The organism is Sphingopyxis sp. KK2, assembly GCF_001990265.1.
In the GTDB taxonomy this organism is placed as follows: Bacteria; Pseudomonadota; Alphaproteobacteria; order Sphingomonadales; family Sphingomonadaceae; genus Sphingopyxis.
This window is the reverse complement of record NZ_LYVN01000008.1, coordinates 1-56,020: the sequence shown is the minus strand read 5'-3', so window position 1 is coordinate 56,020 and position 56,020 is coordinate 1. Positions and strand designations below refer to the sequence as shown.

Below are 56,020 nucleotides of genomic sequence, written 5' to 3'. Positions count from 1 at the left end.
GAGGTCCGGCGGCACGAATCCGCGCCGCGCAGGCACCGAGAAGAGAAGGTCGCGGCTGTAGAAGCGCAAGGGCCAGTCGCGACCGCCCATCGGCGAGCACAGCAGCGCATTGACGCGCGCCGCCAGCTCCGTCTCCGCGGTCTCCGTCAGGAAAAGCCGCACGCCCGCGACATAGGCGCGGGTGATGCTGTCGTGATAGCCGCCATGGTCGTCGTTCACGCCGCCGACGCTCTCGTTGAAGCGGCTGATGATCGTGGCGATCTCGGCGTCGATATCGATATCGGGGCGCTCGCTGAGCAGCCACAGGCACGCGCCGAGATGCGCCTCGTGCGTCCACGCCTCGCGCGGCAGGGTGCGCGCGAGCAGGCCGGTGCCGATCGCGCGGATGTCTTCGTCGCGCTCGAACAGGCGCGGCTTATAGTCGGTAGTCATTTTTTCCGGTCCTTCCGGGTGAATGAGCACCCGGAAGTTTCCGGGTCAATTATGCCGCGACGGCTGCCTGCGGCGCGGCCTGGCGGACGCCTTCGTCGACATGCTCGGCAAATTGCGCGAAATTGTCGATGAACTGGCCAACGAGCGTTTGCGCGGTGCGGTCATAGGCCGCCTTGTCGGCCCAGGCTTCGCGCGGGTCGAGCAGGCCCGAATCGACGCCCGGCACCGCCACGGGGACCAGGAAGCCGAAGTTCGGGTCCTTGCGGAAGTCGGCGTCGTTGAGGCTGCCGTCGAGCGCGGCGTTGAGCAAGGCACGGGTCGCCTTGATCGGCATGCGCTTGATGCCGTCCATCGTCGCCATGCCGCCGGTCCAGCCGGTGTTGACGAGCCAGCACTGGACGCCGCCCTTGGCGATGCGTTCCTTGAGCAGATTGCCGTAAACCGACGGGTGGCGCGGCATGAAGGGGGCGCCGAAGCAGGTCGAGAAGGTCGCCTCGGGCTCGGTCACGCCGATTTCGGTGCCCGCGACGCGCGCGGTATAGCCCGACAGGAAATGATACATCGCCTGGTCGGGGGTCAGCTTCGCGATCGGGGGCAGCACGCCATAGGCATCGGCGGTGAGCATGATGATGTTGTGCGGGACCGGACCCATATTCTTTTCCGAGGTGTTCGGAATGAAATCGATCGGATAGCTGCCACGGCTATTCTCGGCGAGGCTGGCGTCGTCGAAGTCGAGTTCGCGCGTCTCGGCGTCCATCACGACATTTTCGAGCACCGTGCCGAAGCGCTTGGTGGTCGCGAAAATCTCGGGTTCGGCCTCGGGCGAGAGGCGGATCATCTTGGCATAGCAGCCACCCTCGAAGTTGAAGACCGCGGTGTCCGACCAGCCATGCTCGTCGTCGCCGATCAAGGTGCGCGAGGCATCGGCCGACAGGGTGGTCTTGCCGGTGCCGCTGAGGCCGAAGAAGACCGCGGTGTCGCCGTTCGCGCCGATGTTCGCCGAGCAATGCATCGGCATCACGCCCTTCACGGGAAGCAGATAGTTGAGGATGCCGAAGACCGACTTCTTCATCTCGCCGGCATATTGCGTGCCGCCGATCAGGATCAGCTTTTCGCTGAAATTGACCGCGATCACCGTTTCGGTGCGCGAGCCATGCTTCGCCGGGTCGGCGCGGAAGCTCGGCAGGTCGATGATCGTATATTCGGCCGCGAACGCCGCCAGCTCGGCGTCGGTCGGACGGCAGAGCAGCGTGCGGATGAACTGGCTGTGCCAGGCATATTCGGTGACGACCTGCACCGCGACGCGGTGCTCGGGCTGCGAACCGCCGAACAGCTGCTGGCGATAGAGGCGCGGACGCTCGGCGAGGTGCGCGAGGAAGTCGGCCTTGAGCGCCGCGAAATGGTCGGGGGTCATCGGGACGTTGGTCTTGCCCCACCAGATGGTGTCGCGCGTTTCGTCGTCCTGGACGATGAACTTGTCCTTGGCGCTGCGGCCGGTGTGCTTGCCGGTTTCGACGACGAGCGGACCGTCCTTGGCGAGTCGGCCTTCGCCCTGGCGCACCGCTTCCTCGATCAGCTGCGCCGTGCCCCAGTTTTCGGCCACTTCCGCCACCGCTTTCACGGTCGTCGAACCGATCACCACATCCGTCATTGCCTTGGCCTTTCTCAATCTTTCCGCCCGCCTTTGCATACCTATGCAGCGACTGCCAAGCGAAAGCGCTGGGCCCGCATCATCATGGGTGCCGACGGGACGTCGAATTCCGAAATTGCGGTCGCGTTAGCGAGGTTGGGGGGTGAGGTCAAAAGATTAAAGGGCAGCCCGCCGCGCGATGCGGCAGATGCCGTAAGGGAACCGGTGGCAAGCACGTGATGTTGTGACAAGGGCGCGGATCGGCTAGTTGCCGGGACGCCCGCCCAACTGGAAAGAGCATGACGGCAACCATCGCGCTGGTCGACGACGACCGCAACATCCTGCAATCCCTGTCGATCGCCCTCCAGGCCGAGGGATTCGTCACGCGCGTCTATTCGGACGGCGAGGCGGCGCTGAAGCCGCTGATCGACAATCCGCCCGACCTCGCCGTCTTCGACGTCAAGATGCCGCGGATGGACGGGCTCGAACTGCTGCGACGGCTGCGCGAAAAGAGCCAGCTGCCGGTCATCTTCCTGACCAGCAAGGACGACGAGATCGACGAAGCGCTGGGCCTCGCGATGGGTGCGGACGACTATATCGCCAAGCCTTTCTCGCAGCGACTGGTGATCGCCCGCATCCGCGCCATATTGCGCCGCGTCGAGCTCAACAAAAACGCCCCGGGCGATGCCGACGAACCCGTCGCCGACCCGATCACGCGCGGGCGGCTGACGATGGACCCGGCGCGCCACAAGGTCGAATGGGACGGCAAGGACGTCACGCTGACGGTCACCGAATTCCTGATCCTCGAAACGCTGGCGTCGCGTCCCGGCATCGTGCGCAGCCGCAACCAGCTGATGGACGCGGCCTATCAGGACGATGTCTATATCGACGATCGCACGATCGACAGCCATATCAAGCGGCTGCGGCGCAAGTTCCGCGAGGTCGATCCCGAATTCGACGCCATCGCCACGCTTTACGGGGCGGGATATCGTTTTGCCGACGAAAGCTGACATCGCCGCGCGCGACGCCGAGGACCAGCCGCTCGTCTGGTCGGCGCGCTGGTCGCTGACGACGCGTATCCTCGCGGTCAATATCGTCGCGATCGCGCTGCTCGCGGGCGGCTTCTTCTATCTCGACACCTATCGCAGCCGGCTGGTCGACACGCGCGTCGAGGTGATGAAGGACCAGCTCGCGATGCTCGACGAGGCGCTGGAGGCGGCACGGCCCGACCAGCGCGAGCGGCTGATCGGCGAATTCACCCGCGCGACCGAATCGCGGCTGCGCTTCTACGATGCGGCCGGGCGCAAGCTTTACGACAGTTTCGACCATGGGCCGCCGACCTATACGCTGCGCGATCCCGACCTGCAGCCGTGGAAGCGCGACGCGGCACGCGCGATGGACCGCGGCATCGACTGGATCGTCGGCGCACCCAATTATCCCGATTTCGAGGAGCCATCGGTCGACAGCGGCGCGGCCTGGCCCGAGGTTGCCGAGACGATGCAGAGCGGCGAGGGCGCGGCGCGCTTCCGCTATGCGCCCGAACGCACGCCCTTGCTCACCGCGACGCGCGTCGTCGACCTCGAGATCCGCGAAGTGATGCTGATGACGCTCAACGCGCGCGACATCACGCGCACCGTGCGCGCCGAACGCTTCCGCCTCGCGGTCGTCGTCGCGCTGGTGCTGATGACCTCGGTCCTGCTCTCGCTCTTCCTCGCGCGCACGATCGTCCGCCCCTTGCGCAAGCTCGCGCGCGCCGCGGTGCGCGTCCGCCTCGGCCGCGCGCGCGAGGTCGTCGTCCCGCGCCTGCCGAGCCGCCGCGACGAGATCGGCACGCTCGCACGCGCGCTCAGCGACATGACGCAGGCGCTGCGCGAACGCATCGACGCGGGCGAGCATTTCGCCGCCGACGTGACGCACGAGCTCAAGAATCCGATCGCCTCGGTGCGTTCGGCGATCGAGGGGCTGGGTCGCGTGAAGACCGACGAGCAGCGCGCGCAATTGCTCGCCATCGCCGACGAGGATGTGCGGCGGCTCGACCGGCTGGTCACCGACATCAGCGACGCGAGCCGCATCGACGCGCAATTGTCGCGCACCAATTTCGAGCCGATCGACGTCGGGCTGATGATCGAATCGATGCTCGCCGCACGTGCCGCGCGGGCGGAAGGCAGCAACACGCCGCAACCGCGCATCGCCTTCGCCCGCCCGCGCAAGGGAACGACGCTGGTGATGGGCGACGGCCACCGGCTCGAACGCGTCATCGACAATGTCGTCGACAACGCCATCAGCTTCTCCCCCCCCGGCGGCCTCGTTTGCGTGCGCGCGACGCGGCTGGGCAACGAAGTGCATATCGGCGTCGACGACGACGGCCCGGGAATCGAGCCGGCACAGCGCGAGGCGATTTTCCGCCGCTTCCACAGCGAGCGCCCCGACGGCGAAGCGTTCGGACGCCACAGCGGGCTCGGCCTCGCGATCGCGCGGACGATCGTCGAGGGGCATAGCGGCCATATCGCCGCACGCGACCGCGACGACGGCAGCCCGGGGGCGAGCCTGCTGATCACCCTGCCCGCCGCCGAGACCAACGACCCGGCCGCCTGAACGCCCGCTTCCAATCTCCTTGCAGCCGTGCTGACACGCCGGTAAGCCTGCGGTCCATGTTGCCGCGCCGGACCGCTTCCCCCATCGTCAATATCCACGCGACCTGCGTCGCGGCGGGCAGCCGCGGCATCCTGATCCTCGGCGCGTCGGGTCAGGGCAAGTCCGACCTTGCGCTGCGGCTGATCGATCGCGGCGCGCGGCTGGTCGCCGACGACCGCTGCGACATCTGGCTCGACCGCGGCCGCCTGTGGTGCCGCCCGCCCGCCAACCTGGCGGGCAAGCTCGAAGTGCGCGGCATCGGCATCGTCGAACAGCCGTTCGTGGCGCCGGTGCCGCTGGCGCTCGCGGTGCGCCTGTCCGACCGGCCCGAGCGGATGCCACCACCGAACCAGGTCGAGGTCGTCGCGGGGGCCGAACTGCCCGCAGTGCTGATTTCGGGCTTCGAGGCCTCGGCGCCGATCAAGATTTTCATGGCGCTCGACCGCTTGGGGGTCGGGGCATGACGGGCGCGCGCGACCCGCGGCTGCTGCTCGTCACCGGCCTGTCGGGGGCGGGCAAGTCGACCGTGCTGAAAGTGCTCGAGGACCTCGGCTGGGAGGTCGTCGACAACCTGCCCGTCGCGCTGTTCGACGCGCTGCTCGACGCGCCCGGCGGACAGGGGAACGAAGGCCGGCCGCTCGCGGTCGGGATCGACAGCCGCAGCCGGGGGTTCAAACCCGCGCCGCTGGTCAAGCGGATGAAGCAGCTGCGCGAGGCGGGCGGGCGCGACATCGACACGCTCTTCCTCGACTGCGCGGGCGCCGAACTCGAACGCCGCTTTTCCGAAACGCGCCGCCGCCATCCGATGGCCGAGGACCGCCCCGCCGCCGACGGCATCGCGCGCGAGCGCGAGATGATGGAGCCGCTGCGCCGCTGGGCCGAGCATGTCATCGACACCACCAATTACAGCAGCAACGACCTGCAGCAGGAGGTGCGCCAACGCTTCGGCGACGGCGGCGAGGACGAGCCGGTGCTGAGCGTGCTGAGTTTCGGTTTCGCACGCGGATTGCCGCGCAACGCCGACCTGGTGTTCGACATGCGCTATCTGCGCAATCCGCACTGGGACCCGAAGCTCAAGCCCGGCACCGGGCTCGACCCCGACGTCGCCGCCTATGTCATGGCCGACCCCGCCTATGAGGCGACCGTCGGCCAGATCGAGACGCTGCTGCTCGCGCTGCTCCCGCGCTATCGCGCCGAGGGCAAAAGCTATGTCACCATCGCCTTCGGCTGTACCGGCGGGCGCCACCGGTCGGTCCATGTCGCCGAACGTGTTGCCCGGACGCTACGGTCGGCCGGTCATGCACCGACGGTGACCCACCGCAACCTTGACTCCGCCCCGCAAGATGGGCTTGAGGGCAGGCCCCCGTCCGCACCTCCCGCATCCGGCGGCGGCAAACAAGCATAAGGGTCTCGCACTTCATGGCCACGGACAAAGCATTGCCGCTCCTCGGGATGGTCCTCGTCACCCACGGCCGTCTCGCCGAGGAGATGGTAACCGCGATGGAACATGTCGTCGGCCCGCAACGCGCGATCGCCACCGTGTGCATCGGCCCCAACGACAATATGGAAATGCGCCGCAAGGAAATCGCCGACGCGATCCAGAAGGTCGACGAAGGCCGCGGCGTCATCATGCTGACCGACCTGTTCGGCGGCACCCCGTCGAACCTCGCGATCAGCCTGCTCGAAGCCGGGCGCACCGAGGTGATCGCCGGCGTCAACCTGCCGATGCTGATCCGGCTGGAAAGCGCGCGCAAGACCATGGACATCCGCCCGGCGGTGATCGCCGCAAAAGAGGCGGGCCAGAAATATATCTCCGTCGCATCCGAAATGCTGGGGGTTGGTCCATGAGCGAAAATAGCGAGACGGTCGAGATCACCAACCAGCGCGGGCTGCACGCGCGCGCCAGCGCCAAGTTCGTGACTTTCGTCAGCCGCCTGCCCGAAACCGTGTCGGTCGAGGTCGAAAAGGGTGGCAGCCGCGTCAACGGCACCTCGATCATGGGATTGATGATGCTCGGCGCCGCGAAGGGCGATTCGATCACCATCCACACCAAGGGCGACGGCGCCGACGCCGCGCTGCTCAAGCTCGTGGGGCTGGTCAAGGACAGCTTCGGCGAGGACTGAGGGCATGGCGCCCAACTCGCTGAACAACGCCCGACGTTCACAGATAGAAAGCCTGTCGAATCCGCTGGTAAAGCGGATGCGGCTGCTGCGCGAGAAGCGCCATCGCCGCGCCGAGGGGCTGTTCCTCGCCGAAGGGCTGCGCATCGCGACCGAGGCGCGCGAGGCGGGCATCCTGCCGCTGTGGCTGTTCCTCGGCCCCGAGGGCGCCGCGCATCCGCTGGCGCAGGCGCTGATCGACGCGACGCTGGCGGGCGACGGCGAGGTCATCGACACCACGCCGGCGATCCTGTCGAAGCTGTCGGGCAAGGACAATCCGCAGGCGATCGTCGCGATCTACGCCGAGCCGAAGACCGCACTGGCCGACATCGATCGCGGCACGGCGCCGATCTGGCTTGTCGCCGAGCGGCTGCGCGATCCGGGCAACCTCGGCACGATGCTGCGCACCGGCGACGCGGTTGGCGCGGGTGGGCTGATCCTGCTCGACGAATCGACCGACCCCTATGCGGTCGAGGCGGTGCGCGCGAGCATGGGAGCGATCTTCACGCAGGCGCTGGTGCAGGCGCGGTGGGACGAGTTCCTGCCCTGGCTGCGCAGCGGACCGGGCAAACTGGTCGCGACATGGCTGGGCGACGACACGCAGGATTATCAGGCGGTGCGCTATGCGGCGCCGACCTTCATCCTCATCGGCAATGAATCGCAAGGCATGCCCGAAGCCTATGCCGCCGCCGCCGATGTGCGGGTGAAGATGCCGATGATGGGCAAGGCCGACAGCCTGAACGCCGCGGTCGCGGCGGCGGTGATGGCCTATGAGGTGCTGAACCAGCGGCGAAAATAGCATTCAGTCGCGCGACAGCACGGTGCAACTACACCGCCCCTCCCCCGTTCGTGTCGAGCCGCTCGATGCAAACGGGTTTTGGAGAGACGACCATGTTCAAGCCGCTTGCCATATTGACGCTCGGCGTCGCCCTTGCCGGCTGCGTGCCCGCCGCCGACGCGCCGCAGGCCCCCGGCGCGCCGCTCGCGCCAAGCTATTTCGCGCTCGGCACCGAGCCCGGCTGGACGCTGGAGATCACCCCCGGCATGCTCAATTACGACGGCGACTATGGCGACACCAAGATCGTCGTCGCCAACCCCGGCGCGCGGCCGAGCTTCAATGGCGAACGCTATGTGACGCCGCGGCTCACGGTCGACATCACCCACGGCGAATGCAGCGACGGGATGAGCGATCGCCGCTATCGCGACACGGTGACGCTGACCGCCGAGGGCAAGACGGTGAAGGGCTGCGGCGGCGGCGTGCTGCCGCCCGCCGAGCTGGCAGGGACCAACTGGAGCTTCGTATCGATCGGCGGCGTGCCGGTCGCCGCCGACCGGCCGACCTCGCTGGCGTTCGACGGCGCCAAGCTCAGCGGCAACGCGGGGTGCAACCGCTTTTCGGGCAGCTATGAAAGCAAGGGCGGCACGCTGACCGCCGGGCCGCTGATGGCGACCAAAATGGCATGCCCCGGCGCCGGCATGACGCAGGAAAATGGCTTTTTCGACCTGATGCGCGGACCGGTGAGCCTGAGCTTCCCGAGCGACGGCACGCTGATACTGACCGGCGCCGAGGGGCGGACGGCGATATTGAAGCGGGTGATTTGACCGGCCGCACCATATTGTAAAGTCGTCATTCCCGCGAAGGCGGGAATCCAGCTTTTTCCTTCTTTGCGCCTTTGTGTGATTCAAAATAATCTCACGCAAAGAACGCAAAGGGTCTTGGGATCAACCATCGGAACCGACCAGAGGGTCGGAAAGAGCTGGATTCCCGCCTTCGCGGGAATGACGGGGCGCGGATTATTCGCCGTCGTTGACCGCCGCCGGGGCGCTCGCCAGCTTGGCGAGCGGACGCGCGGTCTGTTCGGTCGCAGCCAGCACCGGAATCTCCTTGTCGCCGGTCTCGATATCGAGCGCCTCGAAGCGGCGCGCCTGCGTTAGCACCTGCGATTCGAAGCTGCCGACGAAGCTGTTGTAGGCGCCCGTCGCCTGGTCGAGATTCTTGCCGACGCGCGCGATATGCGCGCCCATCACCGACATACGCGCATAAAGCTCCTTGCCCAGCGCCGCGATCTCGCGCGCCTGGTTGGCGAGCTTTTCCTGCCGCCACACCGCCGCGACGGTGCGCGCGATCGCGATGAGGTTGGTCGGGGTCGCGAGCAGCACCTTGCGCTCGAACGCATAGTCCCACAGCACCGGGTCCTGATCGAGCGCGGCGGCGAGGAAATGTTCGCCGGGAACGAACATCACGACGAAATCGGGGGTGTCGTCGAACTGGTTCCAATAGGATTTGGCGCCGAGCGTGTTGACATGCGCCTTCATCGCGGCGGCGTGCGCGGCGAGATGAAGCGCCTTTTCGCCCTCGTCGACCGCGCCGAACGCGTCCTGATAGGCGTTGAGCGAGACCTTGGCGTCGATGACGAGATTCTGCCCGCCGGGGACGCGCACGACGACATCGGGGCGCAGCCGCCCGCCGTCGCCGTCGGTGACGCTGACCTCGGTCTGGAAATCGGCATGTTCGCTGAGGCCGCAGCTTTCGAGCACGTTGCGGAGCTGCTGTTCGCCCCAGCGGCCCCGCGCCTTGGGCGCGTTGCGCAGCGCGTTGACGAGCTTCGCGGCCTCGCTCGACACGCGTTCGGTGCCCGCGCGCATCGATTCGATCTGGCCGTGCAGCAGCCCGAAGGCGTCGCGGCGCTCGGCCTCGACCTTACCGACGGCGTCCTCATATTTCTGCAATCGTTCGTGCACCGGATTGAGCAGCGCCTTCAGATTCAGCCCCGCGCTCTCCTCGCTCTGGCGAAAGCGCGCGTCGGCGCGTTCGAGAAAAGCCTTTTGCGCGTCACCCAGCATCGCCTGCCCGACCTCGCGGAACTGCGCGGTGAGCGATGCCTGCGCGTCGCGGAGCTGCGCGATCTGCGCGTCGTGCGCGCGGTCGCGCTCGCCCTGCGCCGCGAGCATCGCGGCAAGCTGGCGATCGGCGGCGGCGCGCAATTCCGCCTCTTTCGCAAGGTCGGTGACCGCGGTCTTGAAGCGCTCCGACAGCCCGTCGCGCTCGGCCTTGAGCGCCCCCGCCTGCCGCCCGGCGAACAGCCAGCCGATCAGCCCCCCGAGGACGAGGGCAACGAGAAGAGCGAGCAGCGAGGCGATATCCATGAGCGGAACATAGATCGAACAACGCCCTTTTGGCTAGGGGCTTCCGCCCTGCCCCAGCGCTTTCTTGTCGAACGGGTTGGTCACCGAAGAGAGGATGCGGTCGACCATGTTTGCGAGCGCCGCCGTCCGCTCGGCCGTCGGCGTATCGGGAAGATCGTTGGGCGGGGTCACGCAATGCGTCGCGACCAGGGTTTCGTCGCGGCCGTCGCCGTCGGGCGTCATCTGGGTAAAGCAATTATATTTGGAATGCCCCTCGATATGGATGGTCCAGACGATCATCTCCGCGTCGAGCAATTCCGTTTCCACCTGCCAGCCGGGCATGCCTTCAAGGCTGCCCGGCGCATAGTTGCGATGGAGCAGATGGTCGCGCAGTTCGCCGATCGGCATCGGATAGCTTTTCTCGATGCGCGTGGCGCCCGATCCGCACGCCGCCAGCACGGCAACGAACAGCAGGGGCGCGAGGCGGAGGATCATCGGCGTACCGGTCAGAGCAGGTCGCTCGCGACATCGAGTTCGCGCACGCGGCGCTTCTGGCGCGCGGCGTCCACCAGCCGGCGCAGTTCCTCGCGGCGTTCGGCGGCGCGCTCGATATGCGGAATCACCAGCGGCCCGTCGCGCGTCGTCTCGTCGGACGAATCGACGCCGAGCGTGCCGATGCCCGCCCATTGGTTCACGAGGGTGAAATCCATGCGGACGTCCTTGACGCGATAGAGTTCGATCTCGTCGATGCTTTTCACGAAGATGCCCTTGCGCAGGATCAGCCGATCCTCGGTCAATTCATAGGTTACGTCGAGATTGCGGATCCAGACCGCGAGGATGATCAGGAAGCCCACCCCAACGAGGCAGAGCAGCAGGGTCAGCCAGCCGAGCAGCGTGCCGCGCAGCCAGCCCCAGGTCGAGGAGCGAAAGCGGTCGAGGACTTCGGGCATGGCACTCTCCTTTACACCAGATAGACGATGACATAGCGCGCGACGAGCAGCGACAGGATCGCGATGCTCGCCCGGACGCTCTTGACCCACATCGCGGCGACCATCAGCGCGATCAGGACAAGCGTCGTGCCCCATATCCGCGGATCGGCGAACATCGCCGCGAGCGCGGGATGCGCAAGATAGACGGCGAGCTGCGCCACCAGCAGGACGAGAAGCAGCCCCAGCACGACGCGCCGGACGCGGAAATAATGGGTGTCGAGATTGGCGAAGCCCTCGGGCTGCGACGGGAAGACGAGCCGCGCGGCCAGGAAATAGAGGCTGGCAAAGGCCGCGACCGCCATCAAGGTGCGGCCCGACACCGCAATGTCCTGCCGCAGCGTCCACGCCGCCTGCCAGAAGGAGAGCAGGTCGAGCATCACGAACACCGCGAGCAACGGTGTCAGCCAGCCGATCGCGAATTTGGCGCGGCTCTCCTCGGCTGCGAAGCGCGTTTCGAGCGCGCGCCCGAGCCCGCTCAAAAGCTCGACCATCGAAAGGCCGAGCAGCAGGCTGTAGAGCGCAAAGACGAATTCGAAATCGCTCATGCGGCTTTTTTCCATTCGGCGGGCAGGATGGTGCGATAGGCCTCGATCCCCGGCGCGCCGCCGATCGTCATGCCCTCGCTGAGCATCCAGTAATGGCGCACGATCTCGGCCTGCTGTTCGAGCCCGTAGCGGTGGAGCGGCCAGCCGGGTTTGAGGCTGTAGTCATAGGTCGCAAAGGGATGGCGCATGAAGACGAGGTACCAGCGGCCGCGTTGCTGCGCCTGCCAGACATGCGTCATTTCGTGGATGAACAGCCCCTTGGCGCGCATTGCGTCCTTCGCGGGGCACGAAAAATCGTCGCAATAGACGTCGCCGCGCGGGTGGAAATGGAGATGCCCCATCGGCGCCATCACGACCTGGCGCGGCTGGAAGAAGATCCATTTGCGGTGGCGGATGCGCACCGCGTCATAGTCGATCGCGTCGCCGAACACGCTCCGCGCGAGCGCGATCTCTCCCCCGGTCAGCCGGCGCCCCCCGCGCTCCACGGACGCTTATTTCTTCGCCGCGTCCGCCGCCGGGGCAGCCTTGCCGGCGGCCTCGGCGCCATGGTCCATCGCGCCATGATCCATCGCGGCGCCGTCGGCAGCCGCAGCGGTCGAGGCGTTCTTGATCGGCAGGTCGACGACGATCCGGTCGTTGTTGGTGAACATGAAGACGAGCGACAATTTGCCCTCGCGCACCGCGGCGGGATTGACCCCCCAGATCATCAGATGCTTGCCGCCCTGCTTGAATTCGAGCCTGCCGCGCGCCGGCACCGCGGCGCGTTCGATCGGCTTCATCGTCATCATGCCGCCTTCCTTCACGCTCTCGTGCATCTCGATGCGCTGCGCGAGGTCGGCCGACACCGCGACGAGATCGACCGGCGCGTCGCCGCCCTTGACGGTGAAATAGCCGACCGCCGGGCGGTCGGGGGTCGCACCCATACGGACCTCGCCGCCCGAAATATGGAGCACCGGCCCCTTGCCCAGATTTTCCTCGCAACCCGCCAGCGTGAGCGCGGTGGCGGCGAGCGTGGCGCCAAGGAAGAGGCGGCGGGCAAAGCGGTTCATGCGGATACTCCGTAACAGGGGGAATTTCCTGTCCCAGATAAGCCGAATGAGTCCTTGTGCCAAGGATTAGCGCACCTATATCGCGGCCAGAAACCTGTTCAGGCGTGCCTCTTCAGGGCGCCAATGAGACTATGAAGGACGTGTAAGACTATGGCCAAAGTGATCGGGATCGACCTCGGCACCACCAACAGCTGCGTGGCGGTGATGGAAGCCGGCAAGCCCAAGGTTATCGAAAATGTCGAAGGCACGCGCACGACGCCGTCGATCGTCGCCTTCGCCAAGGACGGCGAGCGGCTGATCGGCCAGCCCGCTAAGCGCCAGGCGGTGACCAATCCCGAAAACACCATCTATGCGGTGAAGCGCCTGATCGGCCGCCGCTTCGACGATCCGATGACCAAGAAGGACATGGAACTCGTTCCCTATGCCATTGCCAAGGGCCCGACCGGCGACGCGTGGGTCAAGGCCGGCGGCGAGGATTATTCGCCGTCGCAGATCAGCGCGTTCATCCTCCAGAAGATGAAGGAAACCGCCGAGGCCTATCTGGGCGAAAAGGTCGAGCAGGCGGTCATCACCGTCCCCGCCTACTTCAACGACGCCCAGCGCCAGGCGACCAAGGATGCCGGCAAGATCGCCGGCCTCGAAGTGCTGCGCATCATCAACGAGCCGACCGCGGCCGCGCTCGCTTACGGCCTCGACAAGTCGGAGAACAAGACGATCGCGGTCTATGACCTTGGCGGCGGCACCTTCGACATCTCGATCCTCGAGGTTGGCGACGGCGTGTTCGAGGTGAAATCGACCAACGGCGACACCTTCCTCGGCGGTGAAGATTTCGACAGCAAGGTCGTCGAATTCCTCGCCGATACCTTCAAGAAGGACGAAGGCATCGACCTGCGCGGCGACAAGCTCGCGCTCCAGCGCCTGAAGGAAGCCGCCGAAAAGGCGAAGATCGAACTGTCGTCGGCCGCGACGACCGAGGTCAACCTGCCCTTCATCACCGCCGATGCGAGCGGTCCGAAGCACCTCGTCAAGACGATCACCCGCGCCGACCTCGAAAAGCTGGTCGAAGACCTCGTCAAGCGCACACTCGAGCCGTGCCGCAAGGCGATCAAGGACGCCGGCGTCGATCCCAAGGAAATCGATGAAATCGTGCTCGTCGGCGGCATGACCCGCATGCCGCGCGTGCGCGAAGTCGTGAAGGATTTCTTCGGCAAGGAACCGCACACCGGCGTGAACCCCGACGAGGTCGTCGCGATCGGCGCCGCGATCCAGGCGGGCGTGCTGCAGGGCGACGTCAAGGACGTGCTGCTGCTCGACGTCACTCCGCTAAGCCTCGGCATCGAGACGCTGGGCGGCGTGTTCACGCGCATGATCGACCGCAACACCACCATCCCGACGAAAAAGTCGCAGGTCTATTCGACCGCCGACGACAACCAGTCGGCGGTGACGATCCGCGTGTTCCAGGGCGAGCGCGAAATGGCCGCCGACAATAAGGCGCTCGGTCAGTTCGACCTCGTCGGCATCCCGCCGGCGCCGCGCGGCGTGCCGCAGATCGAAGTGACCTTCGACATCGATGCCAACGGCATCGTGTCGGTCCACGCGAAGGACAAGGGCACCGGCAAGGAACAGCAGATCAAGATCCAGGCCAGTGGCGGGCTCAGCGACGCCGACATCGACCAGATGGTCAAGGACGCCGAGCAGTTCGCCGAAGAGGACAAGAAGCGCCGCGAGGCGGCCGAGGCGAAGAACAACGCCGAAAGCCTGATCCACTCGACCGAAAGCCAGCTGCGCGAGCATGGCGACAAGGTCGACGCGAGCCTGAAGGCCGAAATCGAAGCCGCAGTCGCCGAAGCCAAGACTGCGGTCGAAGGCGGCGACGCCACCGCGATGACCGAGAAGTCGGCGGCGCTGGCGCAGGTCGCGATGAAGCTCGGCCAGGCGATCTACGAGCAGGAGCAGCAGGCCGCGGCGTCCCCCAGCGCCGATGCCGAAGCTCCGAAGGCCGACGAAGATGTCGTCGACGCCGAATTCTCGGAAGTCGAAGACGACAAGAAGTAAGAAACTCTCCCCGCCGCGCCCCGAAAGCGCGGCGGGGCTGAGGGGGCATGATATTTATGTCGCTCGACATCGATTATTACGAACTGCTCGAAGTCGAGCGGACCGCCGACGACGCCACGCTGAAGGCAAGCTATCGCAAGCTCGCGATGAAATACCACCCCGACAAGAATCCGGGGTGCGACGACAGCGAGGCGCGTTTCAAGGCGATCAGCGAAGCCTATGACTGCCTGAAGGACCCGCAGAAGCGCGCCGCCTATGACCGTTTCGGCAAGGAAGGCGTGCGCGGCGCGGGCGGCTTTGGCGGCGCAGGCGGCAATGCCGATTTCGGCGACATCGGCGATATTTTCGAATCGATCTTCGGTTCGGCCTTCGGCGGTGGCGGGCGCCAGCAGCGCGGCCCGGCGCGCGGCGCCGACCTGCGGTACGACATGGAAATCCGGCTCGAGGACGCCTTCACCGGTATCAGCCGCGAAATCCAGGTCGATGTCGCGGCGCGCTGCGACAGCTGCGACGGATCGGGCGCCAAGCCCGGCACGCAGACGAGCCGCTGTACCACCTGCGCCGGCCACGGCAAGGTGCGCGCGCAGCAGGGCTTTTTCATGGTCGAGCGCACCTGCCCCAATTGCCAGGGCGCGGGCGAGGTCATCGCCGACCCCTGCAACAGCTGCCATGGCGAGGGCCGCGTCGACCGGCGCAAGACGCTGACCGTCAACATCCCCGCCGGGGTCGACGAAGGCACGCGCATCCGCCTGTCGGGCGAGGGCGAAAGCGGCGCGCGCGGCGCGGCGCCGGGCGACCTCTACATCTTCCTGCACATGGCGCGGCACAAGGTGTTCGAGCGCGAGGGGACGACGTTGTTCACCCGCGCGCCGATCAGCTTCACCACCGCGGCGCTCGGCGGCGAGATCAGCATCCCGGGGCTCGACGGCGCCAAGCACGACATCCGCATCCCGGCGGGCATCCAGTCGGGCAAGCAGCTGCGCCAGCGCGGCGCGGGCATGCCGGTGCTCAACGGACGCGGCCACGGCGACCTCGTCGTCCAGATCGACGTCGAGACGCCGACCAAGCTCACCGCGCGGCAGAAGGAATTGCTCGCCGAGTTCCGCGAGACCGAGACCGGCGAGGAATGCCCCGCGAGCCAGGGCTTCTTTTCGAAGATCAAGGATATGTGGGACGATCTGACCGATTGATCGCTTGCAACGCCTTTTCCTTTTTCCGTCACCCCCGCGAAGGCGGGGGTCCAGCTTATTCAGCGTCATAGCAAGCTGGATCCCCGCCTTCGCGGGGATGACGAAGACAATTAGCCGATCTCGTCCCTGAGTTCCGCGATCAGCGCCGCCACCTTCGGCAATCGCGCCTCCTCTTCGTCGAGGATCGCGTGGAAGGCGCGGCGCTTGATCGCCTTCAGCGCATCCGCCGGCAGTGCCGTATCGCCCGCCACGCTGCTCGCCACGATGTCGATCAGCCGGTCGGCGCCGTGGAGCCGCCCCCACAGATAGTCATTCTCGCGGTAGGCGCGGCTGAAGAAGGCGCCGAAGCTGTTGAACTCGATGCCCTTGAGCATCGCCGCCGCACCGCCGCTACGGATCGCGGTCGCGTCGGAGGGCGAGATGCGGTCGATCTTGATCGGATCGAATTCGTCGAACCCCTCGCCCTGCAGCAGCGGCAGCGTCGCGATGTCGTAAAAGGGATAGCCGAGATAGGCGAGCAGCAGCGCGCGCCGGTCATCCTTCGGCAGCGCGCCGAGCCCCTCTGCAATCAGCGCGTCGGCATCGGCGTCGGCGCCGATGAGGTCGCGGCGCGCGGCGATGGCGTCGATCCATTGCCCGGCATCGGCGTCGGCGGGCAGGTCGAGGTCGGCGAACCAGCTGTCGCCCTCGCGCTCGAGATAGACGCCGAGCGCCTGGTAGATGGTGTCGCGCATCGCGTCGCACGCAGGGTCGCGCGCGTCGCGCTGCGCCTCGACGACGCGGTCGAGTTCGCGCGCGAGGAAGCGCAGGCGGCGAACGCGGAAGCCGAGGTCGTGGGTGCGAAAGAAGGTCACCGCGTCGCCGCTCGCCCCCGCACCGCGCTTGCCCGAGATGCGGTCGAGCCCGCGCGCGCGCACCTCGTCCCAGAGTTGCTGGCGGCGGATCGAACGGTGGATATCGCCCTCGGGCGGGGCAAGGCGGTCGACGATCCCGACCAGTTCCTCGACCATCGCCGACAGCTTGAGATGGCCATAGGGCGAGAAAGCGAAACCCGCGCGCTCGGCCGCCTGATCCTGCGCCTTAGCGCGCCATTTCTGAAGCCGCGCGGTCGTCGGCGTGTCGAGGAAGAAGGTCGTGCCGAACAGCGCCGCGACCTGTTCTTCGACCTCGACCTTCATCGCATCGACGATGCGTTGCATCCGGCGGATGCGCCGCGACATGCCCTCGATCGCCTCGACATTGTCGCGGATCGGCTGCTCGCGCGGGATTTCGGACATCGCGCCGAGGATCGTCGGCAGGAAGCCGGGCAGGCGCGGCGTATCACCCTCCGCCAACTCGCCGGGCTTGCCGAAGCTGATCGAGCGATAATCGGGTTTGGGATCGATGTAGATGAAGCGGCGGTCGACCTCGCGCCGCGCAGGGCGCTGCTTGAGCGCGGCGATCGCGGGGCGGAAGGGCGCGTTGGCGAGCACCGAACCGTCGATCAGCACGCGGTCGGCGGGGTCGCTTTCGCCGCCGGCGGGAAGCTGGGTGCGGATGAAAGTCTCGCGGCCGGGCCAGGCGATGCCGCGCTTTTCGAGCACGCGGTCGAGTTCGCGCAGCGTGAAGGGCGGGAAGGCGCCGGGAAAGCTCGCGGTCGCGCGCGCTGCGGCGGCGAGGCCAGGCATGTCGTCGAGCGTCTTTCCGGCGCGGCTGTCCTCGCGAAACCGCAGGATCAGCCGATGCTCGTCCTCGGTCACCCGCGCCGGGCTGTTGAGCGACAGCGAGACGCGGTGGCCCGCAAAATCGGTGACCGACACGAACAGGTCGACCGGCTGTCCCGTCGGCACCAGCACCGGCCCGCGCGGCCCCCGGTCCATCGCGTCGAAGGCGTCGAGCAGCAGGTTGGAGAAAGTTTCGCCGCCGAAGGGCGGTTCGAACCAGCGCGCGCGCACGAAGCGCGACAGCTTCGCGCGCACCTCGTCCTGCGCGCCCTCGCCCACCGTGCGGTCGATGACGTTGCCGCGCTTCTTCATCATCCAGCCGGCGATCGGCACCGCCCAGAATTTGGTCGCCGCCGACAAGGGCCGCGCATCGGGGTCGATCAGATGGTCGACATCGGCATCGTCGAGCCACAGGTCGGTGAGCGGGTCGAGCGACTGGCCCGTCGCGAGCGCGCGCGCGAGGAAGATGCCGTTGATGCCGCCCGCACTCGCCCCCGCGACGATATCGGCCAGCACGCGCAGCCGGACGTTGCTGCGCTCCGAAATGGCGAGGAGCAGGTCGCGATAGACCGTCCCGACCCCACTGAGCGCGCCGCCGTCGTGAAAGGCGCGCGACGCGGCGGCGAGCCGCCACACCTCCTTGGTGATGCCGTGCATATAGACGGCAAGGCTGATGCCGCCGTAGCAAATCAGGGCGAACCGCAATTCCTTCTCGCGCATGCGCTGGTGATAGCGCGCTTTTCGGGGTGTGGCGAATATTCAACAGCCTCCAGAGAACGCGCCGCCTGTCGGTCTCGAAACCCATTTCCTCTTGTTTTCGCAAATTATTCGCATTAGCGGCGCCGCAAACAGGAGTTGAGAATGAATCGCAAATTTGTCGCCGCCGCCCTCACCTGCACGATGCTGTCGTCGCCCGCCCTGGCGCAAGACGGCGCTCCGGCCGCTGAAGAAAAGGGCGAGGACATGATCGTCGTCACCGCTGCGCGCACCGTGCTGCCGCCCAGCGCGCTGCCGTTGACGATCGATGTCATTACCGAAGAGGCTCTCGATCAACAGGTTGCGATCTCCGGCTCGGTCATCGACGCGGTGGCAAATCTGACCCCCAGCTTCTCGCCGACGCGGCAGAAGCTGTCGGGTGCGGGCGAGACGCTGCGCGGTCGCTCGCCGCTCTACGCGATCAACGGCATCCCGCAATCGACCCCGATCCGCGACGGATCGCGCGACGGCTATACGATCGACCCCTTTTTCCTCGACCGCGTCGAATTGATCTATGGCTCGAACGCCTTGCAGGGGATCGGCGCGACCGGCGGCGTGGTCAACCAGGTGGTGATCAAGGCACCGCGCGAGGACGGCCTCTCCGGCCGCGTGCTGGCGCAAGGGTCGACGGGCAATTTCGAAGACAACAGCTTCGGCGGCAAGCTCGGCGGGCTGCTCTCCTATCGCCGGGGCGCCTTCGATGTGACCGGCGGCGTCGCCTATGAAGCGCGCGGCCTTTATTATGACGGCGCGGGCCGCCGCATCGGCATCGACAATACGCAGGGCGATGTGCAGGACAGCCAGAGCCTCAGCTTCTTTGCGCGCCTCGGCTATGACCTCTCGTCGACCGCCCGACTCGAATTGTTCGCGACGCGCTTCAACCTCGAAGGCAATGGCGACTGGATTCAGGTCGCGGGCAACCGGGCGACGGGCCTTCCCACCAGCTCGAAACGTGGCGACATTCAGGGCGAAGCCGCTTCGAACCGGGTCGAAACCGTCAATCTGACGCTCACCGACACCGATCTCGGCGGCGGCAACCTGGTCTTTCAGGCCTTTTTCAACCGGTCGCGCGACATCTTCGGCGGCGATGTGAGCGCGACCTTCCAGGACGCGAGCATCGCGCCCGTTGGCACCCTGTTCGACCAGTCGGCGAACCGCTCGCGCAAGCTGGGCGCGCGCGTCAGCTATGAACGGCAATTTCTCGACGCGCTGAACGTCACCCTCGGCTTCGACTCGATGTGGGACAAGACGCAGCAGGGCCTGCTCGCGACCGGACGTTATTGGGTCCCGCCGACGACCTTCCGCACCCTCGCCCCCTTCGGCCAGGCCAATCTGAAACTGTTCGACGGCGTCGTCCGCCTCGCGGGCGGCGGGCGCTGGGAGAATGGCCAGCTCAAGGTCGATGATTATGTGACGCTGGCCTCGTACAACTCGGCGCGTGTCAGCGGCGGCACCCGCAATTTCGACGATCTGCTTCTCAATGGCGGCGTGATCGTCGAGCCGGCGCAAGGCATTCGCGCCTATGCCAGCTATGCCGAAGGCTATTCGATCGCCGACGTCGGCCGCATCCTGCGCGCGGTCAACGGCGCGACCCAGCCCAATTTCCGCATCGAGGACGTCAACGTCACCCCGGTCATTTCGAACAACCGCGAGATCGGGATCGAGATCAAGCGCGGGCCGCTCGATGCGAGCGCCTCCTATTTCTGGTCGACGTCGAAGGATGGCGGCCTGTTGGTCCTGAACAGCGCGGGCGTCTATGATGTCCAGCGCCAGCGCATCGAAATCCAGGGCTTCGAGATCAATCTTGCGGTCGAGCTTCCGGTGGACGGGCTGAAGATCGGCACCGGCTATGCCCATCTGTCGGGCCGCACCGACAGCAACAAGGACGACAAGGTCGATATCGACCTCGACGGCGCGAACATCTCGCCCGACCGCGTCAATGTCTGGACGAGCTATAACCACGGGCCGCTGTCCGCGCGCGTCCAGGCGGGCTTCTATCTCGACCGCCGCTTCGATGGCGCGCCGGCGAACACCGCCTTTTCAGGCTACACGCTGACCGATGCGGTGGTGCGCTATGACCTTCCCCGCCTCGGCGGGATCACGCTCGCGGCCTCGAACCTGTTCAATGTCGACTATGTCACCTACAACAGCCAGACGATCCGCTCGACCGTCGCGGCGACCGACAATGCCCGCTTCTTCACCGGGCGCGGCCGGACCGTCACGCTCGGCTGGGATTATCGTTTCTAGGATCTGGCGCGCCCGACATGCTGAAACTGCTCGACACCCTCCACCGCTGGACCGGCGGCCTGCTCGGCCTCGTGCTCGCGCTGCTCGGGCTGTCGGGCACGATCCTGCTCTACGATTATCTGTGGATCGGCTTCCCCGGCACCGGCGACGCGCTGCGCGGCGACCTGGCGACGGTCACCGCGACCACCGAGAAATTGATGGCGCTGCCGGGCGCGCAGGGCATCATCTATGCCGACGATCGTTTCGGGCTGCACCAGCTTCGTTTCGGCAAGGAAGCGGGCGCCTATGCCAGCCAGTCGGGCGACATCGTGACGCGCTGGGCGAGCCAGTGGGAGCGGCCCGAGCTGTGGATCTTCGATTTCCACCATCATCTGTTCGCGGGCGACAGCGGCGAATGGGTGATCGGCATCGCGGGGCTCGCGGGGCTGTTCTTCGTGGTCTCGGGCGTCATCCTGTGGTGGCGCACCCGCAAGACCTTCCAGTTCCGGCTGTGGCCCAAGCGGATGAGCCGGCCCGCGATCGTCATGCACCACCGCGACCTCGGCGTGATCGTAGCGCCGCTGCTGCTGATCTCGGTCGTCACCGGCACGATGATGATCTTTCGCCCGTTTGCCTTGGGGGTGGTCGCGCCCTTCGGCCCGGTCGCCGAAACCGCGAAGGCGCTCGATCCGCCGAAATACAAGGGCGGCCCGCTCGCGGCGAAGGTCGACTATAGCGCGATGCTCACCGAGGCGCGGCGGCGCTTTCCCGATGCCGAATTCCGAATCCTCAGCCTGCCGCGCAAGCCCGGCGACCCGATCAGCCTGCGCATGAAACAGCCCGCCGAATGGCTGCCCAACGGCCGCACCACGCTGGCGTTCGACGCCGCGACGGGCGAGTTGCTCGCCGCGCGCGACGCGCTCGCGCTGCCGCCGGGTGCGCAGGCGTTCAACATGGCCTTTCCGATCCACGCGTCGAAGGTCGGCGGCTGGACGTGGCGCATCCTGCTGACGATCTCGGGCCTCGCGATGACGATGCTCGGCAGCCTCGCGGTGTGGAGCTTCTGGTTCAAGCGGCCGAAGCCCGTAAAGCGGGCGGCGAAGAAGGCGGCGCTGGCTTCTACGTGATCGCGTCACCCTAAAAGCTGGATGCCGGGTCAGGCCCGGCATGACGAAATAAGCGAAGGCGCCTCCCCGCGCTTTCCTATTTTACCCGCAGCCCTATATCCTGCGCGACCCCATGACCCGCGCCCGCACCCTCCTCCTCACCGCCGCGCTCGGCCCGCTCGATTACCGGGTGCCTTATGGCATGGAGGCCGGGCTCGGCAGCGTCGTCGTCGCGCCGCTCGGGCCGCGGCGGCTCGGCGGGGTGATCTGGGAGGACGCGAGTTTCGGCGCCCCCGATCCGGTCGGCGACAATCGCCTGCGCAACCTGTTCGAGGTGGTGCCGGTGCCGCCGGTGCAGGCGCCGCTGCGCAAGCTCGTCGAATGGACGAGCGACTATTATCTCGCGCCGCCGGGATCGGTGCTGCGCATGGTGCTGCCCGGGGTCGCCTTTGCCGACGCGCGGCGCCCGATCATCGAATATCGCGCGACGGGCGAGCTGCCGAAGCGGATGACGCCGCAGCGGACCGTCGCGATCGAGATGATCGGGCGGTCGCAGGGCACGGTACGCGAACTCGCGGCGCTCGCCGAGGTGAGCGAGGCGGTGGTGCGCGGGCTGGTGGGCAGCGGTGCGCTCGAAGCGGTCGCGGTGGCGGCCGACGCACCCTATCCCGAGCCCGACCCGGGTTTCGCGCCGCCCGACCTGTCGGACGAACAGACGGCGGCAGCAGCGCAGCTCGTCGCGGCGGTCGAGGCGGCCAGGTTCGAGACGCTGCTGCTCGACGGTGTCACCGGGTCGGGCAAGACCGAAGTCTATATGGAGGCGATCGCCGCCGCGGTGGAAGCAGGCCGGCAGGCGCTCGTCCTGCTCCCCGAAATCGCGCTGACCGAGCCGATGCTCACGCGCTTCGCGGCGCGCTTCGGCTGCGAGCCCGTCGCCTGGCATTCGGGGCTGCGCTCGGCCGAGCGCCGCCGCGCCTGGCACAGCATCGCCGCGGGCGAGGCGAAGATCGTCGTCGGCGCGCGCTCGGCGCTGTTCCTGCCTTATGCCCGGCTCGGCGTGATCGTCGTCGACGAAGCGCATGAGACGAGCTTCAAGCAGGAGGACGGCGTCCATTACCACGCACGCGACGTCGCGGTGATGCGCGGACATTTCGAAGGGCTGCCGGTCGTGCTCGCGAGCGCGACCCCCGCGCTCGAAAGCCTCGCGATGGTCGAGGCGGGGCGGTACCGGCATATCAAGCTGCCCGCGCGCTTCGGCGGCGCCACGCTGCCCGACCTCGCCGCGATCGACATGCGGCACGATCCGCCCGATCGCGGCACCTGGCTCGCCCCGCCGCTCGTCGACGCACTCGCCGACCGGCTCGCCAAGGGCGAACAGAGCCTGCTCTTCCTCAATCGCCGGGGCTTCGCGCCGCTGACGCTCTGCCGCACCTGCGGCCACCGCATCCAGTGCCCGAACTGCACCGCGTGGATGGTCGAGCACCGGCTCGTCCACCGCCTCGCCTGCCACCATTGCGGCCATGTCATGCCGCCGCCGCGGCTCTGCCCCGAATGCGAGGACGAGGACAGCCTCGTCGCCTGCGGCCCCGGCGTCGAACGCGTCGCCGACGAGGTGCGCCTGCGCTTCCCCGAGGCGCGCGTCGCCATCGTCACGTCGGACACGCTCTGGTCGCCGGCGAAGGCGGCGGAGTTCGTCGACAATGTCGAGGGCGGTCTGGTCGACATCATCATCGGCACCCAACTCGTCACCAAGGGCTATCATTTCCCCAATCTGACGCTCGTCGGCGTGGTCGACGCCGATCTCGGGCTCGACGGCGGCGACCTCCGCGCCTCCGAGCGCACTTTCCAGCAGATCGCGCAGGTCGCCGGGCGCGCCGGACGCGGGGTCAAGCCCGGCGAGGTGCTGATCCAGACGCGCGTGCCCGATGCCCCCGTCATGGCGGCGCTGGTCGCCAACGACCGCGACGGTTTCTATTCGGCCGAAGCGGCGGCGCGCAAACAGGCGGGCGCCCCGCCCTATGGCCGCTTCGCCGCGCTGGTCATCTCGTCCGAAGATATCGAGGTCGCGCGCGGCGTCGCCAAGAGGCTGGGCGACAAGGCGCCGGTCGCCGAGGGCCTCGCCGTCTATGGCCCCGCCCCCGCCCCGCTCGCGATGCTGCGCGGCCGTCATCGCTTCCGCCTGCTGCTCCACGCGCCGCGCAGTTTCGACCTGCAGGGCACGATCCGCGACTGGGTGGCGCGCATCGACTGGCCGTCGAAGGCACGGCTCGCGATCGACATCGACCCCTATAGTTTCGTTTGAGCGCCAGCAGTTTACATCGCCCGCGCCCACTGGCAGCTAGGGCGGTGGGGACCGGCGTTTCGGGGGACGATTGGGATGCAGAGGGGATTATTCGCGGGCGCGGCGTTGATCGCGGCGCTGGCGGCGACGGGCGCCGAGGCCAAATGGCTGCGCGCCGAGACCGACAATTTCATCATCTATAGCGAAGGAAGCGAAAAGTCGCTGCGCGACTTCGCGGTGACACTGCAGCGTTTCGATGCGACGCTGCGCTTTCGTTTCAAGGTCCCGGGCGGCGCCGACAGCGCGCGCCTGCCGATCTACCTGCTCGCACGGTCCGAGGAAGTGGCGCGGTTGCACGGTAGCCCGGGCGGCTCGGTCGCCGGTTTCTATTCGGCCGACCGCGACGGCAGCTTCGCGGTGTCGAACCGCGAAAATTACGGCGACGAAATGGGGACGCCCGATTCGCAGCAGACGCTGTTTCACGAATATGGCCATCATTTCATGATGCGCTATGTCACCGCAGCCTTCCCCGCGTGGTTCGTCGAGGGCTTCGCCGAATATTATTCGACGGTCGATTTCGACAAGCAGGGACGCGCGCTGATCGGCAAGCCCGCGCGCCGACGTGCCTATGGCCTGATCGAACTGCCCAAATTGCCGGTCGAGAAATTGCTGTTCGAGCGCTCGGGCGCCTTGAAGACCGGCGAACAGGTAGAGGTCTTTTACGGCCGCGGCTGGCTGCTCACCCATATGCTTTACAACGACCCGGCGCGCGCGGGGCAGCTGAGCGCCTATATGACCGCGATCAACGCAGGCACCGACCCCAAAAAGGCCGCGGCCGACGCCTTCGGCGACCTGGCCCAGCTCGACAAGGACCTCAACCGCTATGTCGGGCGCCCGCTGAGCTATCGCCCGACGCTCGAGCCGATCCCGCTTCCGACCAATATCAGCATCACGCCGCTGTCGGCGGCCGAGGATGCGCTGCTGCCGCTGCGGCTCGAACGGATGAGCGCCGACAATGGCAGCGAGCGCATGACCAAGGTGCGCGACAATCTGAAGAAACTGTCGGTCGCCCATCCGGGCGACGCCGGCGTGTGGTTCGAACTCGCCGCCGCCGAATGGGCGCTGGACGATGAGGACCGCGACCTGGCCGCGGTCCGCGCCGCGATCGCCAAGGCATTGGCGATCAAGGCCGACCATGTCCGCGCCAATGTGCTGCTCGCGCGGCTCAACAGCTTCGAACTCGATGCCAAGGGCGATTACAGCGCCGGCGCGTGGCGCAGCGTCCGCCAGCCGCTGCAACTGGCGAACCGCACCGATCCCGACGACCCGATTCCGCTCTATGCCTTTTACCAGAGCTTCATCGACCAGCGCGTGCGCCCGATCGATATCGCGATCGAAGGGCTGGGCCGCGCTTTCACCTTGGCGCCCGAGAATGTGCAGGTTCGCATCTCCTATGCCTTTGCGCTCGCCAACAAGGGCGATTTCGACCCGGCCATCAAGCTCGCCCAATCGATCGCCTTCGACCCGCATGGCGGCGGCGGCGAGGGATTGCTCGACCAGCTCGAAGCGATGCGCGACCGGAGCAGGGGCAAGAGCGACGCGGCGGCCGCCGAATGAGGTTATTGCTCGCCGCCCTGTTGGGGCTGATCCTCGCGCCGCCCGCCCACGCCGAATGGCACCGCATCGAAACCGCCGAATTCGCATTGCAGGCGGACATGGAGCCCGAAGCGCTGCGCGCGCTCGGCGTCCAACTGCTCGATCACGACCGGTTGCTGCGCGAGGTGCTCGAAGTGACCGGACCCGGGCGCGGGCGCCGGATCGAGATGATCATCTATGGCGACCATGCGCAGCTCGTTGCCGAATCGGGCATGCCCGCGCTGGCGGCCGGTTTTTTCACTGCCAATCCGATCGAGAATTTCGCGCTGCTGCCGGCGCGCGATACCGCCGACTATTCGACCTATGACATGGTCCGGACGCTGCGGCACGAATATACCCATTATTTCATGGTCCGGCATCTGGGCCGCCAATATCCGGGGTGGTTCATCGAGGGTCTGGCCAGCTTCTTCGAGACCGCGCATCGCGGAGCTGACGGCATCATGCGCTATGGCGCACCGCATGAGGATGCGTCGATCTTTCTGCTTGAATTTGGCGGGCTCCCCTTTTCAAAATTGGGCGCGATGCCTGACTTTCGCGCGGGCGACGAACAGATCGGGCGTTTTTATGCGCAGGGCTGGCTGATCACGAGCCATTATTTCATGGGCGGTCTGCAGGCGCCCGGAATCAAGGCCTATCTGGACACCGCACGGCGAAACGGAAAGCCCGACGCGAACCTGTTCGCGGGCGGCCCCGGCCAGCTCGATCGCGACGTCGCGGCATGGTTCGCGGCGGGCCTGCCGCCGGAAAAGCAGGTGAATGTCGCACCGGCCGATCCGTCGGCGATCGCGCTACGCCCGCTCAGCGCCGGCGAGATCGGATTGATCGGCCTGCGTCTCGAAATATATCGGCGGGGATCGCAGATCACCCAGCATCGCGATGCAACCGAAGCGACGGCCGCGCTGAGCCGCCAGGCGCTGCAACTCGCCAGCGCCAATCCCGGCGATCGGGCGGTCGGTCGCTATGCCGCGAAACTCTTCCTGCTGATGGACAGCGACGAGGTCGGCAGCGACGACATCGCGGCGCTGCTCGATCCCGCCGGCACGACCAGCGAAGACCGGATCCTCCAGGCGCGATTGATGACGCGCCGCGCCGATGAAGGACCGCCGGCGAAGTTCCAGCAGACGATCGCAGCGTCACGCGCGACGCTGCAGGAGGTTCTGAAGGCCGACCCCGACAATGTCGATGCGCTCGTCGCCATGTTCGAAAATGTCCGCGAGGCCGAGGGCGCGTCATCGCAAGCCGCGCAATATCTGGCGAAGGCGCTCGCGATCGAGCCCGCCAATGGCCCGTGGCGCATGACCCTCCTCGAACTTTATCTCCGCGATAACCGCAAGGCCGACATCGTCGCGCTGCTGCAGCCGATCGCGAACATGCCGCACGGAGGCGGCGATGCCGCCATGGCGTCGGACATGATCAAGCGCTTTGCGGGTATCGGCCCGGCTCAATAATCGGGTTCGGCGCCGCCCAGCACCTCGCCCGCCTGCGCCGTGAGCCACGCCATCGCGGCCGCCCAGGGCTGATGCCCGTGGCTGATCCGCGCGACGCCGAGGGCGGCGAGTTCCGCGTGCGTCGGGCCGCCCTTGCCGCGTAATATATTCACCGGCAGCGGCGAGGCGGCGCAGATCGCGCCAATGCATTTGGGGTCGAGCAGGAAGGGCACGAAGAGCGAGCCCGCGCCGGCGTCGGCATAGGCGCGGCCGCGTTCGAGCGTCGCGGCGACGAGCGCGTCGCCGTCCCTTGCGATATCGGCGCCGCGAAATGTGTCACAGCGCGCATTGACGAAGATGCCGGTGTCGGCGGCGGCGCGGTAGCGCGCGGCCGCCTCGGCGATCGGCAGCAGCACACTCTCGCCGGGCAGCCGGTCCTCCATGTTGATTCCGGCCGCCCCGGCGGCGCGCGCGCGCCGACCGAGACGCCGACCGCCGCCGGATCGGCGCCGTATCCCGACTCCATGTCGATCGTCACCGGCAGGTCGGTGACCGACAGGATGCGCGCGAGATTTTCGAACACATCCTCGAGCGGGAAATCCTCGCCGTCGTTGCGGCCCTGCGCGCCCGCGACGCCATAGCTGCCCGTCGCGATCGCTTTTGCGCCCGCCGCGGCAACCGCCTTCGCGCTGCCCGCATCCCAGATATTGACGAGGATCAGCGGATCGCCGGGAATATGCAGCGCGCGAAATTCGGCGACTTTGTCGGACATCAGAAACTCTCCCTCTTGAGCAATTCTTCCTTGATCGGCAGGCCATAGGCATAGCCGCCGAGCGTTCCGTCGCTTCGCACGACGCGGTGGCACGGAATCAGCACCGCGACATTATTCGCGCCATTGGCGCTGCCCGCCGCGCGCACCGCTTTCGGCTTGCCGACCGCCGCCGCGATATCGGCATAGCTTCGCGTCTCGCCCGCCGGGATCTTGCGCAGTTCGCGCCAAACCGCCTCCTGAAAAGCGGTGCCCTTCACGTCGAGCGGGATATGGTCGAAGCCGTTCACCGGCGCCTCGACCGCAACGACGACCTGTTTGAGCAAGGCCGCAAATTCTTCGCCGCCTTCGATCAGTTCGGCGGCGGGGAAGCGCTCTTCGAGCGCCTCGCGGCCTTCGGCGAAGCTCAGCCGGCACACGCCTTTGTCCGTCGCGGCGACGAGCATGTCGCCAAGGCTGGTCGGCACCACCGCCCAATGGATCGTCGCGCCCTTGCCGCCGTTCACCCATGCCGAGGCGGTCATGCCCATGCGGCCCTCCATATTCTCGTAGAAACGCGACGGCCCCGAAAAGCCCGCATCATAGATGGCGTCGGTCACCCGGCCGCCGCCGCTGAGCGCGGTTCGCGCGCGTTCCTCGCGCAGCGCGCGGGCATAGGCGGCGGGCGACAGCCCGGTGTGGCGGCTGAAGACGCGCTGGAAATGCGTCGGCGAATAGCCGGTGCGCGCGGCGAGGTCGGCGAGCGCGAGCGGCTCCTCGCTGCCCTTGATCGCCGCGATCGCCTTGATCACCGCGCCTTCGTCGCGCGCGACATCGTCGGGCAGGCAGCGCTTGCACGGACGCAGCCCCGTCGCGCGTGCTGCGGCGCCGTCGGCAAAGAAGCGGACATTGTCGCGCAAGGGATGGCGCGCCGCGCAGCTCGGGCGGCAATAGATGCCGGTGGTGAGCACCCCGGTCATGAAGCGCCCGTCAAAGGCCTTGTCGCGGGCGCATACCGCGTCCCAGCGCTCGTCGTCGGTCATGGTGTCGAAGCCCATGGCTCAATCCCTCGTCACGCGCGCGGCAAAGCAGCCATGCGCGGCGTTGTGCGCGTCGATATAGGCAATCGCATCGTCGGCGAACAGGGATCGGATCGCGCCATCGGCCTCGCCCGGCCCCGCGAGCCGCGCGTCCCGCAGCATGCCCGCGGCGTCGAAGCCGCGCAGCGCGAGCGGGCGGCCCGCAAATGCCGGCGGTGTCGCGTCGGCATAGGTCGCGGCTTCGACGCCTTGCCGGACATAGATGGCATAGGCGCTGCGGTACGGCGTATCGACATCATGGCTGGTGTGATGAAGCAGGATCAGTTCTTCCCCCGCCTTCGCATCATCGAGGCTGATACGGCAGGGAAAGCCGCGATCGGCGCTGGCGACAACGCGCCGGGCGCCCTGCGCCGCAAGCTCACCGCCATCAAGGTCGAATAGCGGGGCGAAGGGGGCGGGGTCGAGTCCCGCAATCCGGTAGGTCATTTCGATATCCTTTCTCGTCTGATCGCCCGAATGCCACGCGGCGCACCGGATCGCGTCCCGATGCTTGCGTTCAAAGTGCGCCGCTTTAATCAGGGGCCATGACCCGCCTCCTCGCGCTGCTGCTCGCCCTCCTCTCCGTCACCGCTCCGGCCCGCGCCGCCGACGATATCAGCGCGGTGTCGCGCAGTGTCGTGCGCGTCGTCACCGTCGCGATGGTCGATGGCGAGGTCGTCGGCTTTGGCCATGGCAGCGGCATCGCCATCTCCCCCACCCGCATCGTCACCAACGCGCATGTCGTCGAATCGGCGGCGCGCTATCCCGACAATGTCGCGCTCGGCGTCGTCCCGTCGGAGGGGCAGAAAAGCTATGCCGCGAAGCTGATCGCGATCGACACCAAGCGCGACCTCGCGCTGATCGAGATCACCGAGGGGCGGGTGCCCGCCGCCGCCATCTATTCGGGGCCGTTCGAGGCGGGCGGCGATGTCGTCGCATTGGGCTATCCGGGCAATGTCGACCTCGCGACCGCGCGCAGCGCCGCCGATTATATCACCCCGCGCACCCCGGTACGCAGCGAGGGCAATCTGTCGAACCCACAGGCGCTCGACGGGGTCGCGATGCTCGTCCACACCGCCAAGATTTCGCGCGGCAATTCGGGCGGCCCGCTGGTCGACCAGTGCGGACGCATCGTCGGCATCAACAGCGCGATCACCCGCGCCGACGACGGCGATTCCTCCTTCGCCTTCGCGATCGCCAACCGCGAACTGACGCGATTCCTGACCGATGCGAACCAGCCGTTCAGCAGCATCGGCACCCCCTGCCTGTCGCTCGCCGACGCCGATGCGCGCGACCGCGCCGCGCTCGACGCCGACGCGCGCGCCAAGGCCGAGGCCAATGCAGCGAAGGACGAGGCGGCGGCGCTCGACCGCGAACTGCGCGAAACCCGCGCCAATGAGGAAGCGCTCGCATCGCGCGAGAATCGGATCGCGCTGGCGGGCGTGCTGTTCGTGATCGGCGCGCTCGCCGCCGGCGCCGCGCTGATGTTCCACGGCCAGAAGAATGTCCGCAATGCCAAGATCGCCGGCGCGGCTGGCGGCGTGCTGATATTGGGGGCGGCGATCCTGTTCGCGACGCGCCCCGATGCGCACGCCGACCTGCCGTCCGACCCGAAAGTGGCCGACAGCACCGCGGGGCCGCCCGCGCTCGCAACCGGCAATCTGCTCTGCACAATCCGCCCCGATCGCAGCCGCATCACCGTGTCCGAAACCCCCGACGTGCCGGTGACGATCGGCAAGGACGGCTGCATCAACGGCCGCACCCAATATGCGCAAGGGTCCGACGGACGCTGGCAGCGCATCCTCGTGCCCAATGAGGATGCGACGGTGACGATCGCGTCGATCGACGGCGCCGGGACCGATTACCGCGTCGACCGCTATCTGCTCGATGCCGAGACGATGGCGAAGGCACGCGAAGTCCGTGCCGGAGTCGAGGTCAAGGGTTGCACGGTCAGCGCCGACCAGCTCGCGGGCCTCGCAACCCAGCAGGATGCGATCCGCGCAGTGTTGCCGCCGACGCCGAACGAGCGGCTGGTCTATTCGTGCCAGAAGCTCGCGGCGGGCGCGGCGGTCAGCCCGGCGCCTTGAGCCGCCAGCCGGCGCCGGGATCGATCCACAGATATTGCCCCATCAGTTCGCCGGCGAACTGGCCATCGACCGTCCCGACCTCCTGATGCATCGCATCGTCGGCGCGTGCGAAGGCGTAGGCGCAGGTCTTGCGATGCCACAAAGCCTCGACCAGCCCCTGCCGATAGAGGAGCATGAGGCGCTTGTCGTTGACCGGCGCATGGGGCGCGCGGCTGCTGACGATGCGAAAGCCCGCCATATAGGCGTCGTCGACGGTGCCGCAGAGCGCGACGCCTTCGCGCACCAGCTTGAATCGCGCCTCTGCGGCGAAAGCGGGGGCATTGGGAAGCGCGGTCAATTGCCGCACCGACACCCGGCCGTCGGCGCCGCTGTCGAACCAGGTCATCACGCGGCACGAGCGCGCCGCCGGATCGGGATCGTGGCACTGGATCTGGCCCGCACGCGCGGGCGCGAGCGGGTCGGCAACGGGCTTCCACGCCGGATCGAGCCCGAAATCGGGCGCCGCGAAAAGCAAGAACGCCAAAGCGAAGGACATGGCCACCTCCCAAGGCGGCGATCTTCGCACGAAACGGTAACGATCGGGTTAGCCGCGCGTCAGGGCAGCGCGTCGACCCAGCGCGTCAGGATCGCCTGCGCCGCCGCGCCATAAGCGAGTTCATGCCCCGCGCCCGCGACACGCGCGACCGTCGCATCGGACCGCGCCGCGTGGAGCCGCGCGAGATTGTCGGGTTTGACGAGCGTGTCGGCGTCGCCGTGCATCAGATAGACCGGCGCGCGTACCGCCGCGAGCTTGGCCGCATTGTCGAAGCGATCGCGGACGAGCCAGCGCGGGATGAGCGGGACCTGGCTCTGCACCACCGCGGGCAGGTCCGAAAACCCCGACACCAGCACCAGCGCCGCGACGGGGTGGCGCCGCGCCATTTCGGTCGCGGGTCCCGACCCGATCGAATTGCCGACGACGACGATATCGCGCGTCGGCACGCCCGCATCGGCGAGCCAGCGCAGCGCCGCCTCGCCGTCGCGATAAAGGCCGTCTTCGTGCGGTGAACCCGGATTGCCGCCATAGCCGCGATATTCGACGAGCATCAGCCCGGCGCCCTCGGCGGCCGGGCCGCGCGTCGCCTGCATCGCGCCCGCCAGATTGTCGCCATTGCCGTGGAAGAAGAGGACCGTCTTCGCTCCCGGCGCAGCGGGCCGATAAAAGGCCGTCAGGGTGAGCCCGTCGTCGGTGCGCGTATGGACGAGGCGGAAACCGGCCGGCGCCTCGACCGGATAATCGTCCGGCGCGGGAAAGAGCAGGCGGCGCTGCTGCGTGTAGAGGATCGCGGTCGCGGCGAGCGCGAAGACGAGGACAAAAAGCAGCAGGTTGATCGCGACCTTCACCGGCGCGATCAGCCGAGAGCGAGCGTGGCGCGGATCTGCGCCGCGGCTTCGGCGGGGGAGACCGCGCCGGTGTCGATCGTCAGCGCGGGTGCGGGCAGCGGCGGATAGGCGAAGGCGCCCGCCGCCTCGAGTTCGCGCAGCAGCGCGAGCGACGATAATTTGCCGCACGCCTGCCGCGAGGGTGCCTCGACCCGCGCCGCGACGACTTCGGCCGCGCAGTCGAGCGCGACGAAATCGATGCGTCCGCCCGCATTCTCGACCAGCGCGGCGACGCGCTGCGGAAAATCGGGCGCGACGCTCGCTTCGGGGTGGAAGGTGAAGATCAGCGAGCGATCCTCGGCCGCCGCGGCGGCGAAGACGTCGAGCCACATATGCTCGCGCAGCGCCACGAAACCGGGGCTGCCGAAGGGGAACACCGCGAGCAGCGCATCGACGACGAGATGATTATGGAAGAGCGGCAGCCCGGTCGCTGCCGCAAGTTCCTTCGCGACCGTAAGCTTGCCCGATGCGGCGGGGCCGTGGAGGAAGACCAGCCTCACCCCCCGCAGGCCTTGAACAGCATCAGCGTGCGCTCGCGCGCCAGTTCGCTCGACGGTTCGTGATAATCCTTGCGGCGGTCGCTGTTGAAGCCGTGGTTGGCGTCATAGACGAAGATCTGCGCGGTCGGATGCTGCTTCGCGATCAGCGCCTCGACCCCTTCCATCGGGATGCCCGCGTCGAAGCGGCCGAAATGGGCGATGGTCGCGCAACCCGGTGCCTGATCGGCGAACTGGGTGGGCACGAGGCTGCCATAATAGGAGGATGCCGCGGCGAGGTCGGGGCTGATCTGCGCCATGCGCCAGGCGACCGAGCCGCCATAGCAATAGCCGGTGATGAAAACGGGGCCTTTGCCCTTCAGCGCATCGATGCAGGTCTGCGCATCCTTCAAACTCTGCTCGAAGGGATGGAGTTCGCGCGCCAGTTGCACCGCGCGCTCGAACTGCGGCCCCGAATAGTCGCTCTCGAACCCCGGATGCTCGCGGTCGAAGATCGCGGGGGCGAGCACCTCATAGCCATCTGCGGCATATTCGTCGCACAGGTCGCGGATATGGTCGGTGACCCCGAAGATTTCCTGGATCAGCACCAGCCCGCCGCGGCGTTCGCCTTCGGGCTGCACATGATAGACCGCAATCTCGGCGCCATCGTCCATCGTCATCCGGATCATCTCGCCCATCATCGTCTCCCATGTTAGTCGTGCGGCGGGTTTATGGGAGGGGGATCAGAATGCAAGCGAGAGGTCTGACGCTCGGGACGGTCGCTATAGTCCTGCTGGCGGGTTGCAGCGCTCCCGCCCCAGAGATTTCGGAAGAAAAACGGAAAGAGATGCAAATCGACCGCGTTGTGAAACTCGGCGATCAGTCCTGCCTGTGCGCGATGGCCGGACGTGACACATCAAAGCTAGACCGCGAACTGGAACGGCTCACCGCTTCGCTAGAGACGAAAACTTGGATGACATCGAGCGTCCCGCTTCGGGCCGACGGTGTCTGCTATCCGCAGCTCGGCGAACGCGCTTGCGTAGGACGAGTCGTGATTACCCACTCCCGGTCCGATACCGATTTTGTCTGCACGGGAAAACAGGCCGACGAACTGCTGGCCGTGTGGGAAGGTGCAGCGACCGACGGACGCACATATGAAAGCCTTGTCGCTGCCGACAAGAAGCGAGATGCGGCATTGCTCAAGCGCCTTAGAGCGATGCACGCCGAGGCCGCTGCAAAGATTCCACAATCGGCCTGCAACTAGTCCCACCCCCACCTTGCATTGCAGCACAATCGTTGCTAGGCGCGCCGCGACTTCGCGCGGGGGTTGTTCATCGAATCTCCCGGTAAAGCGCGACCCATCCCCCCTCGGGATAGCAACAAAGGACTTTCACGCGTGGAGAATTCCGGCGGCATTCAGGGCAACATCACGGCGGGCCTCGCGGGCCGTTATGCAGTCGCTTTGTTCGATCTGGCCCGCGAATCGAACGCGATCGACGCGGTCGCCAAGAGCCTCGCCACCCTGCGCGCAGGCCTGACCGAATCGGCCGACCTGTCGGCGCTGATCGCCAGCCCGGTCGTCGGCCGCGACGATGCCGCCAAGGCGATGGCCGGCGTCGCCAAGGCGATGAAGCTCGATTCGCTGACCGCGAAATTCCTCGGCGTGCTCGCTGACAATCGCCGCCTCGCCGATCTGCCCAAGATGATCGACGCCTATGACGCGATCGTCGCCGATCATCGCGGCGAAGTGACCGCGAAGGTCACCAGCGCACACCCGCTGACCGCCGCGCAGCTGAAAGAGCTGACCGCGAACCTCAAATCCCGTGTCGGGCGCGACGTCACCGTCGCCACGACCGTCGATCCCGCCATCCTTGGCGGCCTCGTCGTCCAGCTGGGCAGCCAGCTGATCGACGGCAGCATCCGCACCCGTCTCAACAGTTTCGCCCAGGCGATGAAGGGCTGAAAGCCCGTACGCCAAATTTGCCCGATGAAAGGCTAAACAATGGAAATCCGCGCCGCTGAAATCAGCAAGGTCATCAAGGACCAGATCGCCAATTTCGGCACCGACGCCACGGTCAGCGAGATCGGCTCGGTTCTCTCGGTCGGCGACGGCATCGCCCGCGTCCACGGCCTCGACAATGTCCAGGCCGGTGAAATGGTCGAATTCGCCAATGGCGTGAAGGGCATGGCGCTCAACCTCGAAGCCGACAACGTCGGCATCGTGATCTTTGGCTCGGACAGCGAGATCAAGGAAGGCGACACCGTCAAGCGCACCGGCACGATCGTCGACGTTCCCGTCGGCAAGGGTCTGCTCGGCCGCGTGGTCGACGGCCTCGGCAACCCGATCGACGGCAAGGGCCCGATCAAGGCCGACAAGCGCATGCGCGTCGAAGTCAAGGCGCCGGGCATCATCCCGCGCACCTCGGTTCACGAACCCGTCCAGACCGGCCTCAAGGCGCTCGACGCGCTTGTCCCCGTCGGCCGCGGCCAGCGCGAACTGATCATCGGCGACCGCCAGACCGGCAAGACCGCCGTCGCGATCGACACCTTCATCAACCAGAAGCAGGCCAACGCCGGCGACGATGAATCGAAGAAGCTGTACTGCATCTATGTCGCGGTCGGCCAGAAGCGTTCGACCGTCGCGCAGATCGTGCGCCAGCTCGAAGAAAATGGCGCGATGGAATATTCGATCGTCGTCGCCGCGACCGCGTCGGAACCCGCTCCGCTGCAGTATCTCGCGCCCTACACCGGCGTGACGATGGGCGAATTCTTCCGCGACAACGGCATGCACGCCGTCATCGTCTATGACGATCTGTCGAAGCAGGCCGTCGCCTATCGCCAGATGTCGCTGCTGCTGCGCCGCCCGCCGGGCCGCGAAGCCTATCCGGGCGACGTCTTCTATCTCCACAGCCGCCTGCTCGAGCGCGCTGCAAAGATGAACAGCGACAATGGTTCGGGCTCGCTGACCGCGCTGCCGATCATCGAAACGCAGGCGGGCGACGTTTCGGCATACATCCCGACCAACGTGATTTCGATCACCGACGGCCAGATCTTCCTCGAAACCAACCTGTTCAACGCCGGTATCCGTCCCGCGATCAACGTCGGCCTGTCGGTGAGCCGCGTCGGCTCGGCCGCACAGACCAAGGCGATGAAGAAGGTGTCGGGCTCGATCAAGCTCGAGCTCGCGCAGTATCGCGAAATGGAAGCCTTTGCGCAGTTCGGTTCGGACCTCGACGCGTCGACGCAGAAGCTGCTCAACCGCGGCGCGCGCCTGACGCAGCTGCTCAAGCAGCCGCAGTTCCAGCCGATGCCGTTCGAAGAGCAGACCGCGTCGATCTTCGCCGGCACCAACGGCTATCTCGACAATGTCGCGACGACCGACGTGTCGCGTTACGAACAGGCGATGCTCGCCTATCTGCGCAGCGACCATGCCGATGTGCTGAAGACGATCCGCGACACCAAGGATCTTGGCGACGACGCCAAGAAGGGCCTGGTCGCGGCGCTCGAAGCGTTCGGCAAGATTTTCGCGTAAACATACACCTCGTCATCCCCGCGAAAGCGGGGACCCAGCGCGACACAGCGCAAGCTATCCCTAGGTTCCCGCTTTCGCGGGAATGACGAAAAAGAGGAACCGATAGAGTGGCATCACTCAAGGAACTCAAAGGGCGGATCGTCTCGGTCAAGTCGACCCAGAAGATCACCAAGGCCAAGAAGATGGTCGCCGCCGCCAAGCTGCGCAAGGCGCAGGCGGCCGCCGAGGCCGCGCGTCCCTATGCCGAGCGTCTCGAGCGCGTCGTCGCGAGCCTCGCGTCGAAGGTCGGCGCGTCGGATTCGGCGCCGAAGCTGTTGTCGGGCACCGGCAAGGGCGACACGCATCTGCTCGTCGTGCTCAACAGCGACCGCGGCCTTGCGGGCGCGTTCAACTCGAACATCGTCAAGGCCGCGCGCGACAAGGCGCTCGAACTGCAGGCGCAGGGCAAGAAGGTCGTCTTCTTCCTCGTCGGCCGCAAGGGCCGCCCGGTGATCGCACGCCTCTTCCCCGGCCAGATCATCGAGCAATATGAGACGACCGGCATCCGCGACATCGGCTTCGAACAGGCGAGCGACATCTCCACGAAGGTGATGGAGCTGTACGAAGCCGGCGCCTTCGACGTCGCGCACCTCTTCTATTCGAAGTTCCGCTCGGCGCTGCTCCAGATCGCGACCGGCCAGCAGATGATCCCGGTTCCGCCGCCCGCCGACGTTCCCGCATCGAGCGGCGCCGCGGTCGAGTATGAGCCCGACGAGGAAGCGATCCTCGCCGACCTCTTGCCGCGCAACGTCACCATCCAGATCTTCAAGGGCCTCCTTGAAAACGCCGCGTCCGAACAGGGCGCGTCGATGACCGCGATGGACAATGCGACGCGCAACGCGGGCGACCTGATCAACAAGCTGACCATCGTCTACAACCGCACGCGTCAGGCGGCGATCACCACCGAACTCATCGAAATCATCGCGGGCGCCGAGGCGCTCTGACGATGACCGGCGGCGCCCCCAACTGGTTTGCCAAGGTCGGGCCGTGGACAGCATTGCTGTGCGCGGGCCTGATCCTGTTTACCCTGTTGGGCGCCGTACAGATCGTGATGATGCGCCAGCTGGCACAGGACACGGTTGCGATGTCGGGTTACGACCTGCCGGGCACCGGCACCTATGTCGCGCTGTCGATCGCATCGATCGTCGTCCGGATGATGCTGTTCCTGATCGCTTTCGGCCTGCTCGCATCGCAGCTGCAGCGCAGCAGCGTGGTCTTTACCGTTGCGGCCATCTGGATCGCCTATCCGGGCCTCGCCCTGCTGTTCGAACTGCTGCGTCCGGTGGTTTTTGCGGGCACCGATTGGACCGCGGTCGGCGGGTTCCCGCTGCTGCCGATCGATCTGGCGTTCAACCTTGCCGTGACCGGATATCTGCTGTTTTCGCCCCGCGTCGCAGAAGCCTATAATATCGACACCCGTACCCGCATCCCTGCCGCGCTCCGCAAGAGCTGGGCGCAGCTCCGCGGTCGTCCCATTCCCGAAGAAATCGAGGCGTCGCGCCTCCACGAAACGTTCAAATAAGGAAGATTGAACATGGCAACCGCTCCCGCCCCCGAGAAGAAGGCACCGGCCAAGAAGGCCGCTGCGCCCAAGAAGGCCGCTGCTCCGAAGGCCGCCGCGACCGCCGGCGCCGCCACGGGCCGCATCGCCCAGGTCATCGGCGCCGTCGTCGACGTCCAGTTCACCGGCACCCTGCCCGCGATTCTGAACGCGCTCGAAACCGAGAACAACGGCAACCGCCTCGTCCTCGAAGTCGCGCAGCACCTCGGCGAGAACACCGTCCGCACCATCGCGATGGACGCGACCGACGGCCTGACCCGCGGCCAGCCGGTGACCGACACCGGCGCGCAGATCACCGTGCCCGTCGGCCCGCAGACGCTCGGCCGCATCCTCAACGTCATCGGCGACCCGATCGACGAGCGCGGCCCGGTCAACGCCGGCATGTCGGCGCCGATCCACGCCAAGGCTCCCGAATTCGTCGACCAGTCGACCGAAGCCGCGATCCTCGTCACCGGCATCAAGGTCATCGACCTGATCGCGCCCTATGCCAAGGGCGGCAAGATCGGCCTGTTCGGCGGCGCCGGCGTCGGCAAGACCGTTCTGATTCAGGAACTGATCAACAACATCGCCAAGGGCCACGGCGGCGTCTCGGTGTTCGCGGGCGTCGGTGAACGCACCCGCGAAGGCAACGATCTCTATCACGAATTCCTCGACGCCGGCGTTATCGCCAAGGACGCCGACGGCAACCCGACCCCCGAAGGGTCGAAGGTGGCGCTGGTGTTCGGCCAGATGAACGAGCCCCCGGGCGCCCGCGCCCGCGTCGCGCTCTCGGGCCTGACGATGGCCGAATATTTCCGCGACCAGGAAGGCCAGGACGTTCTGTTCTTCGTCGACAACATCTTCCGCTTCACGCAGGCGGGCTCGGAAGTGTCGGCTCTGCTCGGCCGTATTCCGTCGGCCGTGGGCTACCAGCCGACGCTGTCGACCGACATGGGCGCGCTGCAGGAACGCATCACCTCGACCACCAAGGGTTCGATCACCTCGGTGCAGGCCATTTACGTTCCCGCGGACGATCTTACCGACCCTGCTCCCGCAACCTCCTTCGCTCACTTGGACGCGACGACGACGCTGAACCGCGCGATTTCGGAACTCGGCATCTACCCCGCGGTTGACCCGCTCGACTCGACCTCGCGCGTGCTAACCGCCGCGACCGTCGGGCAGGAGCATTACGAGACCGCCCGCCGCGTTCAGGAAACGCTGCAGAAATACAAGTCGCTGCAGGACATCATCGCGATCCTCGGCATGGACGAACTGTCGGAAGAAGATAAGCTGGTCGTCGCCCGCGCGCGCAAGATCCAGCGCTTCCTGTCGCAGCCGTTCCACGTCGCCGAAGTCTTCACCGGCATCCCCGGCAAGTTCGTCGCGATCGAAGACACGGTGAAGTCGTTCAAGGCCGTCGTCGACGGCGAATATGACCACCTGCCCGAAGCGGCCTTCTACATGGTCGGCGGTATCGACGAAGCGATCGCCAAGGCCGCGAAGCTCGCCGAAGACGCGTAAGGAACCTATGCCCCTCCCCCACGCGGGAGGGGCTTAAGGAAGTAAAATGGCTCTGAAGTTCGAACTCGTAACCCCCGCCCGCCTCGAGCGGACCGCCGATGTCTACATGGTCACCGTACCGGGCAGCGAAGGCGACTTCTCTGTGCTCGAAGGCCATGCGCCCTTCATGGCGACGCTGCGCAACGGCCCGCTGACCATCTATGCGAGCGCTGGCGCCGCGCCCGAGACGATCGAGGTCGAAGGCGGCTTTGCCGAGGTCAATGAGGCCGGGCTGACCGTCCTCGCCGAGCATGTGACCGCCGGCTGATCGCGGCCAGGCAAAGCGAATGACAAAAGGGGGCCGCGGCCCCCTTTTTCATGGCTCAATCGCCGCTTCCCATCGGTCTGTAAGTCCATTCGACCGGGCGGCTGCCGTCGGCCATCGAGATGCGCGCTTTCAGATTCTTCCCCTCGCGCCAATAGCGTATCAGCTGCGGATAGTCGTTCGCGACATTGGCGAACGCCACCCCGTCGCCGTCGTCGCCCGGCGACCAGGCGAAGGTCGTCCAGCCGCTCCCGCCCGGCGCCGCGACGAACGCCATGCGCAGGACGGGGCCATCGTCATTCGGCTCGGAGAGGGCAATCCGCATCACTTCCCATTCGCCCAGCCGGTCGCCCTCGCCGCGCCGCCCGCTGCCGATCATCATGCCGCCGCGCGGCGCGGTCCAGCATTCCTCCGCCCAGCGCGCGCCGTCGCGCGTTTCCCAGCAGCCGGCCATCCATGCCGGCAGCACCGGATCGTCGTCCTGCGCGGTCGCGGGCGCGGCGACCGCCAATGCCATCGCCAAAAGGATGAAACGCATAATCCCTCCGCCCGGATGCCATCTGTCCGACGATGCTGTCGGGGCATTAGGAGAATGTCAAAGTTTCCGATCTATTCACCCTGTTGATTGGGGGTTCGTCTGCTCTGGCGGCGACACAACCACGGACATGATTCGGAAGCAGGACACAACCATGAGCGCATTCGGACGCCGACCCGGTACCGCAGGACGCCCCGCCTTTGGCGTGGCGAAGCCGATGCAGGGCGGCGCTGGCAGCGGCGGTGGCCAGTTCCCCGCGATCGACGCGGCGCCGCTTCCCGACTCGGCAGGCCCGGTTCCCGAACTCGAGGCAATGGAGCGGCTGAACCAGCGCTCGACCGCCGAGGCGATGGAGCCTGAAAAGGCGCAGGGTTTCGAGGCCAGCGTCCACAAGATCAAGGAGCAGGTGCTCCCGCGCCTGCTCGAACGCGTCGATCCCGAGGCGGCGGCGACGCTGTCGAAGGACGAGCTGACCGAGGAATTCCGCCCGATCATCCTCGAAGTGCTTGCCGAACTGCGGATCACGCTGAACCGCCGCGAGCAGTTCGCGCTCGAAAAGGTGCTCGTCGACGAATTGCTCGGTTTCGGGCCGCTCGAGGAGCTGCTGTCGGACCCCGACATCAGCGACATCATGGTCAACGGGCCGTACCAGACCTATATCGAAAAAAAGGGCCAGCTGGTCATCGCGCCGATCCAGTTCCGCGACGAACAGCATCTGTTCCAGATCGCGCAGCGCATCTGCAACATGGTCGGCCGCCGCGTCGACCAGACCACGCCGCTCGCCGACGCCCGCCTCAAGGACGGCAGCCGCGTCAACGTGATCGTGCCGCCGCTGAGCTTGCGCGGCACCGCGATCTCGATTCGTAAATTCTCGGCCAAGCCGATCACGCTCGACATGCTGTGCCAGTGGGGCGCGATGAGCCAGAAGATGTGCACCGCGCTGAAGATCGCGGGCGCCAGCCGCTTCAACATCGTCATCTCGGGCGGTACGGGTTCGGGCAAGACGACGATGCTCAACGCCCTCTCCAAGATGATCGACCCCGGCGAGCGCGTGCTGACGATCGAGGACGCCGCCGAACTTCGCCTGCAGCAGCCGCACTGGCTGCCGCTCGAAACGCGCCCGGCGAACCTTGAGGGCAATGGCGCGATTCACATGGGCGACCTCGTCAAGAACGCGCTGCGTATGCGTCCCGACCGCATCATCATGGGTGAGGTCCGCGGCGCCGAATGTTTCGACCTGCTCGCCGCGATGAACACCGGCCACGACGGCTCGATGTGTACGCTCCACTCGAACAGCCCGCGCGAATGCCTCGGCCGTATGGAAAATATGGTGCTGATGGGCGACGTGAAGATCCCGAAGGAAGCGATTTCGAAGCAGATCGCCGACTCGGTCGACATGGTCGTCCAGATCAAGCGCCTGCGCGATGGTTCGCGCCGCGTCACCAACGTCACCGAGGTGATCGGCATGGAAGGCGATGTCATCGTCACGCAGGAACTGTTCAAGTTCGAATATCTGGACGAGGACAAGGACGGCAAGATCATCGGCGAATATCGCGCGATGGGCCTGCGTCCCTATACGCTGGAGAAGGCACGCCAGTTCGGCTTCGACCAGCCCTATCTGGAAGCCTGCCTCTAAGCCGGGTCGAGGTTTTTCCCGGCGAGGTCGGGAAACACCTTGCCCACCTTGCCGATCAGATAATCGCCATAGGTGCCGCCGGCCTCATGGACGTCGATGCCGTCCCAGCGCGGCAACAGCCGTGTCGTTGCGGGAATCGGCAGCGGGTCGACCGACGCCGCGAAGTCGGGATCGTAGAAAAGCGGCCAGGACAGGCGTTCGCGCCCCGAGGCGTTGATCACGCGATGCGGCGCCGAGCGAAAGCGTCCGCGCGTCAGCCGTTCGAACATGTCGCCGATATTGACGACGAGCGCCCGTCCACGCGGCGGCACCGCGATCCACGAGCCGTCGGCCGCACGCACCTCGAGGCCGCCATGCGCATCCTGCCCGAGCAGCGTGAGCAGGCCGTAATCGCTATGTTCGCCGACGCCGAGATCGTCGGCTGCGCCACCCGGCGGATAATGGAAGATGCGGAACAACAGGGTCGGGCGCCGCGTGATCCCGGCCGCGAAATGATCGACGGGGAGGTCGAGCGCGAGCGCCATGCCGCGCATCAGCGCCTCGGCCGCCGCGACCGTCGCCGCCAGATATTCCTCTACCGCGTCGCGTAGTGCGGGAACGGCAGCGGGCCAGAGGTTGGCGCCGTGGAGGGGCCAGCCCGCCGCGACACGCGGGTCGGCGGCGCGGAGTTCCTCGCCCAGATACAGCCCCTCCTTGCGGTCGGGCCGGCCCGAGGTGAGTTCGCCGCCAAGCGGGAACCAGCCGCGCCAGGCGGTGCCGCCATGCGCCATCGCGATCGCCGCCTTCTCCGCCTCGGGCAGCGCGAAAAATGCATGGCTCGCCGCCTCGAGCCGGTCGAACAGCGCGTCGCCGATGCCATGCCCCTCGGCATAGAAGAAACCATATTCGGCGCTCGCGGCCCCGATCGCGGACGCCGCGCGGTCGACTGCGGCGCGATCGTCCATCGCCAGCAGCGGACCGATGTCGATCGCGGGCAGCGCGCTCATTTGCGGGTCAGCCAGAAGGCGAAGGCGAAGAAAGCAACCGCGGCCGACGCGAGCGCGATGCCGCGCCAGGGCATGAAGCCGACGTCGTCGACGTCGCGGCGATTGTTGCGGCGCCATCCGGCGAATTCGGCGATGGCGAAGAGGATCGCGGCGCCGATGCTCACCGACAGCAAGGACACTTGCATTGGACCCATTCCCTTCGCACTATGGCCGTCCCCCCAAACGGGTCGAAACCAGCGACCCGATCCCCAGAGAGGTGCCCCGATATGCGTGATTTCCGTGCCGTTGCAAGTGCAGCGCTGATCGCCGTCGCCGCGTGCAGCGCGCCCGCGCAAAATGCCACCGCGACCGAAGCCGCGGCCAAGCCGGGCGACGCGATCGCCACCGCGGTGGCGGCGCCCACCCGGACCGCCACCAATGTCGCGCGCGACAAATATCGCCATCCCGCCGAAACGCTCGCCTTCTTCGGCGTGAAGCCCGGCGATACCGTCGTCGAGCTGTGGCCGGGCGGCGGTTGGTACACCGAAATCCTCGCGCCGCTCAGCAAGGCGGGCGGCGGCACGCTCTATGTCGCGGCACCGTGGGAAAAGGGTCTCAATCGCGTCAAGGACAAGCAGGCCGCCGACACCGCCACCTATGGCGCGCTGAAGTTCGCCGAATTTCCGGCCGCCGGCACCCATCCCAAGGTGCCCGACGGCAGCGCCGATGTCGTGCTGACCTTTCGCAATGTCCACAACTGGCGCTTCGACGGCGCCGACAACACCGCCAATGCCTTCAAGCAGATCTTCGCGATGCTGAAGCCGGGCGGCGTCCTCGGTGTCGAGGAACATCGCCTGCCCGAGGAGATGGATTCGGCGCTCGAGGAAAAGAGCGGCTATCTGAAGCGGTCGACGGTCATCGCCTTTGCCGAAGCGGCGGGGTTCAAGCTCGCCGGCGAGAGCGACATCAACGCCAATCCCAAGGATACGCACGATTATCCCAAAGGGGTCTGGACGCTGCCGCCGAGCCTGCGCGAGGGCGAGGTCGACAAGGACAAATATCTGGCGATCGGCGAATCGGACCGCATGACGCTGAAATTCGTGAAGCCGGCAAGCTGAAGCCTATCGAGACCATCGACCCTGCGCTGCTGCTCAGCGCCTATGCGCAGGGGCTTTTCCCGATGGCCGACGCGGCGGACGACCCGTCGGTCCATTGGGTCGAGCCGCGGCTGCGCGCGATCCTGCCGCTCGACGGCTTCCGGCTGTCGCGCAGCCTGAAAAAGGTCGTCACGGGCGAGAAATTCCGCGTCACCACCGACCGCGCCTTTACCGACATGGTCGCGCTCTGCGCCGAGCCGGCCGACGACCGGCCGACGACGTGGATCAACCCGGTGATCAAGGCGAGCTACGACCGGCTGTTCCGGCTCGGTCATGCGCACAGCGTCGAATGCTGGCAAGGCGGCGCGCTGGTCGGCGGGCTCTATGGCGTGACGTTGGGGCGCGCCTTTTTTGGCGAATCGATGGTCAGCCGCGCGCGCGACGCGTCGAAGGTCGCGCTTGCGCATCTCGTCGCGCGGCTGCGCGCGGGCGGCTGGCAATTGCTCGACTGCCAGTTCATCACCCCGCACCTCGAATCGCTCGGCGCGATCGAAATCCCGCAGGCCGATTATCTGCGGCGGCTCTATTCGGTGTTGGCGGGGGGCGCGGCGGCCGGCGGCGGTGCGGCGGGCGCAGGGGCCGGCGTTGCCGGGCTGCCTTCGCCGCCGTTCGTCGCGGGCGACTGGGGCGCACTCGACGCCTTGGGCGCGGCGGCCTTGGGCGAGGACAGCGCAACGGGTTCGCCGCCCGGATATGTCATCGCGCAGCTTTTGACGAACACGTCGTAGATCGGGTGCTGGATGACGTTGCGGTCGGGCCGCTCGCGGAAAATCCAGCCCGAAAAGACGCGATACCATTTGTCGTCGCGCTGATCCTGCACCGTTAGCTGGACGAAGGCGCCGGTTTCGGGCGGGTCTTCCCACGGCGCAGTCTGTTCGCACGCACGCAGCCGCACGATCGCGCGGCCGACCCGCGCCGATTCGCCGGGCTTCATCTCGAGGTCCTGCACCAGCCCGTTGCGCTTGTTGAGCAGGCCGACGACGGCGACACGTTCAGCCATCGGCGTCGCGCCCTCGATGCCGCCGACTTCGGCGGGGACGCGTTCGGATTTGGCGATCGTCGGCACCGTCGTGCTGCCCGACTTGGTCGCGGGCGTGCGGTCGCAGGCAGCGAGCGTCGCGGTCAGCGCCAGCGCGGTCAGCGCGGCCGGGATCAGGCGCAGGCCCATGATCCTCAGTCGGCGCCGGGGCGCCACGCCTCATAATCGCCGGTCGCCGCGGCGCGCTTGCCGCCGCGTTCGAGCGCGCCCGCGGGCCGATAGGCGGTGCCGGTTCCCGTCAGGTTCGGCGTCGCTTCCTGCTCCCAGGCGCGCGGCGCGGGCAGGACGTCGGCGGGCAGGTCGTCGAAGGTGCCGTGCAGCCAGCCGTGCCATTCGGGCGGAACCCGGCTCGCATCGTTCGAACCATTATAGAGGACCCAGCGGCGGTCGCCCTTGCGCGCGCGGAAATAGCGGTTGCCAAGGCCGTCCTCGCCGACCTGTTCGCCGGTTTTCCAGCTGTTCAGCAGCGTGCCGACGGTCGCGCCGTCCCACCAGGTGAAAATCTTGCCTAACATGCCCATGGCCGCGCGTTTACAGGCAAGCACCGCCGTTTCGCAAGCGCCAATGGCGCTGCAACCCGCCGATCATTTATCCTGCCACGTCACGATGGCATTTTCGTCGATGCCGAGCCGCGTCGCGGTGCCGCCCGCGAGTTCGAGCACCGCGGTCACCTCGCCGCCGCTGACCACCGGTTCGAGGCTTTCGGGGATCGTGTTTTCGGCGATGCGGTCGATGCTGCCGTCGGCCCGGATGAAGAACATATCGAGCGGAATCAGCGTGTTCTTCATCCAGAAGCTGCCGAAACGCGGCTTTTCGAACGGGAAGAGCATGCCGCCATTTTCGGGCAGGCTGGTGCGGAACATCAGCCCCTTCGCCTGTTCCTCGGGGGTACGCGCGACCTCGACGGTGAAGGCATGCGTCTTGTCGGGGGCCTTGATCGTGAGCGGGATCGTCGCGGGTTTTGCCGGCTGCGAATCGCTGCAACCGGCGACGGGGACCGCCATGACGAGAGCGACAGCGGTCATCCATGCACGCATCGGCTTTTCCTTTCGCCGCACCGGGCCATCCCCGTGAAGGCCTGCGTCCTAATCGAGCCCCGCTTCGGCGTCCAGCGCGGCCTCGTCACCCGGCGAGGTCGCGAGGATGCGGCGCGCGAGCGCCAGCGAATGGCCGGCGCGCGCGAAGGCCGCGACCTGGCGCTCGCGCAGCGCCGGATCGGTCACCGCCGCGGCCGCATAGGGGCCGAAACGGCGGCGGCGTGCAAAGCCGAGCGCCGACGCGAGCGCCGCGCCTTCGGCCGCCTCGACCGCCGTACCCGAATCTGCGGGGTCGATACCGTCGACCCATAATTGCGCCTTCACGCGCCGCACCCCGAGGCCGCGCCGCGTCATCGCCGCGCCGCGCATCGCGGCATATTGCTTGTCGTCGACGAAACCGAGCCGATCCATCTTCGCGACCACCGCCTCGCACGCCGCGCGGCCGTCTATTGCGTCATTCCACTCTGATTCGCGTATTTTTCTCGATAGATAGCGCGCCAGTTTGGCGCGGCTGGTGGCAAAACGCGCGACATAGGCGAGCGCCAGCTCGTCGAGCCGCGCCGCGTCGAGAGTGCGAATTGCCCGGTCGGCGGAAGCGCGGCGGTTGGCCATATGCCATGTTTATGCCACAGTCGGGCCTGATTGAGAACGACCAGCGCCGCCATATCGGGCTCAATGCCTGAAAACAGGCGATTTGTTCCAACGATAAAGGGATCGCGCAGCACGTATGACTCAGAAAGATGACATGCTTGTTGCTGCGCGCCCCGTTTCGCGGGATGCCGGAGCTTCTATGAACGACAAAATCGACAATGCGGCGGACGTGCTCGTGCCGACGCCGACCGAATGCGCCCAGCCGCGCCGTTTTTCGGACTTCGCCACCGTCGGCGAAGCGCTCGACTATGCCGCAAGCGGCACGCGCGGGCTCAATTTCCACGATCCGCGCGGCAAGCTGGTGCGGCCCTATCCGTACAGCGAACTGCGCAGCGACGCGCTGGCGACCGCTTACCGCCTGATCGCCGCCGGGGCGAAGCCCGGCGACCGCATCGCGCTGATCGCCGAGACCGGCCCCGAATTCGCCGCGCTGTTCTTCGGCACCATCTATGCCGGCGCCTGGCCGGTGCCGCTGCCGCTGCCGACCAGCTTCGGCGGCCGCGACTCCTATGTCGGCCAGTTGATCGTCCAGCTGACGAGCTGCGACCCGACGATGCTGTTCTTCCCGCCCGAAATTGCCGCGATGGCGGCCGAAGCCGCCGAGAAGCAGGGCGTCGCGCCGATGGACTGGAGCGAATTCGCCGCGCGTCCCGCACCGCAGGCCGACTTGCCCGTCCAGAACAGCGACGAGACCTGCTACCTTCAGTACAGCAGTGGTTCGACGCGTTTCCCGCACGGCGTCGCGGTCACCCACGCCGCCTTGCTCAACAATCTCGCCGCGCACAGCCATGGCATGGAAGTCTGCGACACCGACCGCTGCGTTTCGTGGCTGCCCTGGTATCATGACATGGGCCTCGTCGGCTGCCTGCTCTCGCCGGTCGCCAACCAGGTGTCGGTCGACTATCTCAAGACCGAGGATTTCGCGCGTCGCCCGCTCGCATGGCTCGACCTGATCAGCCGCAATCCGGGGACGACGCTCAGCTATTCGCCGACCTTCGGTTACGACATCTGCGCGCGCCGCGTGTCGAGCCAGACGCATGTCGCCGACCGTTTCGACCTGTCGCGCTGGCGCGTCGCCGGCAATGGCGCCGACATGATCCGCCCCGACGTGATGCAGCATTTCGTCGATGCCTTTGCCGACGCGGGTTTCAAGGCGAGCGCCTTCCTGCCGAGTTATGGCCTCGCCGAAGCGACGCTCGCGGTGAGCATCATGCCCCCGGGCGAAGGCATCGTCGTCGAACTGGTCGAGGAAACCGAATTGTCGGGCGCCGCGAACGACGCCGGCCGCCCGACCCGCTATCGCGCCATCGTCAACTGCGGCCGCGCCGCGCGCGACATGGTGATCGAGGTCCGCGACGAAGCCGGAAACATCCTGCCCGACCAGACCGTCGGCAAAGTGTGGTGCAGCGGCCCCTCGCTGATGACCGGCTATTTCCGCGACCCCGAATCGACCGCCGCCTGCCTGGTCGACGGCTGGCTCGACACCGGCGATATGGGTTATCTGTCAGGCGGTTACATCTATATCGTCGGCCGCGCCAAGGACATGATCATCATCAACGGCAAGAATCACTGGCCGCAGGATATCGAGTGGGCGGTCGAACAATTGCCGGGCTTCAAATCGGGCGACATCGCCGCCTTCGCGATCACCGCGCCCGGTGGAGAAGAGACCCCCGCGGTGCTCGTCCAGTGCCGCACCAGCGACGATGCCGAGCGCGCGATCCTGCGCGAGACGATTCGCGACCGCGTCCGCGCGATCACCGGCATGAACTGCCTGATCGAGCTGATCCCGCCGCGCACCTTGCCGCGCACCAGCTCGGGCAAGCTGAGCCGGTCGAAGGCGCGCGCGCAATATCTGGCCGGGGAAATCCAACCCTTTGCTATTGCAGCGTGATTCTTTCCCGCTGGCCGGATTGAAAATTGCGACGGACCGTTGGCGCATAGTTACTTTCGGGTAACCCGCTTTCGCTAGAACAGCCCTGTGACCAGGGTGGCGAACGATCCGATTCCGACTGACGATATTCCTGTGCGTGCGCTGCTCGGGCTGAACCGGCGCGCCGACGATATCGGTGACTTGCGGCAGTTGCAGCTCGCGCCGCTGCGCGGCCGGGGCAAGTTGCGCCTCGTCATGGGGCTCGGCATGACGATCGTCGCCGTGCTGACGATGATGAGCACCGTCCCCATAGCGGTGATCGGCGGCTGGGCCATTGCCACCATCCTGTTCAGCCTCTGGTCCTGGCAGGTCGTCTCGCGCCTGCCGCTGGGCGAAATTCGCCACGACGGCGTCGCCGAATTCAACCTGTGCAACCGACACGCCATCTATTCGGCAATTGTCTGGTCGGCGCCCTTTTGGCTCCAGGGCCTCCATCCTTCGGTCGATCACCTGCTGTCGATGTGGACCGTCGCGCTGCTGATGATGCTGACGCTGGCGATCGTCGCGCACACGCTGCCGATGGCTTGCCTGCTCTTTATCATGCCGGTCAGCCTGTCGGCGGCCGGGGCCCTGGCGCTGGCCGGCGCGCACGCACACGCCGGCATCGCGGTCGCCGCCGGCACGATGCTCACGGGCTTTTCCATAAGGTTCGGGCAAAGCCATGTCCGCTTCCGCCGCGCCGAAGAGGTGCTGCACGAAAAGACCGAGACGGTCAGCCTGCTGCTGCGCGAGTTCGAAGAGACCTCTGCCGACTGGCTGTGGCAGACCGACAACAGCCGCCGCCTCGTCCATGTCTCGCCGCGCCTCGCCTTTGCGATCGGCGCCCCCGCCGACCAGCTCGAAGGTCTGCCGCTGCTCCAGGCGCTGTCGGGCGATGCGTGGGAAACGGGGAATTTCCCCAAGAGCCTGCATGACATGGCGGAGCGCATGAAACGACGCGAGAGTTTCTCGAACCTGATCGTCCCCGTCACCATCGACGGCGCGCCGCGCTGGTGGGAATTGTCGGCGTCGCCGCGCCTCGACGAAGCAGGCAAGTTCCTCGGCTTTCGCGGCGTCGGATCGGACGTCACCGAACAGCGCGCCTCGGCCGAACAGATCGCCAAGATGGCACGCTTCGACAATCTCACCGGCCTGCCGAACCGCCTCAGCCTGCACGAAGACCTCGAACGCGCGCTCAACCAGGCGATCGACGCCAAGACGCGCTGCGCGATGCTGATGCTCGACCTCGACCGCTTCAAGGCGGTCAACGATACGCTCGGCCACCCGGTCGGCGACAAATTGCTCGCGCAGGTCGCGGCGCGGCTGAAGAGCATGATGGACCGCGGCATGACCTGCGGCCGGCTGGGCGGCGACGAATTTGCCATCATCCTGCACAACATGCCGTCGACCAGCGACGTCGAGACGCTCGGCAAACGCATCATCGCCGCGCTCAGCCGCCCCTATGTCGTCGACAATCACCAGTTGTTCGTCGGCGCCAGCATCGGCTTCGCGGTCGGACCGCAGGACGGCGCGACGGTCGAGACGCTGACTCGCAACGCCGACCTCGCGCTCTACAAGTCCAAGGACAAGGGCGGCAATGTCGTTGCCGCCTATGTCGCCTCGCTACACGCGCAGGCCGAGGAACGGCGCGTGATGGAACAGGAATTGCGCGGCGCGCTCGATCGCCGCGAGTTCGAGCTCTATTACCAGCCCGTCGTCACCGCCGAGGACGGCATGCTCAACGGTTTCGAAGCCCTGATCCGCTGGAACAACCAGAAGCTTGGCAATGTGTCACCCGGGCGCTTCATTCCGCTCGCCGAGGACAGCCGCCTGATCTCGCCGATCGGCGAATGGGTGCTGCGCACCGCGTGCCACGAGGCGATGAAATGGCCGTCGAACCTGAAGGTCGCGGTCAACGTCTCTGCCGAACAGCTCACCGACCCGGCGTTCGCCTCGGTCGTCGTCTCGGCGCTGGCGCAAAGCGGCCTGCCGCCGCAGCGGCTCGAGATCGAAGTCACCGAGAGCGTCTTCCTGCGCGACGGCGGCGGCGCGGCGCAATTGCTCGACCAGCTGATCGGGCTCGGCATCCGCCTCAGCCTCGACGATTTCGGTACCGGCTATTCGTCGCTCGGCTATCTGCGCAAGACGCAATTCTCGACGATCAAGGTCGATCGCAGCTTCGTCGTCGGGGCCGCCAAGGGGGTCACCGAATCGATCGCGATCATCCGCGCGGTGGTTGCGCTCGCCGACAGCCTCGGCATGTCGACGACCGCCGAGGGCGCCGAAAGCGAGCTCGAGGTCGAAACGATTCGCGCGCTCGGCTGCCGCAACATCCAAGGCTATTTCTATGGCCGCCCGATGCCCGCTGCCGACGTGCTGATGCTGTTCCGCCCGGCCGCCGATCAGGCCAGCGCCGCCGCCTGATACGGCGAGGCGAGCCGACCCGTCGACGAATCGAACCGCCTTTCAAAAGGTTCCCCCATTCACCCCGCGTCCGATGCAATTCGTCGCGCGACGGGTGGTGCGACGCACAAACTGTGGCAACTACCCTTCAACGCTTGAATACAAGCCAAACGGGGGTCGCTTTCCATGTCAGCCAGCCGCTTTACAGCAGCCATCGTCGCATGCCTGATGTCGCTTGCCGCCGCGCTGACCGCCACCCCCGCTGCCGCCGCCAGCTACCTCCAGTGCGTTCCCTTCGCCCGCGCCGAATCGGGCGTCGAGATCCGCGGCAACGCCGGGACCTGGTGGGCGCAGGCTGCAGGCCAGTATGAGCGCGGCGACGAACCGCGCGAGGGCGCGGTGATGGCCTTCGCCGGAACGCGCGGCATGCCGATCGGCCATGTCGCCGTGGTCAAGAAGATCGTCGGCGAACGCGAAATCCTGATCGACCATGCCAATTGGTCGCCGATCAACGGCCGCCGCGGCCAGATCGAGCGCAACGTCCGCGTCGTCGATGTCAGCAGCGCCGGCGACTGGAGCATGGTCCGCGTGTGGTACGCCCCCATCGGCGACCTCGGCCTGCGCGCCAATCCGGTGCAGGGCTTCATCTACCCGGGCAGCAACGCCGCACCGCGCAAGGCTCCGAGCTTCGAAGCGCCGGTGTGGGCCAGCAACGACTGGAAGCCGGGCAACGGCCTCGACATGGTCGCCGCCTCGCTCGGCCAGTAAGTTCCGGACAGACCGGCCAACAAAAAAGCCCCGGTTCGCACCGGGGCTTTTTGTTTGTATCGGCCCGGGCGGGCGTCGCGCCGCCTGAGCGGCGCGGCCTGCCTCAGTCTTCCGACTTGCCTTCGTCGCCCTTGTCGGCGGCGTCGGCAGCGATATCCTCGAACCAGGCCTCGACCTCGCCCGACAGCTTGATCGTCATCGGCTGGCCAAAGCGGTCTTTCGACTTGCCCGCGGCGACGCGGATCCAGCCTTCGGAGATCGAATATTCCTCGACGTCGGTACGCTCCTTGCCCTTGAAGCGGATGCCGATGCCGCGCTGCAGCACCTCCATGTCGAAATGCGGCGAGCGCGGGTTGGTCGACATATGGTCGGGGGGCGTATCGGTCATAGTGCAATTCCCATAAAAAGATGGCGCGGCCCTAGCGGGGCCGCGCCATCGTCGTCAATCGGGAAGCGGTTTTGGCGCCGCTTTAGAAGTCGCCCTTCAGCGTCACGAAGAACTGCTGCGGCGCGCCCGCAAGCAAGGTCTGGGCATCGCCGCTGTTGGCGAAGCCATTGGTGCCGATCGTCGACACATAGGCCTTGTCGAACAGGTTGGTCGCGCTGCCCTGGATCGTCAGCCCGTTCAGCGCGCCCTCGGTGAAGCGATAGCCGATGCTGGCGTCGACGATCACCACCCCGCCGACCTCGGCATCATTCTCGTACGAATAATAGCGCTTCGAGGTGTAGTTGGCACCGACGCGGGCAAAGATATTGCCATTGTCCCAGGTGATTTCGCCCTTCGCCAGATGCTTGGGCGAATTGACCACGGTCTTGCCGGCGGTCGCCGCGATCACGACATTCGCCGCGTTGACGACATCGTCCTGATATTCGCTGTCGTTATAGGCATAGGAACCGAACAGCGAGAGGTCGGGAGTGATGCGGAAGGTACCCGCCGCCTCGACGCCCCACGAGCGCACGTCGCCGACATTCTGCAGGATCGCCGGGTTGCCCTGGATGCCCGAGCCGTTGGCGAAGGCGATGATGCGGTCCTTGAAGTCGACATAATAGCCCGCGACCACGCCCTGGAAACGCGACGACTTGGTGCGGAAGCCAAGCTCATAGGTGGTCGAGGTTTCGGGTTTCAGGTCGAGCGCGTCGAAGCCCGCCTGCGTCGTCGCGAAGGGCCCGCCAGTCGCCGACGATTCGAACGCGCGCATATTCTGGGTGTAGCTCGCGAACGCCTCATTGTCGTCGTTGACGCGGAACAGCAGCCCGGCCTGCGGCAGGAACCAGTCCTTCGCCACGGTGCGCCCCGAAGCGAGACCGCCGCTCACCACCGGGCTGGCTTCATTGGTGACCTTCAGCCCCTTCCAGCCCGCGTTGATCTGCACCTGCCCGAGGTCGAGCGTGTCCTGCACATGATACTGCAGCGTCTCGGTCTTGAAATCGAACTCCCACTGCGTCGCGAGCGGATCCTTGGGGAATTTCAGGCTGCCGCGGCTCGGCGCCCCGGTGGTGTTGGCAAGCCCATAGAAGCGACGCGCCTGGTTGAAATCATTGTCCTCGTACCAGAGCCCGACGTCGAGCGTATTGGCGCCGATCTTGAATTCGCTGGACGCGACGACGCCGAAACGCTCGATTTCATATTCGGTGGTGCGGATCGTGATCGGCGCACCGCCCGGCGTAACGACATAGGGCGTGTACCACAGGCCGCGGCCGCGGTTGCTGTGGTAATAGCCGGTCGCCTTCAGCGTCCAGTTGTCGGTCACCGGCACGTCGCCGCCGATGCCCGCGAGCCAGTCCTTGCGCAGCCCCGCGGCGTCATAATAGGCGTCGTCGACGGTCGTGATCGGTGCCGGGAAGGCTTCGCCGACGCCCGGATAGGGCGCGGTAAAGGTCGCGCCCAGCGGCAGGCTGCCGTTGGCGACGCCGGCGTTGAACGCCGCGCGCGCGACCTGGTTCTGGTAGATTTGCGCGACACGGACCGCGAGGTCCCAGTCCTTGGCATAATTGTCCCAGTCGTAACCGAGCCGGCCGATCATCTCGGCGCTCAGGTCCTGATAGTCATTCTCGGCGCGGTCCGAATAGTTGACGAAGCCGAAGAGCTGGCCGTCGCCGACCGGCTGGACGATGCGGGCATTGACCTGCTGCTGTCGCTGGACGCCGTCGCCCTTCCACTTGTCGGCATCCTGCCAGGCATAGCTGACCGTCAGCATCGGCCCGCCGGTCATGATTTCGCCGCTGTCGAGCCGGACGAAGGCGCGCTTGGTCTCTTCGCTGCCATAGGTACCCGAGAATTCGACGCCCATGTCGGCCTTCGGATCGCGCGAGAAGAATTCGATCGTGCCGCCAAGGTTGCTCGACGACGCGGCCCCAAGCGCGCCCGCACCCTGCGCGACTTCGACCCGGCCGACATTCTCGCTGATGATCGCGCGGCTGATGTGCAGGCCATTGTGGTTGCCATAGCTCATGTCGCCGAGCGGGATGCCGTCGAGCGTGAAGCCGAGCTGGTTCTGGCTGAAACCGCGGATCGAGATGCGCGACGACCATTCATAGGTGCCGAACGGGTCGGCCGACTGGAAATTGACGCCGGGCAGCTTTTCGATGGCCTTGAGCGGATTGATCCCCGGGACGTCGAGCGCGATGTCAGCGGCGCCGATTTCCTGCACCTGGCGCGCCTGGCCGGTGCCGAGCACGATGATCTCTTCGGTGCCGGCATCGTCGGTCGCCGCAGCAACTGCCGTTTCGTCGGCAAGGGCTGGCGCAGCCGCGAGCATGGCGACCGCGGCGACCCCGGCCCGCAGGCGGCTCCTGAACTGATAAGTCATCGATATTCCCCTTTGCCCGGCACCGAAATGATGCGGGACGCGCGGGGGCTTTAGGGAGGCGATATTGCTGCGCTGCGGCACAGGCATGACCGGGCGATGACAGGATAACGAAGGCGATTGTCATGAAGTTCGCGCCCCTTGCGGAGCGACGCAAAGCTTGTCATCACGCGGGAGGGTCGCGTGTCGGGGAATATGTCATGACGATACGCCGGGCGGGTTTCGCCCTTAGCGCCGCGCTGCTCGCGGCAACGGCGCTGCCCACTTTCGCTGCCGAGCCGGCGCCCTGCCCGGCCGACAATGGTGGCCCATGCGACGAAGCGGCGAACAAGCTGGTCGCGGCCTCGGTCGACCGGTTCGAAAAGGCGAATGGCGAGGAACAGGTGCTCGAAGCGCTCGCGCTCGTCGATCTTGTCGCCAAATATCGCACCCGCCTGTCGGACGACAACCGCTTCAACGCCGATACGGGGCTGTGGATCTATTTTCGCAGCGACCGCGAGCCCGGCGACGCCGACTATCGGCGCGTCACCGGCAAGATGCGCGGCTATGCCACGCGCGCGGCAGCGGCCGGCGACGTCGTAGGCGAGCTTTTCTTCCTCGACTGGATGAGCCTCGGCCTGTCCTATGAGGAACGGCTGAGCCATGCGCGGCTCATCCATCGCCGCGCCGCAGACCATGGCCTGCTCGCCGGCGAGGCGGCATCGAGCGCGCGGGTCAGCATCGAAATCTATGGCCGCGAACTGATCGAACAGGGCCGCTATGCTGAGGTCATGCGCGCGCTCGACGACACCTATGCCGAGCTCGAGACGGCGGGCATGACCGTCGAGGACTGGGACCTGCAGCTGCGCTATGCTGAAGCATTGACCCTGGTACGCCGCGACGAGGAATCCGACCGCGCCTTCGACGCGCTGCTCGTCATGCTCGCCGGGCCCAAATATAACGACCATCAGCGCCAGTTCGCGAACAACCAGATCAGCTATTACCGCAATATCGCGGGCCGCTTCGCCGCCGCCGAGGGACCGGGGCGTATTGCCGCGACCGAAGGCGAGCGGCTGCAGGGCCGCGACGATATCGGCACCCAGAAATCGCGCTATAATTTCGCGCTCGCCCTGCTCGGCCAGGGCAAGGCCGAAGAGTCGCTCCCCTATTTCGAGGAGGCGCTGCCGCTCCAGCTCCACGCCGAACGCGGCGACGACTGGTACGATAGCAAGACCGACACGATCATCCTGCTGACCACCCTCGCCCGCGCGCGCGCGCAGGTGAAGGGGCGTGAGGCCGACGGGCTGGTCGCTGCGATCGACGCCGCAGACCGGCTGCGCAAAAGGCGCGAGGCGGGCCTTTCCGGCAACGACGCCAATCCGGCGGTCGCCGCGCTGGCCAAGGCGGTTGCGGCGGGTGCCG

53 protein-coding genes and 2 pseudogenes (1 of these 55 cut by a window edge) are annotated in these 56,020 nt (G+C 66.7%); 30 read left to right on the top strand and 25 right to left on the bottom strand.

The window, feature by feature from the left end; all coding sequences use genetic code 11:
* Positions 1–432: the 5' portion of a hypothetical protein gene (locus B1A78_RS02590; protein ID WP_077145447.1), read on the bottom strand. 21 nt of this gene lie to the left of the window's left edge; 432 of the gene's 453 nt are visible here — the first part of the coding sequence; its start codon is at positions 430–432; its stop codon lies beyond the left edge, outside the window.
* Between the two features lie 49 nt (positions 433–481).
* Positions 482–2,083, bottom strand: coding sequence for a phosphoenolpyruvate carboxykinase (locus tag B1A78_RS02585; RefSeq protein ID WP_077145446.1), 1,602 nt, complete (start codon positions 2,081–2,083; stop codon positions 482–484).
* 278 nt (positions 2,084–2,361) lie between these two features.
* Between B1A78_RS02585 and B1A78_RS02580 the strand changes: the two genes are divergently transcribed.
* The 8 genes from B1A78_RS02580 (at position 2,362) to B1A78_RS02545 (ending at position 8,457) form a co-directional block, all read left to right on the top strand.
* On the top strand, positions 2,362–3,072 hold the full coding sequence (locus tag B1A78_RS02580; protein ID WP_077145445.1) for a response regulator transcription factor: 711 nt from the start codon (positions 2,362–2,364) through the stop codon (positions 3,070–3,072).
* Positions 3,056–4,657, top strand: a complete 1,602-nt coding sequence (locus tag B1A78_RS02575) for an ATP-binding protein (RefSeq protein WP_083733750.1) — start codon at positions 3,056–3,058, stop codon at positions 4,655–4,657. Before B1A78_RS02580 ends, B1A78_RS02575 begins: the two co-directional genes overlap by 17 nt.
* A gap of 56 nt (positions 4,658–4,713) precedes the next feature.
* Positions 4,714–5,160 (top strand): HPr kinase/phosphorylase, encoded by a 447-nt coding sequence (locus B1A78_RS02570; RefSeq protein ID WP_077145444.1) that lies wholly within the window; start codon positions 4,714–4,716, stop codon positions 5,158–5,160.
* Entirely contained in the window at positions 5,157–6,101 is a 945-nt protein-coding gene (gene rapZ, locus B1A78_RS02565) for an RNase adapter RapZ (protein WP_077145443.1), read from the top strand. Before B1A78_RS02570 ends, rapZ begins: the two co-directional genes overlap by 4 nt.
* A 14-nt stretch (positions 6,102–6,115) precedes the next feature.
* Positions 6,116–6,544, top strand: coding sequence for a PTS sugar transporter subunit IIA (locus tag B1A78_RS02560; protein ID WP_077145442.1), 429 nt, complete (start codon positions 6,116–6,118; stop codon positions 6,542–6,544).
* Positions 6,541–6,819 (top strand): HPr family phosphocarrier protein, encoded by a 279-nt coding sequence (locus B1A78_RS02555; RefSeq protein WP_077145441.1) that lies wholly within the window; start codon positions 6,541–6,543, stop codon positions 6,817–6,819. Before B1A78_RS02560 ends, B1A78_RS02555 begins: the two co-directional genes overlap by 4 nt.
* Before the next feature lie 4 nt (positions 6,820–6,823).
* Complete coding sequence (locus tag B1A78_RS02550) at positions 6,824–7,654, top strand: RNA methyltransferase (protein WP_077145440.1); 831 nt, start codon at positions 6,824–6,826, stop codon at positions 7,652–7,654.
* 92 nt (positions 7,655–7,746) lie between these two features.
* Positions 7,747–8,457 (top strand): META domain-containing protein, encoded by a 711-nt coding sequence (locus B1A78_RS02545; RefSeq protein WP_077145439.1) that lies wholly within the window; start codon positions 7,747–7,749, stop codon positions 8,455–8,457.
* Between the two features lie 192 nt (positions 8,458–8,649).
* Here B1A78_RS02545 and B1A78_RS02540 read toward each other — a convergent pair whose 3' ends face one another.
* Genes B1A78_RS02540 through B1A78_RS02515 form a run of 6 tightly spaced genes read right to left on the bottom strand, consistent with a single transcriptional unit; the run spans position 8,650 to position 12,564 of the window.
* Complete coding sequence (locus B1A78_RS02540; RefSeq protein ID WP_077145438.1) at positions 8,650–10,002, bottom strand: DNA recombination protein RmuC; 1,353 nt, start codon at positions 10,000–10,002, stop codon at positions 8,650–8,652.
* Positions 10,003–10,035: 33 nt separating this feature from the next.
* Positions 10,036–10,476 (bottom strand): hypothetical protein, encoded by a 441-nt coding sequence (locus B1A78_RS02535; RefSeq protein WP_077145437.1) that lies wholly within the window; start codon positions 10,474–10,476, stop codon positions 10,036–10,038.
* Positions 10,477–10,487: 11 nt separating this feature from the next.
* Entirely contained in the window at positions 10,488–10,931 is a 444-nt protein-coding gene (locus B1A78_RS02530) for a PH domain-containing protein (protein WP_077145436.1), read from the bottom strand.
* Between the two features lie 11 nt (positions 10,932–10,942).
* A complete protein-coding gene (locus B1A78_RS02525; protein WP_077145435.1) occupies positions 10,943–11,515 on the bottom strand; it encodes a hypothetical protein in 573 nt (190 codons plus the stop codon).
* On the bottom strand, positions 11,512–12,000 hold the full coding sequence (locus B1A78_RS02520) for a vgr related protein (RefSeq protein ID WP_077145434.1): 489 nt from the start codon (positions 11,998–12,000) through the stop codon (positions 11,512–11,514). Before B1A78_RS02520 ends, B1A78_RS02525 begins: the two co-directional genes overlap by 4 nt.
* A gap of 6 nt (positions 12,001–12,006) precedes the next feature.
* Complete coding sequence (locus B1A78_RS02515; RefSeq protein WP_077145433.1) at positions 12,007–12,564, bottom strand: copper chaperone PCu(A)C; 558 nt, start codon at positions 12,562–12,564, stop codon at positions 12,007–12,009.
* 150 nt (positions 12,565–12,714) lie between these two features.
* Here B1A78_RS02515 and dnaK point away from each other — a divergent pair, with 150 nt between their 5' ends.
* Together dnaK and dnaJ are read left to right on the top strand one after the other, a co-directional pair.
* Positions 12,715–14,619 (top strand): molecular chaperone DnaK, encoded by a 1,905-nt coding sequence (dnaK, locus tag B1A78_RS02510; protein WP_077145432.1) that lies wholly within the window; start codon positions 12,715–12,717, stop codon positions 14,617–14,619.
* Between the two features lie 56 nt (positions 14,620–14,675).
* On the top strand, positions 14,676–15,809 hold the full coding sequence (gene dnaJ / locus B1A78_RS02505) for a molecular chaperone DnaJ (protein WP_077145431.1): 1,134 nt from the start codon (positions 14,676–14,678) through the stop codon (positions 15,807–15,809).
* Positions 15,810–15,919: 110 nt separating this feature from the next.
* Here dnaJ and B1A78_RS02500 read toward each other — a convergent pair whose 3' ends face one another.
* Positions 15,920–18,232, bottom strand: a complete 2,313-nt coding sequence (locus B1A78_RS02500) for a patatin-like protein (RefSeq protein ID WP_077145430.1) — start codon at positions 18,230–18,232, stop codon at positions 15,920–15,922.
* A 141-nt stretch (positions 18,233–18,373) separates the two neighbouring features.
* Here B1A78_RS02500 and B1A78_RS02495 point away from each other — a divergent pair, with 141 nt between their 5' ends.
* From B1A78_RS02495 to B1A78_RS02475, 5 genes are all read left to right on the top strand, one after another.
* The gene (locus B1A78_RS02495) at positions 18,374–20,515 is read left to right on the top strand and encodes a TonB-dependent receptor (RefSeq protein WP_077145429.1); all 2,142 of its coding nucleotides are present in this window, start codon (positions 18,374–18,376) and stop codon (positions 20,513–20,515) included.
* 20 nt (positions 20,516–20,535) lie between these two features.
* A complete protein-coding gene (locus B1A78_RS02490; RefSeq protein ID WP_077145454.1) occupies positions 20,536–21,621 on the top strand; it encodes a PepSY domain-containing protein in 1,086 nt (361 codons plus the stop codon).
* Positions 21,622–21,733: 112 nt separating this feature from the next.
* The gene (locus B1A78_RS02485; RefSeq protein WP_077145428.1) at positions 21,734–23,902 is read left to right on the top strand and encodes a primosomal protein N'; all 2,169 of its coding nucleotides are present in this window, start codon (positions 21,734–21,736) and stop codon (positions 23,900–23,902) included.
* A 75-nt stretch (positions 23,903–23,977) separates the two neighbouring features.
* Positions 23,978–25,498 (top strand): type IV pilus biogenesis/stability protein PilW, encoded by a 1,521-nt coding sequence (locus B1A78_RS02480; protein ID WP_144037652.1) that lies wholly within the window; start codon positions 23,978–23,980, stop codon positions 25,496–25,498.
* Positions 25,495–26,985, top strand: a complete 1,491-nt coding sequence (locus B1A78_RS02475; protein ID WP_144037651.1) for a lipopolysaccharide assembly protein LapB — start codon at positions 25,495–25,497, stop codon at positions 26,983–26,985. The genes B1A78_RS02480 and B1A78_RS02475 overlap by 4 nt, the downstream gene beginning before the upstream one ends.
* Here B1A78_RS02475 and B1A78_RS02470 read toward each other — a convergent pair.
* From B1A78_RS02470 to B1A78_RS02460, 3 genes and pseudogenes are all read right to left on the bottom strand, one after another.
* Positions 26,979–27,736 (bottom strand): annotated as a pseudogene (locus tag B1A78_RS02470) (isocitrate lyase/phosphoenolpyruvate mutase family protein). The gene B1A78_RS02475 and the pseudogene B1A78_RS02470 overlap by 7 nt on opposite strands.
* On the bottom strand, positions 27,736–28,770 hold the full coding sequence (gene ada / locus B1A78_RS02465) for a bifunctional DNA-binding transcriptional regulator/O6-methylguanine-DNA methyltransferase Ada (RefSeq protein WP_144037650.1): 1,035 nt from the start codon (positions 28,768–28,770) through the stop codon (positions 27,736–27,738). Before ada ends, B1A78_RS02470 begins: the two are co-directional and overlap by 1 nt.
* A 3-nt stretch (positions 28,771–28,773) precedes the next feature.
* Positions 28,774–29,238 (bottom strand): DUF1203 domain-containing protein, encoded by a 465-nt coding sequence (locus B1A78_RS02460; RefSeq protein ID WP_077145425.1) that lies wholly within the window; start codon positions 29,236–29,238, stop codon positions 28,774–28,776.
* A gap of 98 nt (positions 29,239–29,336) precedes the next feature.
* Between B1A78_RS02460 and B1A78_RS02455 the strand changes: the two genes are divergently transcribed.
* A complete protein-coding gene (locus B1A78_RS02455) occupies positions 29,337–30,878 on the top strand; it encodes a S1C family serine protease (protein WP_077145424.1) in 1,542 nt (513 codons plus the stop codon).
* Here the strand turns inward: B1A78_RS02455 and B1A78_RS02450 are convergent.
* From B1A78_RS02450 to B1A78_RS02435, 4 genes are read right to left on the bottom strand one after another with little or no spacing between them, the layout of a single operon-like run.
* A complete protein-coding gene (locus tag B1A78_RS02450; protein WP_077145423.1) occupies positions 30,862–31,413 on the bottom strand; it encodes a hypothetical protein in 552 nt (183 codons plus the stop codon). The genes B1A78_RS02455 and B1A78_RS02450 overlap by 17 nt on opposite strands.
* Before the next feature lie 59 nt (positions 31,414–31,472).
* Positions 31,473–32,261, bottom strand: coding sequence for an alpha/beta hydrolase (locus B1A78_RS02445; protein WP_077145422.1), 789 nt, complete (start codon positions 32,259–32,261; stop codon positions 31,473–31,475).
* A gap of 8 nt (positions 32,262–32,269) precedes the next feature.
* Positions 32,270–32,800 (bottom strand): shikimate kinase, encoded by a 531-nt coding sequence (locus B1A78_RS02440; RefSeq protein WP_077145421.1) that lies wholly within the window; start codon positions 32,798–32,800, stop codon positions 32,270–32,272.
* Positions 32,797–33,474 carry a dienelactone hydrolase family protein gene (locus B1A78_RS02435; protein ID WP_083733746.1) on the bottom strand — a complete coding sequence of 226 codons (678 nt, stop codon included), beginning with the start codon at positions 33,472–33,474 and terminating at the stop codon, positions 32,797–32,799. The genes B1A78_RS02440 and B1A78_RS02435 overlap by 4 nt, the downstream gene beginning before the upstream one ends.
* 149 nt (positions 33,475–33,623) lie before the next feature.
* Here B1A78_RS02435 and B1A78_RS02430 point away from each other — a divergent pair, with 149 nt between their 5' ends.
* The 7 genes from B1A78_RS02430 to B1A78_RS02400 all read left to right on the top strand — a co-directional run bounded on the left by B1A78_RS02430 (position 33,624) and on the right by B1A78_RS02400 (position 39,715).
* A complete protein-coding gene (locus B1A78_RS02430) occupies positions 33,624–34,040 on the top strand; it encodes a hypothetical protein (protein WP_179101955.1) in 417 nt (138 codons plus the stop codon).
* Positions 34,041–34,172: 132 nt separating this feature from the next.
* Positions 34,173–34,739 (top strand): F0F1 ATP synthase subunit delta, encoded by a 567-nt coding sequence (locus tag B1A78_RS02425; RefSeq protein ID WP_077145418.1) that lies wholly within the window; start codon positions 34,173–34,175, stop codon positions 34,737–34,739.
* Between the two features lie 39 nt (positions 34,740–34,778).
* Positions 34,779–36,308, top strand: coding sequence for a F0F1 ATP synthase subunit alpha (atpA, locus tag B1A78_RS02420; RefSeq protein ID WP_077145417.1), 1,530 nt, complete (start codon positions 34,779–34,781; stop codon positions 36,306–36,308).
* Positions 36,309–36,415: 107 nt separating this feature from the next.
* Complete coding sequence (locus B1A78_RS02415; RefSeq protein WP_077145416.1) at positions 36,416–37,291, top strand: F0F1 ATP synthase subunit gamma; 876 nt, start codon at positions 36,416–36,418, stop codon at positions 37,289–37,291.
* A 2-nt stretch (positions 37,292–37,293) separates the two neighbouring features.
* Entirely contained in the window at positions 37,294–37,869 is a 576-nt protein-coding gene (locus B1A78_RS02410; RefSeq protein ID WP_077145415.1) for a hypothetical protein, read from the top strand.
* A gap of 12 nt (positions 37,870–37,881) precedes the next feature.
* Complete coding sequence (gene atpD, locus B1A78_RS02405; protein ID WP_144037646.1) at positions 37,882–39,408, top strand: F0F1 ATP synthase subunit beta; 1,527 nt, start codon at positions 37,882–37,884, stop codon at positions 39,406–39,408.
* Positions 39,409–39,454: 46 nt separating this feature from the next.
* Positions 39,455–39,715, top strand: a complete 261-nt coding sequence (locus B1A78_RS02400; RefSeq protein ID WP_077145414.1) for an ATP synthase F1 subunit epsilon — start codon at positions 39,455–39,457, stop codon at positions 39,713–39,715.
* A 55-nt stretch (positions 39,716–39,770) separates the two neighbouring features.
* Here the strand turns inward: B1A78_RS02400 and B1A78_RS02395 are convergent, their stop codons facing one another.
* On the bottom strand, positions 39,771–40,250 hold the full coding sequence (locus B1A78_RS02395; protein ID WP_077145413.1) for a DUF6265 family protein: 480 nt from the start codon (positions 40,248–40,250) through the stop codon (positions 39,771–39,773).
* Positions 40,251–40,401: 151 nt separating this feature from the next.
* Here B1A78_RS02395 and B1A78_RS02390 point away from each other — a divergent pair, with 151 nt between their 5' ends.
* Positions 40,402–41,883 (top strand): CpaF family protein, encoded by a 1,482-nt coding sequence (locus tag B1A78_RS02390; RefSeq protein ID WP_077145412.1) that lies wholly within the window; start codon positions 40,402–40,404, stop codon positions 41,881–41,883.
* Here B1A78_RS02390 and B1A78_RS02385 read toward each other — a convergent pair.
* Together B1A78_RS02385 and B1A78_RS02380 are read right to left on the bottom strand one after the other, a co-directional pair.
* A complete protein-coding gene (locus B1A78_RS02385) occupies positions 41,880–42,869 on the bottom strand; it encodes an isopenicillin N synthase family oxygenase (protein ID WP_077145411.1) in 990 nt (329 codons plus the stop codon). The genes B1A78_RS02390 and B1A78_RS02385 overlap by 4 nt on opposite strands.
* A complete protein-coding gene (locus tag B1A78_RS02380) occupies positions 42,866–43,054 on the bottom strand; it encodes a hypothetical protein (protein ID WP_077145410.1) in 189 nt (62 codons plus the stop codon). The genes B1A78_RS02385 and B1A78_RS02380 overlap by 4 nt, the downstream gene beginning before the upstream one ends.
* An 81-nt stretch (positions 43,055–43,135) precedes the next feature.
* Between B1A78_RS02380 and B1A78_RS02375 the strand changes: the two genes are divergently transcribed.
* Positions 43,136–43,966 carry a class I SAM-dependent methyltransferase gene (locus B1A78_RS02375; protein WP_077145409.1) on the top strand — a complete coding sequence of 277 codons (831 nt, stop codon included), beginning with the start codon at positions 43,136–43,138 and terminating at the stop codon, positions 43,964–43,966.
* 5 nt (positions 43,967–43,971) lie between these two features.
* The gene (gene aat / locus B1A78_RS02370) at positions 43,972–44,733 is read left to right on the top strand and encodes a leucyl/phenylalanyl-tRNA--protein transferase (protein ID WP_218667925.1); all 762 of its coding nucleotides are present in this window, start codon (positions 43,972–43,974) and stop codon (positions 44,731–44,733) included.
* A gap of 35 nt (positions 44,734–44,768) precedes the next feature.
* Here the strand turns inward: aat and B1A78_RS23335 are convergent.
* The 4 genes and pseudogenes from B1A78_RS23335 to B1A78_RS02350 form a co-directional block, all read right to left on the bottom strand.
* Positions 44,769–44,939: pseudogene (locus tag B1A78_RS23335) on the bottom strand (DUF2155 domain-containing protein); the annotation flags it as partial.
* A 239-nt stretch (positions 44,940–45,178) separates the two neighbouring features.
* Positions 45,179–45,565 carry an NADH:ubiquinone oxidoreductase subunit NDUFA12 gene (locus tag B1A78_RS02360; protein ID WP_077145407.1) on the bottom strand — a complete coding sequence of 129 codons (387 nt, stop codon included), beginning with the start codon at positions 45,563–45,565 and terminating at the stop codon, positions 45,179–45,181.
* 63 nt (positions 45,566–45,628) lie between these two features.
* Positions 45,629–46,081 carry a DUF192 domain-containing protein gene (locus B1A78_RS02355; RefSeq protein ID WP_077145450.1) on the bottom strand — a complete coding sequence of 151 codons (453 nt, stop codon included), beginning with the start codon at positions 46,079–46,081 and terminating at the stop codon, positions 45,629–45,631.
* 48 nt (positions 46,082–46,129) lie between these two features.
* A complete protein-coding gene (locus B1A78_RS02350) occupies positions 46,130–46,693 on the bottom strand; it encodes a RecX family transcriptional regulator (protein ID WP_077145406.1) in 564 nt (187 codons plus the stop codon).
* A 178-nt stretch (positions 46,694–46,871) separates the two neighbouring features.
* Here B1A78_RS02350 and B1A78_RS02345 point away from each other — a divergent pair, with 178 nt between their 5' ends.
* From B1A78_RS02345 to B1A78_RS02335, 3 genes are all read left to right on the top strand, one after another.
* Entirely contained in the window at positions 46,872–48,623 is a 1,752-nt protein-coding gene (locus B1A78_RS02345) for a fatty acyl-AMP ligase (RefSeq protein WP_077145405.1), read from the top strand.
* Positions 48,624–48,755: 132 nt separating this feature from the next.
* Positions 48,756–51,065: a bifunctional diguanylate cyclase/phosphodiesterase gene (locus tag B1A78_RS02340; protein ID WP_256837428.1), complete on the top strand. Its 2,310-nt coding sequence runs from the start codon at positions 48,756–48,758 to the stop codon at positions 51,063–51,065.
* Between the two features lie 165 nt (positions 51,066–51,230).
* Entirely contained in the window at positions 51,231–51,812 is a 582-nt protein-coding gene (locus B1A78_RS02335) for a CHAP domain-containing protein (RefSeq protein ID WP_077145403.1), read from the top strand.
* 103 nt (positions 51,813–51,915) lie between these two features.
* On the opposite strand, the gene B1A78_RS02330 is transcribed toward B1A78_RS02335, so the two are convergent.
* Together B1A78_RS02330 and B1A78_RS02325 are read right to left on the bottom strand one after the other, a co-directional pair.
* A complete protein-coding gene (locus tag B1A78_RS02330; RefSeq protein ID WP_077145402.1) occupies positions 51,916–52,200 on the bottom strand; it encodes a DUF3297 family protein in 285 nt (94 codons plus the stop codon).
* 82 nt (positions 52,201–52,282) lie between these two features.
* Entirely contained in the window at positions 52,283–54,622 is a 2,340-nt protein-coding gene (locus B1A78_RS02325) for a TonB-dependent receptor (RefSeq protein ID WP_077145401.1), read from the bottom strand.
* A 197-nt stretch (positions 54,623–54,819) separates the two neighbouring features.
* Here B1A78_RS02325 and B1A78_RS02320 point away from each other — a divergent pair.
* Positions 54,820–56,020: hypothetical protein (locus B1A78_RS02320; protein WP_144037645.1), on the top strand; the 1,201-nt coding region annotated here is incomplete at its 3' end.

What these genes read in the sequence shown, in the direction of transcription:
- B1A78_RS02360 (WP_077145407.1), bottom strand. Translation starts at nt 45,565, where the DNA reads ATGGGCATGTTAGGCAAGATTTTCACCTGGTGGGACGGCGCGACCGTC.
- B1A78_RS02375 (WP_077145409.1), top strand. Translation starts at nt 43,136, where the DNA reads ATGCGTGATTTCCGTGCCGTTGCAAGTGCAGCGCTGATCGCCGTCGCC.
- B1A78_RS02335 (WP_077145403.1), top strand. Translation starts at nt 51,231, where the DNA reads ATGTCAGCCAGCCGCTTTACAGCAGCCATCGTCGCATGCCTGATGTCG.
- B1A78_RS02395 (WP_077145413.1), bottom strand. Translation starts at nt 40,250, where the DNA reads ATGCGTTTCATCCTTTTGGCGATGGCATTGGCGGTCGCCGCGCCCGCG.
- B1A78_RS02450 (WP_077145423.1), bottom strand. Translation starts at nt 31,413, where the DNA reads ATGTCCTTCGCTTTGGCGTTCTTGCTTTTCGCGGCGCCCGATTTCGGG.
- B1A78_RS02350 (WP_077145406.1), bottom strand. Translation starts at nt 46,693, where the DNA reads ATGGCCAACCGCCGCGCTTCCGCCGACCGGGCAATTCGCACTCTCGAC.
- B1A78_RS02355 (WP_077145450.1), bottom strand. Translation starts at nt 46,081, where the DNA reads ATGCGTGCATGGATGACCGCTGTCGCTCTCGTCATGGCGGTCCCCGTC.
- B1A78_RS02550 (WP_077145440.1), top strand. Translation starts at nt 6,824, where the DNA reads ATGGCGCCCAACTCGCTGAACAACGCCCGACGTTCACAGATAGAAAGC.
- dnaK (WP_077145432.1), top strand. Translation starts at nt 12,715, where the DNA reads ATGGCCAAAGTGATCGGGATCGACCTCGGCACCACCAACAGCTGCGTG.
- B1A78_RS02485 (WP_077145428.1), top strand. Translation starts at nt 21,734, where the DNA reads ATGACCCGCGCCCGCACCCTCCTCCTCACCGCCGCGCTCGGCCCGCTC.
- B1A78_RS02540 (WP_077145438.1), bottom strand. Translation starts at nt 10,002, where the DNA reads ATGGATATCGCCTCGCTGCTCGCTCTTCTCGTTGCCCTCGTCCTCGGG.
- B1A78_RS02390 (WP_077145412.1), top strand. Translation starts at nt 40,402, where the DNA reads ATGAGCGCATTCGGACGCCGACCCGGTACCGCAGGACGCCCCGCCTTT.
- B1A78_RS02580 (WP_077145445.1), top strand. Translation starts at nt 2,362, where the DNA reads ATGACGGCAACCATCGCGCTGGTCGACGACGACCGCAACATCCTGCAA.
- atpD (WP_144037646.1), top strand. Translation starts at nt 37,882, where the DNA reads ATGGCAACCGCTCCCGCCCCCGAGAAGAAGGCACCGGCCAAGAAGGCC.
- B1A78_RS02530 (WP_077145436.1), bottom strand. Translation starts at nt 10,931, where the DNA reads ATGCCCGAAGTCCTCGACCGCTTTCGCTCCTCGACCTGGGGCTGGCTG.
- B1A78_RS02560 (WP_077145442.1), top strand. Translation starts at nt 6,116, where the DNA reads ATGGCCACGGACAAAGCATTGCCGCTCCTCGGGATGGTCCTCGTCACC.
- B1A78_RS02380 (WP_077145410.1), bottom strand. Translation starts at nt 43,054, where the DNA reads ATGCAAGTGTCCTTGCTGTCGGTGAGCATCGGCGCCGCGATCCTCTTC.
- B1A78_RS02570 (WP_077145444.1), top strand. Translation starts at nt 4,714, where the DNA reads ATGTTGCCGCGCCGGACCGCTTCCCCCATCGTCAATATCCACGCGACC.
- B1A78_RS02515 (WP_077145433.1), bottom strand. Translation starts at nt 12,564, where the DNA reads ATGAACCGCTTTGCCCGCCGCCTCTTCCTTGGCGCCACGCTCGCCGCC.
- B1A78_RS02455 (WP_077145424.1), top strand. Translation starts at nt 29,337, where the DNA reads ATGACCCGCCTCCTCGCGCTGCTGCTCGCCCTCCTCTCCGTCACCGCT.
- B1A78_RS02535 (WP_077145437.1), bottom strand. Translation starts at nt 10,476, where the DNA reads ATGATCCTCCGCCTCGCGCCCCTGCTGTTCGTTGCCGTGCTGGCGGCG.
- B1A78_RS02410 (WP_077145415.1), top strand. Translation starts at nt 37,294, where the DNA reads ATGACCGGCGGCGCCCCCAACTGGTTTGCCAAGGTCGGGCCGTGGACA.
- atpA (WP_077145417.1), top strand. Translation starts at nt 34,779, where the DNA reads ATGGAAATCCGCGCCGCTGAAATCAGCAAGGTCATCAAGGACCAGATC.
- B1A78_RS02500 (WP_077145430.1), bottom strand. Translation starts at nt 18,232, where the DNA reads ATGCGCGAGAAGGAATTGCGGTTCGCCCTGATTTGCTACGGCGGCATC.
- B1A78_RS02495 (WP_077145429.1), top strand. Translation starts at nt 18,374, where the DNA reads ATGAATCGCAAATTTGTCGCCGCCGCCCTCACCTGCACGATGCTGTCG.
- B1A78_RS02585 (WP_077145446.1), bottom strand. Translation starts at nt 2,083, where the DNA reads ATGACGGATGTGGTGATCGGTTCGACGACCGTGAAAGCGGTGGCGGAA.
- B1A78_RS02330 (WP_077145402.1), bottom strand. Translation starts at nt 52,200, where the DNA reads ATGACCGATACGCCCCCCGACCATATGTCGACCAACCCGCGCTCGCCG.
- B1A78_RS02325 (WP_077145401.1), bottom strand. Translation starts at nt 54,622, where the DNA reads ATGACTTATCAGTTCAGGAGCCGCCTGCGGGCCGGGGTCGCCGCGGTC.
- dnaJ (WP_077145431.1), top strand. Translation starts at nt 14,676, where the DNA reads ATGTCGCTCGACATCGATTATTACGAACTGCTCGAAGTCGAGCGGACC.
- B1A78_RS02480 (WP_144037652.1), top strand. Translation starts at nt 23,978, where the DNA reads ATGCAGAGGGGATTATTCGCGGGCGCGGCGTTGATCGCGGCGCTGGCG.
- B1A78_RS02430 (WP_179101955.1), top strand. Translation starts at nt 33,624, where the DNA reads ATGCAAATCGACCGCGTTGTGAAACTCGGCGATCAGTCCTGCCTGTGC.
- B1A78_RS02460 (WP_077145425.1), bottom strand. Translation starts at nt 29,238, where the DNA reads ATGACCTACCGGATTGCGGGACTCGACCCCGCCCCCTTCGCCCCGCTA.
- B1A78_RS02545 (WP_077145439.1), top strand. Translation starts at nt 7,747, where the DNA reads ATGTTCAAGCCGCTTGCCATATTGACGCTCGGCGTCGCCCTTGCCGGC.
- B1A78_RS02475 (WP_144037651.1), top strand. Translation starts at nt 25,495, where the DNA reads ATGAGGTTATTGCTCGCCGCCCTGTTGGGGCTGATCCTCGCGCCGCCC.
- B1A78_RS02345 (WP_077145405.1), top strand. Translation starts at nt 46,872, where the DNA reads ATGAACGACAAAATCGACAATGCGGCGGACGTGCTCGTGCCGACGCCG.
- B1A78_RS02385 (WP_077145411.1), bottom strand. Translation starts at nt 42,869, where the DNA reads ATGAGCGCGCTGCCCGCGATCGACATCGGTCCGCTGCTGGCGATGGAC.
- B1A78_RS02400 (WP_077145414.1), top strand. Translation starts at nt 39,455, where the DNA reads ATGGCTCTGAAGTTCGAACTCGTAACCCCCGCCCGCCTCGAGCGGACC.
- rapZ (WP_077145443.1), top strand. Translation starts at nt 5,157, where the DNA reads ATGACGGGCGCGCGCGACCCGCGGCTGCTGCTCGTCACCGGCCTGTCG.
- B1A78_RS02525 (WP_077145435.1), bottom strand. Translation starts at nt 11,515, where the DNA reads ATGAGCGATTTCGAATTCGTCTTTGCGCTCTACAGCCTGCTGCTCGGC.
- B1A78_RS02555 (WP_077145441.1), top strand. Translation starts at nt 6,541, where the DNA reads ATGAGCGAAAATAGCGAGACGGTCGAGATCACCAACCAGCGCGGGCTG.
- B1A78_RS02435 (WP_083733746.1), bottom strand. Translation starts at nt 33,474, where the DNA reads ATGGGCGAGATGATCCGGATGACGATGGACGATGGCGCCGAGATTGCG.
- ada (WP_144037650.1), bottom strand. Translation starts at nt 28,770, where the DNA reads ATGGGCTTCGACACCATGACCGACGACGAGCGCTGGGACGCGGTATGC.